The sequence below is a fragment of the Cryobacterium mannosilyticum genome, from assembly GCF_004402705.1.
Taxonomy (GTDB): Bacteria; Actinomycetota; Actinomycetes; order Actinomycetales; family Microbacteriaceae; genus Cryobacterium; species Cryobacterium mannosilyticum.
On sequence record NZ_SOFM01000009.1, the window covers coordinates 56,512 to 110,267 of the forward strand.

Here is a 53,756-nt window from a genome sequence, read left to right on the forward strand (position 1 = left end):
TCCGTGTCGACCGGCTCGGCCTGCCAGGCCGGCATCCCGGAACCCTCGCACGTGCTCCGGGCGATGGGCCGCACCGAGGTGGAGGCCCGCGGGGCCCTCCGGATCACCCTCGGCCGCACCTCGACCATGGCCGACGTCGACGCCCTGCTCGCCGCCCTGCCGGCCGCCCACGCCCAGGCCTCCCGGGCCGGCATGGCCGACCGCGTGCCGGGCCGCTGACCTGCGCCTCCGTTGACCGAGCGTCCCTGACCCGTCGCATCCGCCGCCCTCGGCCGATGCTCGAGCGCCACAGTTGCGCCGCTGCGCGCCCGGTGCGCCTGGCGCGCAGCGGCGCAATTGGCGCGTAGGCCTTCCGGCCTCGCGCCGCGGCGGCGGAGCGGGCGCGTTGGCCAAACGGTCCGACCCTATTACACTCGTCAGGTGAAGGTTTTGGCAGCAATGAGCGGTGGGGTGGACTCCGCCGTCGCCGCAGCCCGCGCGGTCGAGGCGGGACACGAGGTGGTCGGCGTGCACCTGGCGCTGAGCCGGATGCCGGGCACTCTCCGCACCGGAAGCCGGGGCTGCTGCACGGTCGAGGACTCGATGGACGCCCAGCGGGCGGCCAACATCATCGGCATCCCTTATTACGTCTGGGACTTCTCCGAGCGGTTCAAGCTCGACGTGGTCGACGACTTCATCGCCGAATATGCCGCCGGCCGCACCCCCAACCCCTGCATGCGCTGCAACGAGCGGATCAAGTTCGCGGCGCTGCTCGAGAAGGCCATCGACCTCGGCTTCGACGCCGTCGCCACCGGGCACTACGCCACGATCCTGACGGATGCCGACGGCAACCGCGAGCTGCACCGGGCCAGCGCCTGGGCCAAGGACCAGTCCTACGTGCTCGGTGTGCTCACCCAGGACCAGCTCGCGCACTCGATGTTCCCGCTCGGGGCGACCCCGTCCAAGGCCGAGGTGCGCGCCGAGGCCGCCGAGCGCGGGTTCTCCGTGGCCACCAAGCCCGACTCTTACGACATCTGCTTCATCCCCGACGGCGACACCCGCGGCTGGCTGGCCGAGCGCGTGCCGCCGGCGACCGGCGACATCCTCGACCGCGATGGCAACACCCTCGGCCGGCACGAGGGCGCCGCCGCGTTCACGGTCGGCCAGCGCAAGGGCCTCCAGATCGGCACCCCCGCCGCCGACGGCAAGCCGCGGTTCGTGCTCGAGGTGCGCCCGATCACCAACACGGTCATCGTCGGGCCCAAGGAAGCGCTCGCGATCAAAGAGATCGCCGGCACGAAGTACACCTGGTGCGGCGTCGCCCCAGAGCACCCGGAGATCGCCTTCGACTGCGACGTGCAGATCCGGGCCCACGCCGACCCGGTTCCCGCGGTGGCGCAGCTGGTTCCGACAGGCTCGACGACCGATGGTTCGACCGCCGATGGTTCGACCACGGGCGGGGTGGAACTGCGGATCCTGCCGGTTGAGCCGCTGACCGGCGTCGCGCCCGGCCAGACCGCCGTGGTCTACCTCGGCACCCGCGTGCTCGGCCAGTGCACCATCGACCGCACCGTCAGCGCCGTCCCCGTCGCTGACTCGGCCGTCGCCGCACATGCCTGACGGCGCGACCGCCGAAACCCCGGCCGACCTGCACCGGGCCGCGGCGGAGGTCGCCGACCTCACCCAGCGGATCCTGGCGGCCAGGGACGCCTACTACGAGCGCAACGAGGTCGTGATCTCCGATGCCGACTACGACGCCCTGGTGCACCGCCTCGGCGTGCTCGAGGGCGAATTCCCCGAGCTGGCCAGCCAGGACAGCCCGACCCAGACCGTCGGCGGCCGCGCCGAGACCAGCCTGTTCGCACCGGTGCAGCATGCCGAACGCATGCTCAGCCTCGACAACGTTTTCTCGATCGACGAGTTCGCGGACTGGGCCGCGAAGGTGGAGCGGGACGCCGGCCGCGGCGTGCACTACCTCTGCGAACTCAAGATCGACGGGCTCGCCATCAACCTCCGCTACGAACGCGGCGTGCTGGTCACCGCGGCGACCCGCGGCGACGGTGTGGTCGGCGAAGACGTCACCGAGAACATCCACTGGGTCCCCGGAATCCCGCGACAGCTGACCAGCACCGGCCATCCGGCCCTGATCGAGGTGCGCGGTGAGGTCTTCTTCCCGGTCGAGGCCTTCCGTGAACTCAATGCCGAGCAGGCAGCCGCCGGTGAGCGGGTCTTCTCGAACCCGCGCAATGCCGCGGCGGGCTCGCTGCGCCAGAAGGCCGAAGGCAGGGCCGCGGAACCGCTGCGGCTGATGCGGGCCAGGCTCGGCCGGCTCCGGATGCTCGTGCACGGCATCGGCGCCTGGGCGAACCCGCCCGTGGCCGCCCAATCCGAGGTGTACGCGCTCCTGCACGGCTGGGGTCTGCCGACCAGCACCTACTTCACGGTGGAGCCGACCGCCGCGCAGGCGGCGAGCTTCATCGAGTACTACGGCGTGCACCGCGCGAGCGTCGCACACGAGATCGACGGCATCGTGATCAAGGTCGACGAACTCGCCCTGCACGCCGAACTCGGCGCCACCAGCCGGGCTCCCCGCTGGGCGATCGCCTACAAATACCCGCCTGAGCAGGTCAACACCAAGCTGCTCGACATCGTCGTGAGCGTCGGCCGCACCGGTCGGGCCACCCCGTTCGCGGTGATGGAGAAGGTGCGGGTCGCCGGCTCCGAGGTGCGCCAGGCCACGCTGCACAACCAGGACGTGGTCAAGGCCAAAGGCGTCCTGATCGGCGACACCGTCGTGCTGCGCAAGGCCGGCGACGTCATTCCCGAGGTGCTCGGCCCGGTGATCGAACTCCGCGACGGCACCGAACGCGCGTTCGTGATGCCCGTGAACTGCCCGGAATGCGGCACCCCGCTCGCCCCCGCCAAGGAAGGGGACATCGACCTGCGCTGCCCGAACGCGCGCAGCTGCCCCGCCCAGGTGCGCGGACGGGTCGAACACATCGGATCGCGGGGCGCCCTGGACATCGAGGTTCTCGGCGAGGTCGCCGCAGCCGCGCTGACCCAGCCGACGGTGCCCACCGAGCCGCCGCTCTCCACCGAGGCCGGCCTGTTCGACCTCACCCTGGCCGACCTGTTGCCGATCGAGGTGGTCGTGCGGGACGCCGAGACCGGGCTGCCACGCGAGGAGGAGGACGGTGCCATCCGCCTGCGCACGCCGTTCCGGCGCAACCCGTCGGCCGCGGAGAAGAAGCAGGGGATGACCGGGCCGCAACCCTCGTCGAATGCGATCAAGCTGCTGCGCGAGATCGAACTGGCCAGGACCAAGCCGCTCTGGCGACTGCTGGTGGCCCTCAACATCCGTCACGTCGGCCCGGTGGCCGCGCGTGCCCTCGCCGACCACTTCGGGTCCCTCGACCTGGTCCGCGCCGCCACGCGGGAGGAGCTCGCCGAGGTCGACGGGGTCGGCGGCATCATCGCGGACGCCATCCTCGCCTGGTTCGAGGTCGACTGGCACCGCGAGATCGTGGACCAGTGGACGCGCGCCGGGGTCCAGTTCGCCACGCCCGGACATCCCGGGCCTGGCGCGGCGGCCGCGGCCGGCGGGGTGCTCAGTGGACTGACGGTCGTCGCCACCGGCTCCCTCGAGGGCTACAGCCGGGAGGAGGCCCAGGAGGCCATCATCGCTGCCGGCGGTAAGTCCGCCTCGAGCGTGTCGAAGAACACCGACTTCGTCGCGGCCGGTCCCGGCGCCGGGTCGAAGCTGGCCAAGGCCGAGCAACTCGGCCTCCGGATCCTCGACGCAGCCGAGTTCCACCTGCTGGTGACGCACGGCCCTGCCGCGCTCGGAGACGCTGCGCCGGCGGACGGCGCGGGGGAGACCCCGTCCAGCACCTCCGACTGACTCAGCGGCCGGCGGCCGGCAGGGTTCCGTCGTCGACCCAGCCGGCCACCATCCGCGTGAACAACTCCGCGTCCTCGATGCTCCACACGTGGTGCATGCCCGGCGCGATCCAGGTGCGAGTCTGCGGCAGGAGCGTCTGCAGCGTCGCCAGGCTGTCCCGCACGAGCCGGGATTCCTTCTCGCCCGCCACGGCCAGGAGCGGGCCGCGGTAGCCGCCCAGTCCCTCGGGGCTGCCGCCGCGGTTCACGTCCTCGAAGACCCGCGCGGCATTGTCCGGCCGGATGTCCAGGCCGTGTTCGACGAAGACGGTCACCGCGTCCGCGGGCAGTCCGAAGGCCTTCGCCTGCGCACGCCAATACCAGGGGCGGCCCCAGAGGCGCAGTTGCAGGGTGTTGACGAAGCGGGCCAGGCCGTGGATGCCGTCCAGGGGAACGCCCGAGACGAGGCAGGAGCGCAGCAGGCCGGGATGGCGCGCCATGACCTGCACCGCTACGAGGCCGCCGAGGGAGAGCCCGACCAGGTGGGCGCGGCCGCCGTGCGCGTGCTCGGCGATGGTGGCGGCGACGTCGTCGGCGGTTTCGGCGAGTGAGCGCCAGTCTTCGGCGGAGCGGGCCCCGAAGCCCGGCAGGTCAGGGGTGAGCAGGTGGCGGCCGGGGAGGCCGGCGACCTGGGGCTCCCAGGACCAGGCCGCGACGGACCCGCCGTGCAGGAAGACGATCGTGTCGGTGTCGGTCGCTTCGGCGCCGTGTTCGAGGGGGTAGTTCATGACAGCGCCTCCACTGTTTCGGCCAGCCAGGCCAGCTCGGCCTCGGCGTGGCGGATCCCGTTCCGGAGGGTGGCGCGGCGGAGCTTTTGTGCGAGGTCGACGGGTTCGCCGCTGTCCTGCCCGACCAGGGCGGTGAGCCGGAACAGGACGGCATCCGCCTCGGCCCGGCGAGACTGGAGCAGCGCGGTCGCGGCCGGGATCCCGAGTTCGCCGACGAAGAAGACCCGCACCAGGAAGGCGTCGTGCGGGGTCTCCGGGGGCAGCGGCGAGGCCAGCCATCCGTGCAGGGCGGTCAGGCCGGTCGGGGTGATCCGGTGCAGGCGCCGGTCCGGACGCCCGTCCTGGATGATCACTTCCACCTCAGCGAGACCGTCGGCGACGAGGAGGGCCAGGGTGCGGTAGATCTGGGACTGGTCGGCGGACCAGAAGTGGGCGACAGACGCTTCGATGGTCTTCTTGAGGTCGTAGCCCGTGTGCGGTTTCAGCTCGAGGACCCCGAGGATGGCGAATTTCAGTGACATGGTTATATTAGACCATGCACATATAGGACTTAGCAAGTATCAAATTGGGACGAAAAGACACCCCTTTGTGGGGGAAGTGCGACCGGCCAACCGAGCCCCCGTTTCAGTACTCTGAGTATGCAGGCCTTGTGTTTCACGTCGAGCTAACCGACTGCTCGGTGTTCGTGAGGGGACGTACCCGAGTTTGCTCTTAGCGGCGGCACTGATATCCGCCTCACTGACCTTCCACACGGTCAGTGAGCCCCTCGGGGTGCACTCGCTCACGCCCCCGGCGGTGAGCGCCAGGGTCTCGGCCGCCCCGGCACCGGCGGGCGCCGTCATCCTGTCCACGCCGCTCCGACTGGACCTCGCGGTCTCCGGGGAGCCAGGGGTCGCCGGGCAACCGGCCAGCTCCGTGCAACCGGCGGCCTCACTGGTCGCGGGGGCGGACGCCGCTCTCGAATCAGTGCGACGGATGTCCGGGGCCAGCCTCCTCGCCGGCCTGTCCCGGCTGTCCGTCGGCGACATTTCCACCTTCGTCGCCGAGTTCCCCGGCCAGGTCGACTCCCTGCTGGCCGTGCCCCCCGCCGCAACCGAGGTCACCGGGTGGTGGACCGGACTGGACGGCACCGAGCGGTCGTCCCTCCTCGCCGGGGCGCCCCGGCTGGTCGGCAACCTCGACGGGATCCCCTTCCGCGAACGCGGGCGGGCCAACGCCCGCTACCTGGGCCAGAGCCTGGCCGCGGTGGACCGCCGGCTCGCGGGCACGCTCGACGACGCGGCCCGGGACGCCGCCACGCGCGAGCGCGCCATCCTGACCCAGGTGCAGGCCGCTCTCCGCCCAACCGACGGGGGTCCGCGGCGATCCCTGATCCTCCTCGACACCGTGGCGGGGGGCCGGGCCGCCATCGCCCTGGGCAACCCGGACACCGCCGCATTCGTCAGCTACCTCGTGCCGGGCATGAACTACGGGGTAGAACCCCAGATCGTGAACTGGACCGCGACCGCGGAAACCCTGTACGCCGAACAGCGCGCCGTCCTCGCCGAGCGGGCAGCGAGCGCCCGCGGATCGGTCGCCGCGAGCATCTCCGTCGTCTCCTGGATCGGCTACGAGGCCCCGGACCTGTTCAGCGTCGGGGGCCTCGACCACGCCGTCGCCGGCGCCGACTTCCTCGAGAAGTACTCGCAGGGCATCCGCTCGGACCGTGCCGGCGACCAGCCCTTCGTCTCGGTGTTCGCGCACTCCTACGGCTCCACGGTCGCGCTCACGGCCCTGTCCCGCGGATCGTTCGAAGTCGACGCGCTGGTCCTGGTCGGTTCTCCCGGCAGCCAGATCCAGTCCGTCGACAGCCTGAGCGTGGCCAACGGCAACGTGTTCGTGGGGAAGGCCGACTGGGACCCGGCGGTCAACAGCGCCTTCTTCGGCAGCGACCCGGGTGCGGAATCGTACGGCGCCCGGCCGCTGGGGGTGTACGGAGCGCCCGACCGGCTCACCGGGACCTGGCTCTCCGGTTCGCTCGGACACAACGCCTATTTCGACCGGGGCAGCGAGTCACTGCACAACATGGCCCTGATCGGAACGGACAACGCGGATCTGGTCACCAACGGCTCCGAATAGAATTGGGGAATCCACCTCGACGATAATCGGAGCAACATGTCTGAAATCACGGCCGAGCAGGTAGCGCATTTGGCCAACCTCGCCCGGATCGACCTCAGCCCGGAGGAGATCAACCGCCTCACCACGGAACTCGGCCAGATCGTCGATTCCGTCGCGAAGGTGGCCGAAGTGGCCACCCCTGACGTTCCAGCGACCAGTCATCCGATGCCGCTGACCAACGTTTTCCGCCCCGACACGGTCGTTCCCTCGCTCACCGTCGAACAGGCGCTCTCCGGCGCGCCCGACCACGACGGCGACAAGTTCCGAGTGCCCGCGATCCTGGACGAGGAGTGACCATGACCAACCTGATCAAGCTGTCTGCCGCCGACCTGTCCGGCCTGCTCGCCGACCGATCGGTGAGCTCCGTCGAAGTGACGCGCGCCCACCTCGACCACATCGCGGCCATCGACACCGATGTGCACGCCTTCCTGCACGTGGCCGGGGACGCCGCCCTCGCCACCGCGGCCCGGATCGACGCCCGCCGCGCCGCCGGCGAGGTCCTCGGCCCGCTCGCCGGGGTGCCGATCGCCATCAAGGACGTGCTCGCCACCCAGGACATGCCCTCCACGGCCGGCTCGAAGATCCTCGAGGGCTGGATCCCGCCCTACGACGCCACCGTCGTCAGACGCGTGCGCGACGCCGGGCTGATTCCCCTCGGCAAGACCAACATGGACGAGTTCGCGATGGGCTCGTCGACCGAGTTCTCCGCGTACGGTCCGACCCACAACCCGTGGGACCTGGACCGGATCCCCGGCGGGTCGGGAGGCGGCTCTGCCGCCGCGGTGAGTTCCTTCGAGGCTCCCCTCGCCCTCGGCAGTGACACCGGCGGTTCCATCCGCCAGCCGGCTGCCGTCACCGGCTCGGTCGGCGTCAAGCCCACCTACGGCGGAGTGTCCCGCTACGGCTCGATCGCGCTCGCGTCCTCGCTCGACCAGGTCGGCCCCGTCACCCGCACGGTCTACGACGCGGCCCTGCTGCACGATGTGATCGGCGGGCACGACCCGCTCGACTCGACCTCGCTCACCGATTCCTGGCCGTCGATGGCCGCCGCCGCCCGCGCCGGACTGGCCGACGGCGCCCTAAAGGGCGTTCGGGTCGGCGTGATCAAGGAGCTCGCCGGCGAGGGAATCCAGCCAGGCGTCAAGCAGCGCTTCGAGGAGACGCTCGCCCTGCTCGCCCGTGCCGGAGCGGAGATCGTGCAGGTCAGCGCGCCCAACTTCGAGTATGCGATCGCCGCGTACTACCTGATCCTGCCCGCGGAGGCCTCGAGCAACCTGGCCCGGTTCGACTCGGTGCGCTTCGGCATCCGGGTCAACCCGGCCGAGGGCCCTCTCACCAGTGAGCGGGTGATGGCGGCCACCCGCGACGCCGGCTTCGGTCCCGAGGTCAAGCGCCGCATCATCCTCGGCACCTACGCCCTCAGCGCCGGCTACTACGACGCCTACTACGGCAGCGCCCAGAAGGTGCGCACGCTCATCCAGCGCGACTTCGACGCGGCCTTCGCCCAGGTCGACGTGCTGGTGTCGCCGAGCGCACCCACCACGGCCTTCAAATTCGGTGAGAAGATGACCGACCCGATGGCGATGTACCTCAACGACGTCACCACCATCCCGGCGAACCTCGCCGGCGTGCCGGGAATGAGCCTTCCGATGGGGCTCGCGCCAGAGGACGGGCTGCCCGTCGGCCTGCAGATCATGGCGCCGGCGAAACTGGATGCCCGCCTGTACACCTTCGGTGCCGCCGTCGAGCGCCTGCTCGAGGCCACCTGGGGGCACACCCTGCTCAGCCAGGCGCCCGAACTCGCGCCCACCGAAATGTTCGCCAGCGAAGAGGGAGTCGTCTGATGAAAAAGGCCGAACTGATGGACTACGACAAGGCCCTTGAACTGTTCGAGCCGGTGCTCGGCTTCGAGGTGCACGTCGAACTCAACACCAAGACCAAGATGTTCTGCGGCTGTGCCAACGAATTCGGCCAGGGTGCCAACACGAACACCTGCCCGACCTGCCTCGGCCTGCCGGGCGGGCTCCCGCAGGTGAACGCGAAGGCGATCGAGTCGAGCATCCGCCTGGGCCTCGCCCTCGGCTGCGAGATCGCGGAGTACTCCCGCTTCGCCCGCAAGAACTACTTCTACCCGGACACCGCGAAGAACTTCCAGACCTCGCAGTACGACGAGCCGATCGCGTTCAACGGTCAGCTCACCATCGAACTCGAAAGCGGACGCCTGGTCACGGTCGACATCGAGCGCGCGCACATGGAGGACGACGCCGGCAAACTCACCCACGTGGGTGGGGCAACCGGTCGCATCCAGGGTGCCGACTACTCGCTGGTCGACTACAACCGCGGCGGCGTGCCGTTGGTCGAGATCGTCACCCAGATGATCGAGGGCGGCGAGGCCGACTCCCCGGAGATCGGGCGCACCTACGTCGCCGCGATCCGTGAGATCGTGAAGGGCCTCGGCGTCTCCAACGCCCGGATGGAGGAGGGCAACGTGCGCTGCGACGCCAACGTCTCGCTCCGCCCGCGCGGCTCGAACATCCTCGGCACGCGCACCGAGACCAAGAATGTCAACTCCCTGCGTTCGGTCGAGCGTGCCGTGCGCTATGAGATCCAGCGCCAGGCGGCGCTGCTGGCCGCGGGCGGAACGATCACCCAGGAGACCCGGCACTGGCACGAGGACACCGGCATCACCTCGGCCGGCCGGCCCAAGTCGGATGCCGACGACTACCGCTACTTCCCCGAGCCCGACCTCGTGCCCGTCGCGCCGTCGCGGGAATGGGTCGAGGAGCTCCGTGCGACCCTGCCGGAGCCCCCGGCCGCCCGCCGCAAGCGGCTCCAGGCCGATTGGGGTTTCGCGAACCTGGAGTTCCAGGACGTCGTCAACTCCGACCTGCTCGACGCCGTCGAGGCCACCATCGCCGCCGGATCGGCAGCCCAGGCCGCCCGCAAGTGGTGGACCGGTGAGGTGGCCAGGCTCGCGAACGTGGCCGGCGTGGCCGCCGACTCCCTCGTTCACCCCGTTCAGGTTGCCGCGCTGATCGAACTCGTCGTGGCCGGAACGCTCACCGACCGCCTGGCCCGCCAGGTGCTCGAGGGCGTCATCGCCGGCGAGGGCACCCCGCTCCAGGTCGTCGAGCTGCGCGGTCTCGCGGTCGTGTCGGACGACGGCGCGCTCATCGCGGCGATCGACGAGGCCCTGGCCGCGCAGCCCGACGTGCTCGCGAAGATCCGCGACGGCAAGGTACAGGCCGCCGGCGCCGTGATCGGTGCCGTGATGAAGGCCATGCGCGGACAGGCGGATGCCGCCCGGGTGCGCGAGCTCGTGCTGGAGAGAGCCGGAACGGCGGAGTAATGGCATTCGGGAAGAAGCAACGGCCGGCCGAACCCGGGCGAACCGGGTTCGGCGTGGGGGTCCAGGTCGTGGTGCGGCTCGACCGCGGCAACTACCCGGATTCCCACGCGCCGGACCCGAGCGGGGTGATCGTGGCCGGTGGGGACATGGAAGGTGCCGCGCTCTACGCCCCGGTGACCCTGCGCGAGGCGGTCTGGGTCGTGCAATTCGACGAACCGTTCTACGGCCTCGACGGGTCGGGCCCGCACGAGTCCGCCCGGGTGACCCAGAGTCACCTCGAAGCGGCGCCGGAAGCATGAGCGTGACCCACGAGCGCCCGGCCGGCGCGGCGGACATCCGTCGCTGGCGACAGTACCTGGCCGACGAGCAGGCCGAGGCCGCGGTCTACCGCGACCTGGCCGCGCGCCGCACCGGCGAGGAGAAGGAAATCCTGCTCGCCCTCGCCGAGGCGGAGGGCCGCCACGAAGCGCACTGGCGCGGCCTTCTCGGAGACCAGGCCGGGACGCCCCGGCGCGGCGCCATGCGCACCCGCTTCCTGGGGTTCCTGGCCCGCCGGTTCGGCTCGGTGTTCGTGCTCGCCCTGGCCCAGCGGGCCGAGTCCCGTTCGCCCTACGACGACGACGCGGATGCCACCAGTACGATGGCCGCGGACGAACGCATCCACGAGGAGGTCGTGCGCGGGCTCGCGGCCCGCGGTCGCCAGCGTCTGGCCGGAACCTTCCGTGCCGCGGTCTTCGGCATCAACGACGGCTTGGTGAGCAACCTGGCACTGGTGCTCGGAATCGGAGCCACCGGGGTTCCGACGTCCACAATCCTGTTCACCGGCATCGCCGGGCTGCTCGCCGGCGCCCTGTCGATGGGAGCCGGGGAATACGTGTCCGTGCGCTCCCAGCGGGAACTGCTCGAGGCATCCACCCCGAACCCGGCGACCCGAACGGTTTTGTCCCACCTCGACCTTGCGGCCAACGAACTGACCCTGGTCTACCGAGCGCAGGGAATGAGCCCGGAGCGGGCCGAGGTGCACGCCCGGGAGGTGCTGCGCACGGTGGCCATCGCCACCGGTCCGGTCGACGTCGCTCCCCGGGGCGGGCTCTCGCCCGCGGTCGACGAGCACGAGGCGATCGGCACCGGCCTCGGCGCGGCCACGTCGAGTTTCTGTTTCTTCGCCTCCGGGGCGATCCTGCCCGTCCTGCCCTACCTGTTCGGGCTCAGCGGGCCCGCGGCGATCATCGTGGCCGCCGTGCTCGTCGGCCTCGCCCTGCTGGCCACCGGCGCAATCGTCGGGCTGCTCTCCGGCGGACCGCCTCTGAGACGAGCCCTCCGACAGCTGCTGATCGGATTCGGCGCCGCCGGCGTCACCTACCTGCTCGGATTGCTCTTCGGCACGTCGATGGCCTGATCGCCGTCGGTGATGGAGCTCGTTCAAAACCCCTGACGGCCTGCCCGCCGCCCCGGTGATGGAGCCTGTCGGTATCACCCCGGCCTCTCCTCCACAATGCGGGTGTGATCAGGTTATCCACACCCTGGTGTGGGGCCGGTTGGGGGCCGGGGAATGTCGGTGGCTGGTCGTAGTGTGCTCGTATGGCCACCCTGGTGAGCACCACCCAACAGCAGCTCGGACTGCTCTTTGACGCGGTCGCGGCAGCGGACAAGGCGATCGCCCGGTGCTTTGCCGTGCGGGCCGAGGCGGTCGACCGGGCCCGCCGGTTCAGCGCCGCGCAGGCCGGGTCGATTCCGCTCAGCCTGCAGTCCCGGTGGAGTCGCGAGGAGATCGCGCAGCGGGAACTCTCCAGCGAACTCGCCGCCACGCTGCGGATCCCGGAACGCACGGCGGAGACCCTCCTCGCCGAGAGCTAGGCGTTGGCCGAGGACCTCCCCGCCACCCGGGCCGCGTTGGCGGAGGGGCGGATCAGTTATCGGCATGCGCAGGCGATCGTCCAGCAGTCCTGGTCGATCCCGGTCGAGGGTTTGGCCGCGTTCGAACAGGCCCTGCTGCCCTCGGCGGAGCATCTGACGGTGGCCAAGCTCAAGCACAAGGCCCGGCTGCTGCGGGAACGGTTGCATCCGGAGACGATCACGGCGCGGCGGGCGAGGTCGATCACGGACCGCACCAGCGGGGTGACCCCCGAGTACGACGGGATGGCCACCCTGTATCTGACGACAGGGGCCGAGCTGGTGCAGGCGATCTTCCACCGGGCCAACGACCTCGCCGCCAGCCTCCAAAGCCCCGACGAGACGCGCACGCTCACCCAGGTGCGCACGGATGTGCTCAGCGACCTGTTGATCCACGGGGTCACCCCGACCGGCGTCGGCACCGGCGTCAAAGCGACCGTGCAGGTGACGGTGCCGGTGCTGACACTCCTCGGGCACAGCGAGGAACCCGGGTATTTGGAAGGGTATGGGCCAATTGACCCGGACACGGCGCGGGACCTGGCGTCGAAGGCGCCGAGCATCACCCGGTTGCTCACCCACCCCGAGACCGGGGTGATCCTCTCCGTCGGGAGGGACCGATACAAAACGCCCAAGGCGATGCGCCGCTTCCTCCGCCTCCGCGATGAAACCTGCCGGTTTCCAGGCTGCAACCGGCCAGCAAGGGGTGCCGAACTTGATCACTCCCATGACTGGGGGCTGCTCGGCGAGACCGCGCACGACAACCTCGCCCACCTCTGCAAACCCAACCACGCCCTGAAAACCCAAACCCGGTGGAGCGTCGCCCAGCAACCCGGCGGCATCCTCACCTGGACCTCCCCGACCGGGCGGGAGTTCATCACCGAACCCGCCACGATACTGCCGACCGTGCTCCCCACCGGGCCACCGAAAGCCGGCCCGCCGCCAGTCGGACCACCGACAGCCGCAGCGTCAGACCTCCCCGACGACCCGCCATTCTGACTCACGGTCCGGCGGCAGCCACCTGATCGGCGACTCCCGATCAGTGCGCGCGGTGGTCGACGAACGGCATCCGCGGCCCGCGCCGGGGCTTCCCGGCCACGCCGCTGTTCTCCAGCAGCCGCACCACCCGGAAGCGGTGCGGCCGCCACTGCTCCATGGCGGCCACCAGCTGCCGGTCGTCGAACTCCACGTCGAACAGGGCATGCCCGATGAACCCGGCCAGGTGGTAGTCGCCGACCGAGAGCGCATCCGCGTCGCCGAGGGCCCGCTGGGCGACCTCCGCTGCCGTCCAGACACCCACGCCCGGCACCGATCGGAGCCTGGACGCCGCCTCTTCCGGGGACAGCTCCACACAGCGCTCCAGCTGCCGCGCCACGGCCAGGACAGCCATCACGGTCCGTGACCGTTGAGGATCGACGCCGGCCTTGTGCCATTCCCAGGACGGGATCAGCTGCCAGGCGCGCAGGGTCGGCACGACCATCATGGGACCGGGGGTGGGGCCGGGGGCCGGCGTGCCGTACGCGTGCACCAACCGCCGCCACGATGCGGTCGCCTGCACGGCGATGACCCGCTGCTCGAGGATCGCCGGGATCAGCGCCTCCATCACCCGTCCCGTCTTCGGGATGCGCAGGCCCGGATGCCGCCGGTGCGCGCCGTCGAGTACCGGATGGGCGGGGCAGAACCCGGCCGGGTCATCATCCCGCCCGACCATCGCGGGTGCCGCGTCGATCGCGGCCCGGGCGCCGGCGCCCCAGGCCTGGCAGGTGATGGTGTGCAGGTCCGACTGCGCGAACCGCAGCGAGGCCGGTCCGTCGACGGTGAGTGTGGTGCGCCACAGCGACCCGTCGGCGGCGACCTGATAGGTCGGGTCGGCGCGGCCGCGCCGCAGGTGGGCGAGGGTGAGGGCGACGTCGGTCGGATGCCCGGGGTGCCAGGTGGAGGCGGCATCCGGGGAAATCGTGGGTGGGAGAGTCATCGTCCTCGTCGGGCGTAGCGATCCGACTCCCGGCGTGCCGCAGGGGCGAGCGTGCACTCGGGCAGACGCCGGGCAGAAGCGTCTTGATCGGAGCGATCGTTTCGCAAAAGTGTACGCCTTCGGCCGGCTGCGCGGCGGGTCGGCCGTGGCCGGGTGCCCGTAGCATGGACCGGTGCCGACGAGGCCCTGGCCACGAGCACCGGTCAGGCCGATCTGGTCGAGCAGAAGCGCGGGTTCTGGGTGGCCGGGCTCGGCATCTTCGCGCTCTGGAACCTGTTCACCCTGGTCGGTGCCCGCGCGGGCGACAGCCCGGTCTGCCCATCCTGGTCGCAGCCGTCGCGACCGGCCAGACCCTGAGCCTCGACTCCCGGGTGGGGGCACCCGGCCGGAGGCCGCCCTTGTAGAATCGTCCATGGCCCTGCGCCTCCAGGGACACCGCACCGGAGTCCCACGGGTGCCCCTGAACCGCCCCTCGAGAGGCAGCAATGAGCCTGATCCGGCTGAACGACGTCAGCGTCCGCTTTGAAAACGCGCAGATCTTGCGCGAGGCGTTCTTCCGCCTCGAAACCGGCGACAGGGTCGGCCTGATCGGCAAGAATGGGTCGGGCAAGACGTCGATTCTGAAGCTGGTCCTCGGCCAGGTCCTTCCGGACACCGGCACCGTCAGCCTCGACGCCGACATCAAGGTGGGCTACTTCTCCCAGTTCTCCGAGCTGAACGGCCAATCCACGATCCTCCAGGTGCTCGACGAGCTCTTCGCCCCGATCAAGGCCATCGAAGCCGAACTGGCGTCGATCGACGCGGCCATCGCCGCCGACCCGTCGGGCAGTGCGGAACTGGACCGGCTCATCCACCGCCAGGCAGAGCTGTTCGAGGACATGGACAGGCTCGACGGCTGGGACTACACCCGCCGCATCGACACCGCACTGACCACCTTGGGCTTCGACGAGGCCCACCGGGTCTGCTCGATCGACGAGCTGTCGGGCGGGTGGCGCAACCGCGCCGCCCTGGCCAAGATCCTGCTCGAAGGCCCCGACGTCCTCCTGTTGGACGAGCCCACCAACTACCTCGACGTGGCCGGTGTCGAATGGCTGGAAGCCTGGTTCCGCACCTTCCGGGGCGCCGCGATCATCGTCTCCCACGACCGCAGGTTCCTCGACGCCGTCGTCACCCGGATCATCGAGGTCGAGAACTTCCACCTGCACGAGTACCCGGGCAACTTCGGCGAGTATGTGGTGCAGAAACAGTTCAGGCTCAAGAACCTGGAACAGCAATTCGTGCACGAATCAGAACTGCTCGCCTTCGAAGCGGAGGGGATCGCCGACCGCCGGGAGGCCGCGAAGGCTGCCACCCGGGACCTCGGAAACCAGCTGGCAAAGATCAAGAAGGCCCGCACGCCGCGACCCGTCGACCAGATCATCACCGAGATCTACGGTGGCCTGCACGTGAAGGATGTCCTCTGCCGGGTCGAATCGCTCGGCAAGTCCTACGGCGACAAGGTGCTCTTCCAGGGGCTCAGCTTCGAGATCAGGCGGGGCAACCGGATCGTGGTCCTCGGCGCCAACGGCAGCGGGAAGACCACCCTGCTCCGGGTGCTCACGGGCGAGGAACGGGCCGACTCCGGCGAGGTAGCCTGGGCGAGCGGGACCGCCGTGGTGTCCTACAACCAGGTCCTCGCCGAACTCGACGACACCGACACGGTCACCCACGCCGTCAACGCGATGCCCGGCAGCCTGGCCTTCACGGCGACCCGGAAGTCCGTCGGCCGGTTCCTGTCGATGTTCCAGTTCTCTGAGGCCGACCTCAAGCAGAAGATCGGCAACCTGTCCGGCGGCCAGCGTGCGCGCGTCGCGATGGCGCAGTGCCTGCTCTCCGGCGCATCCGTGCTGCTGCTGGACGAACCGACCAACCACCTCGACATGTCCAGCACCCAGGTGATGGAGCGGGCGCTGCTGCACTTCCCCGGCGCCGTGGTCGTGGTCAGCCACGACCGCTTCTTCAGCGACAAGATCGCCAACCGGCACCTCGTCTTCGGCGGCGACACCGCGGCGCCCGGTGAGATCGAGGTGCGCGCGGCCTGATGGTGGCCGGGTCGCGTCGTGCGGCCTACGCTAGCGGTCATGGGAGCCAATGCCGACAAGCCGATCCTGCTCTTCGAGACGGTGGCCGACTGGGAAGCGTGGTTGGAGCAGAATGCCGGCCATGACGGAGTGAGACTCCAATTGCGCAAGAAGAAATCCGTCGTACCCGGGATCACCTATCCGCTGGCGTTGGAGAGCGCGCTCTGCTTCGGCTGGATCGACGGGCAGGCCGGGTCTCTCGACGACGACTACCATCTGCAGGTCTTCACCCCGCGGCGCGCCCGCAGCGTGTGGTCGCAGCGCAACCAGGGCCTGGTCGCCGCGCTCATCGCGGACGGGCGGATGCGCCCCGCCGGCCACGCGGAGATCGACCGGGCCAGGGCGGACGGCCGGTGGGAGGTGGCTTACCGCCAGAAGGACAGCCCGGTGCCCGAGGACCTCCGGGTGGCCCTCGACGCCAACCCTGCCGCCTCGTCGGCGTTCGCGACACTGGACTCCCAGAACCGGTTCGCGATCCTGTTCCGCATCAACGCTGTGAAAAGAGCCCAGACCCGCGCCGCGAAGATCGCGGGCTACGTGGAGATGCTCGCGGACGGCCGCGCGATCTACCCGCGATGAGCCTCCGGCGAACGGATGCCTAAGGAGCCAGGTCGCGCCGGCGGAACGCCGTCGTTCCCGCGGCCAGGAACGCGACCGCGACCACCGTGAGCCAGAGCAGGCCGTCGAGGTTCGGATCGGGCCCTGGGAGGAGCGGCGAGTGCGCGAACGGGCTGAGGTCGATGACCATTTGGGGCACGCCCCACAGTGTGCCGAACTCGCCGGCCAGGATGAACGCGATGTAGGCGACCCAGGCGCCCGCGGTGGCCCGGGGCCAGAGGCCCCAGATGAGGATGGCCAGTCCCACCACGACCCACGCGGCCGGGATCCTCGCGATCGCCGCGATCGTGACCCGGGCGATCTGGCTCGGATCATCCACGGCGAGGGCATGACCGGCGCCCGTTCCGGCACCGGCGATGATCAGCAGCCAGGCGACACCGGCGAGGGCCAGCCCGCCGTGAGCGGCGAGCATCCGGACCCGCCCGACCGACGTCGCGAGGAGCGCCTCCGCGTGCCCCGCGGCTTCCTCGCCCCGGAGCCGGGACACCGCGACGATGCCGTAGGCGGCGACGAAGGTGCCGAACAGCCCGATCTCGGCGGCGAGGAAGGCATCCGTCAGACCCTGCTTGCCGCCGAGCTGTTCGATGATCGCCTTCATACCGGGGGAGTTGAGAAGCTCGGCAACCGTGTGCGCGATCGTGCCGAGAACCGGGCCCAGGATGGCCAGTGCGATGGTCCACGCCAGCAGCGTGGGGGCCTGCAGGCGCCAGGCCAGGCCGAGCGGCGTCCCCAGCCGGCCCGCTGCAGGACCGGAGCGCTCGGTGATCATCCCGCTGCCGAGGTCCCGGCGACGACGCAGGAGGAACGCCGCGGCCGCGGTCACCGCCGTGGCGGCCAGGGGCAGTGCCAGGACGCCCCAGTGGTCACCCGCGAACGCCCTGATCTGCTGATTCCACCCGATCGGCGACAGCCAGGACAGCCAGCCTGGTCCGGCTTCGGAGAGGTCACCGACCGCCCGGAGCATATAGGCGGCCCCGATCCCCGCCAGGGCCAGCCCGCTGGCGGCTCGTGCGCCCGTGGTGACCTGCGCGGTCGCTGCGGCCAGGCCGGCGAAACAGGCCCCCGTGACCGCCCAGCCGGCGCCGAACGCCACCGAACCGGCCGCAGGCAGGCCCGCGGCGAGGAGCCCCGCGGCGGTGGCCGCCCCGATTGCCGCGCTGGCCCCGATGGCGACGATCAACGCCGCGGCGAGCGGGGCCGAGCGCCCGACCACGCCGGCGCCGACAAGCTCGAGCCGTCCCGACTCCTCCTCGGCGCGGGTGTGCCGGATCACGACGACCACCATCAGGATCGCCACGGCCACCGCACCGAAGACGGCGGGTTTGAACATGGCCAGCGCGCCGAGCGAGGCGGGATCGTAGATCCGCCCGTACATGGCCACGATCGCGGCGGACGCGTTGACCGCCCCGGCCGCCTCGATCCGGGACGCCGGATCGGGGTACAGGCCCGCGGTCGCCGACGCGGACGAGGCGGCGATCCCGGCGAATCCGAGAACGGACCCGAGCAGCAGCCAGCGGTCCCGGCGCAGTGCCAGACGAAGCAGGCTGCCCGTGCCCCGCAGCTGGCTGCTCACCTCCGTACGCTCTCGTAGTGGCGCAGGAACAGCTCCTCCAGGGTCGGCGGGCTGCTCGTCAGCGAGCTGACCCCTGCCGCGCTGAGCGCGGCGAGCAGCCCGGGGAGTCCGGCCGTTTCCACGCTCGCCGTGATGCGGTTGCCGGTCACCACCACCTCGTGCACGCCGGGCATCGCGGCGAGACCGGCCGGCACCGCCGGCACCTCGGCCTGGATCACCGTGCGGGTCAGGTGCCGCATGGCGGCGATGGATCCGGTCTCCACGACGGCGCCATTTCGGATGATGCTGACCCGGTCGCACAACGCCTCGACCTCGGCCAGGATGTGGCTGCTCAGCAGCACCGTGCGCCCGGCGGTGCGCAACTCCTGCACGCAGGAACGGAAGGTGGCCTCCATCAGCGGGTCCAGGCCGGAGGTCGGTTCGTCCAGGAGCAACAGCTCGACGTCGCTGGCCAATGCGGCGATCAACGCCACCTTCTGCCGGTTGCCCTTCGAGTAGGTGCGGCACTTCTTGGTGGGATCCAGCTGAAACCTCTCCAACAGGTCGGCGCGCCGCACCGGGTTGAGTCCGCCGCGCAACCGGCCGAGCAGATCGATGACCTCTCCGCCGGACAGAGACGGCCAGAGCGTCACATCCCCGGGCACATAGGCCAGGCGGCGGTGCAGGTCGACCGCGTCGGACCACGGGTCGCCCCCGAGCAACGCCACCTCTCCGGAGTCGGCCCGGAGAAGCCCCAGCAGGATGCGCAGGGTCGTCGTCTTCCCCGAACCGTTCGGTCCCAGGAAGCCGTGAACCTCGCCGACCTCCACAGCCAGGTCGAGGCGATCCAGGGCCCTGACCTTGCCGAAACTCTTCGTCAGGCCCCGCACACTGATGGCTTCGCTCATATTTCACACCCTACTCAGCCTGACGGGCGCGGACGAGAGGGGCCATGATGGCGGCGAAGCGCATTGTGACCCGACCGCAACATCGGAAACCGGACGAAGTTACATCCGCTTCCATATGATTTAGCGACAAGGACGAGCGAGGAGGCCCCGTGGCTGCTGACCGACCAGCGATCCGGTTGACCGGGTTGACCAAGACGTTCGGCGCGGTCAACGCCGTCGACGGGGTCGACCTCGACATCGCGGAGGGGGAGTTCTTCTCCATGCTCGGGCCGTCCGGCTCGGGCAAGACGACCGTGCTCCGCCTGATCGCCGGATTCGAACAGCCCACCAGCGGCACGGTGTCCCTCTTCGGCCAGGACGTCACGGAGCGCGCGCCATTCGACCGTGACGTCAACACGGTCTTCCAGGACTACGCCCTCTTCCCGCACATGAGCGTGCTCGACAACGTCGCCTACGGACTCCGGGTGCGCGGGATGCCGAGACGCGAACGGCACGCACTGGCCAGGGAAGCGCTCGCCACCGTGCGCCTCGAGGGTTACGGCGACCGTAAACCAGGTCAGTTGTCCGGCGGCCAGCGCCAACGGGTCGCCCTCGCCAGGGCGACGGTGGTGCGCCCCAAGGCGCTGCTCCTCGACGAGCCGCTCGGTGCCCTCGACCTCAAACTCCGGGAACAGATGCAGGTCGAGCTCAAGGAACTGCAGCGCGAACTCGGGATCACCTTCATCTTCGTCACGCACGACCAGGAGGAAGCCCTCACCCTCAGCGACCGGATCGCGGTCTTCAACGAGGGCCGGATCGAGCAACTCGGCAGTCCGGCCGAGATCTACGACAAACCGGTCTCACCGTTCGTCGCCGCGTTCGTCGGCACCTCCAACATCCTCGACGACACCCTGTCCAGGCTGGTGCTCGGGCGCGGCGGCATCCACTCCGTGCGGCCGGAGAAGATGAGCATCGGCCGCGAGGGCACCGCCATCCACACCGACCGCGAGGCGGCGGGCGTCCTCGCCGAGGTCATCTACGTGGGCAGCAGCACCCGCCTGATCGTCGACCTCGACATCGGCACGCGCGTCACCGTGCTCGAACAGAACGACGCCGACCGGGTCGGCGAAGACGAACGCGGATCCCGGGTGCAGGTGGGCTGGGACGAACGCGACACGGTGGCCCTGGCCGCCGGCCCGGTTGCCTCCGACGACCTTCCCCCGCTCACCAGACCAGAACCTGCAACACGCTAACTCGAATGGAGACCGCAATGAATCGCTCTACTCCCCGTCGTCGCACGAAGACGTCGGCCACCCTCGCCGGGCTGGCCATCCTCTCCGTCGCCCTCCTGACCGCCTGCGGCACGACCTCGGCCGGCAACGGCGGAAGCACGGGGGCCAAGGCCCCGACGAAACTCGGCACCAACGAAGGGGCGGTGTCGATCCTCGCCTGGCCGGGCTACGTGGAGGACGGCAGCAACGACCCGGCCGTCGACTGGGTCAGCGCCTTCCAGGACGAGACCGGGTGCAAGGTCACCAGCAAGACCTACGGCACCTCGGACGAGGCGTTCAACCTGATGAAGACCGGCGACTACGACGTGGTCGCGGCATCCGGCGACGCCTCGCTTCGTCTCGTCGCGGCCGGCGACGTCGCCCCCGTGAACACCGACCTGATCCCCAACTACGCCGGCGTCTACGACTTCCTCAAACTGCAGGCCTGGAACAGCGTCGACGGCGTCTCCTACGGGGTGCCGCACGGCTACGGGGCGAATCTGCTCATGTACACAACGGACGCCGTGACCCCGGCGCCCACGTCCTGGGACGTCGTGTTCGACAAGTCCTCGGCCTACAAAGGCAAGGTCACCGCCTACGACTCGCCGATCTACATCGCGGATGCCGCCATGTACCTGATGAGCCACCAGCCCGACCTCGGCATCAAGAACCCCTACGCCCTCGACGAGAAGCAGCTGGCCGCGGCCGTGGACCTCCTCAAGGTGCAGCGCCCGAACATCGGCGAGTACTGGTCGGACTACCTCAAGTCGATCCAGGCATTCGAGACCGGGGACACCGTCGTCGGCACGACCTGGCAGGTCATCCGCAACTCCCTGGCCCCGGGCACCAAGGCGGAAGTCGTCGTGCCCTCCGAGGGAGTCACCGGTTGGTCGGACACCTGGATGGTCGCGGCGAAGGCGAAGAACCCGAACTGCGCGTACGCCTGGCTGAACTACATCAGCAGTCCGAAGGCCAACGCCCAGGCCACCGAGTACTTCGGCGAGGCACCCTCCAACCAGAAGGCCTGCGACTTCATGTCCAACCCTGACCAGTGCTCGCTCTTCCACGCCGGCGACGCCGACTACGCGTCGAAGATCTGGTATTGGACCACCCCGATCGCCACCTGCGTCGACGGCCGCACCGACGTGAAGTGCACCGACTACGCCGCCTGGACCACCGCCTGGCAGGAGATCAAGGGCTGACGCGCGGGCCATCCACCCTCCGTTTGAGCCGCGTCCGGCGAGAGAAAGACACCATGACCGTTGACACTCCGACCCGGCCCGCCGGCCGGCCGATCGTTCCCGCCCCGCGGGACACGGTCGCCCGGCGGGGCTCGGTCTTCCTGAGCAGGCATCCGAGGCTGCGCCTGTCGCTGCTGCTGTCGGCGCCGATGTTCTGGCTGGGCCTGGTCTACATCGCGGCCCTGGCTGCCCTGTTGATCACCGCGCTCTGGACGGTCGACACCTTCACCGGCACAATCTCGCAGACCTGGACTCTCGACAACATCGTCGCGGTGCTCACCGGGTCGCTCTACCAAACGGTCACCCTCCGTACGCTCGGGGTGGCCCTGATGGTGACCCTCGTCGACATCCTGATCGCCCTGCCGATCGCGTTCTACATGGCCAAGGTGGCCAGCGCCCGACTGCAACGGGTGCTCGTGATCGCGGTGCTGATGCCGCTCTGGGCGAGCTATCTCGTCAAGGCCTACGCCTGGCGCTCCGTGCTCTCCCGGGACGGGATCTTCGAATGGCTGGCGGCGCCGTTCGGCGGTCACACCCCGGGCTACGGCCTGCCCGCGACCATCATCACGCTGTCCTACCTGTGGCTGCCGTACGTGATCCTCCCCATCTACGCGGGGCTCGAGCGGGTGCCGGACTCGCTGCTGGAGGCATCCGGAGACCTGGGCGGCAAGACCTGGTCGACGCTGCGCCTCGTGGTGCTGCCGATGATCTGGCCGGCCATCATCGCCGGCTCGATCTTCAGCTTCAGCTTGTCGCTCGGCGACTACATCACGGTGAACATCGTCGGCGGGGCCAACCAGATGCTCGGAAACCTCGTCTACACGAACGTCGGCGCGGCCAACAACCTGCCGCTCGCCGCGGCCATCGCGTTGATCCCGATCGTGATCATCTTCGCCTACCTCGCCGCGGTACGCCGCACCGGTGCGCTGGAAAACCTGTAGGGGCCATCATGAGACTGAGCCGCCCAGCCCGGGGCCTTCTGGCCGCGATCACGATCGTCGTGCTCGCGGCAATCTACCTGCCGCTTGTCGTGGTGCTCGTCAACTCGTTCAGCACGAGCACGAGCCTGACCTGGCCGCCGCCCGGCTTCACCCTGGAGTGGTGGGTGAAGGCCTTCGGCAACGCGGGCGCGCTCGATGCGGTGCTGACCAGCGTGCAGGTCGCGCTCGCCGCCACCGTGATCTCCCTGGTGCTCGGCACGCTGGCCTCCCTGGCCCTGCAGCGCTTCGAGTTCTTCGGGCGGGAGGCGGTGAGCCTGCTGGTGATCCTGCCGATCGCGCTGCCCGGCATCATCACCGGCATCGCGCTCAACAACGCGTTCCGCACGATCCTCGGCGTGCAACTCTCCATCGTCACCGTGATCGTCGCCCACGCCACGTTCTGCATCGTCACGGTGTTCAACAACGTGATCGCGCGCCTCCGCCGGCTCGGCACGAGCTACGAGGATGCGTCCGCCGATCTGGGCGCGGGGGTATGGACGACCTTCCGGCTGATCACGTTCCCCCAGCTGCGATCCGCGCTGTTCGCGGGTGGGCTGCTGGCGTTCGCCCTGTCCTTCGACGAGATCATCGTCACGACCTTCACGGCAGGGTCGTCGGTGAAGACCCTGCCGCTCTGGATCCTCGACAACCTGTTCCGGCCGAACCAGGCCCCCGTGGTCAACGTGATCGCCGTCGTGCTCGTGCTGGTGTCGATCGTGCCGATCTACATCGCCCAGCGCATCGCCGGGGCTGAGAAGATCGCCCGGTAGGGCACCCGTCCGGTCGAGACCCCGAGTCTCGGCACTAGACCCGCGCGTCCCGCCCGGTCAGGGCGAGCAGCCGCGACTGCAGCGGGGCATCCTCGGCGATCGGCACAGGGGAGGCGAAGAGGCCGCTGGCCTCCAGCGTGTCCCGCTGCGGCTCGAAGACCGTCCAGACGGCCTCGACGAGCGACCCGTCGAGCGTGTCGTCTGCGGTCGTCGCCCGGGCGAGGTCCCAGGTGTGGATGGCGACCTCGGAGACCTGCTCTCGCAGGTAGTCGAGTGCGGTCACGGTGTCATAGGACAGGGTCACAGGGGCGTCCAGCGGCGTCGCCCGCCACGCGGCGGTCGCTGCCTCCGAGTAGGTGCGCCATTCGGCGGCCAGGTCCGCACCCAGCGGAGCCAGCGCGCGGCGGGCCTCGAGCGGGGAGAGCCCGCTGAGCAGGGGCGGGATCCACTGTTGCTCGAGCACCACATGGCGCACGAGGTCCCGCACGGTCCAGTCGGCGTCGGGCGTGGCCTGGTCCCACTCGGTGATCCGGTCCATCCGGGCGGTGAACTCGTCGTGGGCCAATTTCTGCAGCGCAATCCAATCGTGCGTCATGGGTGCTCCTTTCGTTGTCGAGTGCAACCGAGTTCGGCCCGCCCGCATTCCGGGAGACGACATCGGATGCCGGGAATCGGGTGGCGCGCGAAGGCCGCCGAGTGGGTTAGGGTCGCTCCATGAGCAGGCAGGACGGAAGCGACCGCACGGTCTCGGCGGCATCCGTCGACGACAGCACCGCGACCCTGCTGCACGTCGACCTCGACGCGTTCTTCGCCTCCGTGGAACTGCTCGACCACCCCGAACTCGTCGACAAGCCCGTGATCGTGGGGCACCGCTCCGGCCGGTCCGTCGTCACCGCGGCGAACTACGTGGCCCGGCGCTACGGGGTCAACTCGGCCATGCCGATGGCACTCGCGTTGCGCCGCTGCCCGGCCGCGATCGTGCTCGAGCCCCAGATGAGCCGGTACAAGCATTTCTCGGACCAGGTGATGGGCATCTTCGGCGACATCACGCCGCTGGTCGAACAGCTCGGCATCGACGAGGCGTTCCTCGACGTTGCGGGCGCCCGACGGCTGCACGGTTCGCCGGCCGTGATCGGGGCCCTGATCCGGCGCACCGTGGAGGCCGAGACCGGGCTCACCTGCTCCGTCGGCGCCGCGTCGACCAAGTTCGTGGCCAAGATGGCGTCGGGGCGCGCCAAACCCAACGGGCTGCTCGTGATCCCGGCGGAGGAGACCCTCGCCTTCCTGCATCCGCTGCCCGTCGGTGCCCTCTGGGGGGTCGGCCAGACGACCGAGGCCTCGCTGCTGCGGCTCGGCCTGCGTCAGATCGGCGATGTGGCCCGCACCCCGCTCGCGGTGCTGCAGAAGACCGTGGGGGAGGCGTCCGGACGCAAACTGCACGACCTGGCCTGGGGGCGGGACCCGCGTACGGTCACCACCGAGCGTGAGGAGAAGAGCGTCGGCCACGAGGTCACCTTCGAGCACGACGTCACGGATGTCGCCCGCCTGCGGAGCGAATTGCTGCGCCAGTCCGATGCGGTGGCGGCCCGGCTTCGCGGCGCAGGCCTCGTCGGCCGGTGCGTGGTGCTCAAACTGCGCTACGCGGACTTCAGCACGGTGACCCGGTCGCGCACGCTCGCGGAGGCCACCGACGTCGGCCGGCGGATCTATGAGGAGGCTGCGGCCAGCTTCGACACCCTCGCCGCCTCGGGCATCCGAGTGCGCCTGATCGGGGTGCGCGTCGAGCAACTGGGCGACGGTGACGGTCAGGGCCTCGGCCTGTGGGACCCGGACGACGACTGGCGGGGAGCCGAGCGGGCCGTTGACACGGTCACCGCCCGGTTCGGGCGGGGCGCGGTGCGTCCGGCCTCGTTGCTCAAACCCGACAAGGGGTAGCCTGAGGGCATGACTAGCCTGCCAGAGAAGCTCGCAGAAATTTCCCGTTCCGCCGGCGTGAAGACCGCCTACGGCGACCCCGTTCAGGTGGACGGCATCAGCCTGGTGCCCGTCGCCCTCGTCTACTACGGCTTCGGCGGCGGCGAAGGCGATTCCGCGGAGAGCGGCAAGGGCAGCGGTGGCGGCGGCGGCGGAATGTCCCTCCCGATCGGCGCCTACGTGAAGTCGGGCGGTTCGCTGCGTTTCGAGCCGAACGTGATCTCGTTGCTCGCCGTCGGCATCCCGTTCGTCTGGGTGGCCGGCAAGGCGATCTCCCGCGTCATCCGCGCGCTGAAGCGCTGACGCGCCAGGGCACTCGGGTCGTCGAGACCGACCGTTCAGTTGACGAAGACGTCGGGGACGCCGTCGCTGTCCTCGTCGAGCCGTTCCTTCGCTTCGACCAGTCGGTAGTGCCGGTTCCGTGCGCGCAGCACGACCGTGGCGAGGAGCGCGGCGAGCAGTGACCCGGTCAGGATGGCCACCTTGGCGTGGTCGTCCAGCACCGTGCCGTGACCGAATCCGAGTTCGCTGATCAGCAGCGAGACCGTGAATCCCACCCCGGCGAGCATCGCCACCCCGATCACGTCGACCCAGGCCAGGTCAGGGTCCAGGGTTCCCCTTGTGGTCCTGGTGACCAGCCAGGTGGCGAAGAGGATGCCCACCGGCTTCCCGACGACCAGGGCGACGACGATACCGATGGCAATCGGGTCGGTCAGGGTCTTCGTGAGTCCCTCGGCGCCGCCGATGCTCACCCCGGCGGAGAAGAACGCGAACACGGGCACGGCGAAACCCGCCGAGATAGGGCGGATGCGGTGCTCGAGTGTCTGGGCGAGGCCGGGACCGGCGTCAGGGCCGCCCCCCTTCCGGCTGCGCAGCACCGGCACGGCGAAGCCGAGCAGCACGCCGGCGACCGTGGCATGGATGCCGGAACCGTGCACGAGGGCCCAGACGAGCAGCCCGATCGGCAGCAGGATGAGCCAGCCCGCCCAGGTCTTCCTGCCGAAGAAGTTCGAGTGCCGGTGGGTGAGGTAGGCGAAGAGGGCCAGCGGCACGACGGCCAGGAGGAGCATCATCGGCTGGATGTCAGTGGAGTAGAAGAACGCGATGATCCCGATGGCGAGCAGGTCGTCGACCACGGCGAGCGTGAGCAGGAAGATGCGCAGTGCGCTTGGCAGGTGGGAGCCGATCACGGCGAGGACGGCGACGGCGAAGGCGATGTCGGTGGCGGTGGGCACGGCCCAGCCGCGGAGCGCTTCCGGTCCGCCGCCGATGTTGATGGCCACGAAGAACAGGGCCGGGGTGATGACACCGCCGATCGCGGCCGCCACGGGGACGACGGCGCGGCTGAAGGTGCGCAGGTCGCCGGCGACGAACTCGCGCTTCAGCTCGAGACCGGCGATGAAGAAGAAGATGGCCAGAAGGCCGTCGGCCGCCCACGTGCCGAGGCTGAGCTTCAGGTGCCACGGCTCGAAACCGACCTCGAAGTCGCGCAGCGAGAAGTAGAAGCCGGCGGCCGGGGTATTGGCAAGAATGAGGGCGACAACGGTCGCCGCCAGGAGCAGGGCGCCGCCCACGGTCTCCTTGCGCAGGATCTGCGCGACGTGGAGGTGCTCCAGGTAGCTGCTCCGGCGGAAGATCTGCGCCCTGGTCTCTTCGGCGGGGGCGGACGGAGATGGTGGGTTCACGGGAGATCCTCTGGATTTCGGCTCGGCTCTAGGGCGTCGACCAGGCTTCCCGACTCACCGCTTCCAGCGTACACGGGGTCGGTTCCGGAGCCAGGCCGGCAGGTGCCAGGGGCCGCTCACTGGAAGCCCGCGCAGGAGCCGGCGCCGGCGCAGGATGAAGCGGCGTAGCAGCACGATCAGCAATGCCGCGAGCAGCAGGGGGACGGCGACGCTCACCCTGGGACGACCGGACGGGTCGACCGACCGTATCCGGTCCGGGCGCGGATTCGAGTCATCGTCCGAGTCTACGCGGCGGTCTATACTCGACTACGAACACGGGAGTCCGGTCAACCGGGCTGAGAGGAAGCTTCGGAAAGCTTCGACCGTCGAACCTGATCTGGATCATGCCAGCGCAGGGAGGCAGATTATCTCGTACCCGTGCCCTGTTTTCTCTACGGAAAGGGCACGAACAGTGCACACTGAAACCATCATCGCCACCCGGTCGGTCTCACGGAAATGGCGGGTCGTCGACATCGTCATCGCCAGCGTCATCGGCGTGGCCAGCGGCTTGATCTTCGTGGTCTGGAACCAGGCCTACAACCCGCTCAGCGGGCTGCTCACCCCGCTCCTGCCCGGACTCCAGGCCCTCCTCGGAGGCGGCTGGCTGTTCGCCGGGGTGCTCGGCGGCCTGATCATCCGGAAGCCCGGGGCTGCCCTCTATACCGAGCTGCTCGCAGCCGTGGTCTCCACCCTCGTGGGCGGCACGGCCTGGGGTGCCACCATTCTCGTCTCCGGGGTGGTCCAGGGCCTTGGGGCCGAACTGGTGTTCGCGATCTTCCTCTACGCCAACTACCGCCTGTACGTTGCCCTGTTGGCCGGCGCCGGCGCCGGGCTCGCCCTGGCGGTCAACGACCTGCTGTTCTGGTACCCCGGTTCCGCGGCGCCGTTCATCACGATCTACACGCTCTCCTCCGTCCTCTCCGGCATCGTCGTGGCCGGTCTGTTGTCCTGGTTGGCCATGCGCGGCCTGGCCCGCACCGGGGCGCTGTCCCGGTTCGCCGCCGGCCGGGCGGTTCGTGCCTCGAACTAGGGCGCGGAAACGATGACCGCCGCGAATTCGCCGACCTCCCGGGGTGCGTCCGTCGACGCCCGGGGGTGGGGCTGGCGGCACGCCGGACGCACCGGCTGGGCCGTCTCCCGGCTCGACCTGCGAATCGAACCCGGCGAACGCGTGCTGCTGCTCGGCGCGTCCGGGGCGGGGAAGTCGACACTGCTGCACGCACTGGCCGGCGTACTCGGCGGCGACGATGAGGGCGAACAGCACGGCAGGCTGCTGGTCAACGGTGGCGAGCCGGCCGCGGCCCGAGGCCTGGCCGGGCTGCTGCTGCAGGACCCGGACTCGCAGGTCATCCTTGCCCGGGTCGGCGACGACGTCGCCTTCGGCTGCGAGAACCTCGGTGTGCCGCGCGAGGAAATCTGGCGGCGCGTGCAGGAGAGCCTCCACATGGTGGGACTGGAGGTGCCGCTGGACCACCCCACCTCGGCATTGTCCGGCGGCCAGAAACAACGCCTCGCCCTGGCCGGCGTGCTCGCGATGAGGCCGGGTTTGCTCCTGCTCGACGAACCCACGGCGAACCTCGACCCCGCAGGAGTGATCGAGGTGCGCGACGCCGTGGCTCGGATTCTCGAGCATTCGGCGGCGACCTTCATCGTGATCGAGCACCGGGTGGCCATCTGGCAGGAACTGGTGGACCGGGTGATCGTGCTCGACCAGACCGGGGGAGTGCTGGCCGACGGCCGACCGGATGACGTGCTGGCCAGCCAGGGCGAGCGGCTCTCGGCCGCCGGGGTCTGGGTGCCCGGACGCGGCCACGGGATGCCGATCCGGCGGGCCATCGTACGCGACGTGGCGGACGGCACCCTGCTCCGCGCGGAGTCCCTCGCCATCGCACGCACGAAGAGCGTCGTCGTCGCCCGGGACCTCGACCTCACCGTTCGGGCAGGGTCCGCCCTGGCTGTGACCGGGCCGAACGGGTCGGGGAAGTCGACCCTGGCGCTCACGCTCGCCGGGCTGTTGAAGCCGGCCGCTGGACGGTTGGAGGCGAGTGCCGGGTTCGCCGACGGGGCGGGCGCCGCTCCGATCGGATGGACCTCCCGGCAGCTTCTGACCAGGGTCGGCACGGTGTTCCAGGATCCCGAGCACCAATTCGTCGCCGGCACCGTGCGGGCCGAGCTCGCGGTCGGCCCCCGGGCCCTCGGCCGGAGCGGGCCGGCCGTCGACAGCCGGGTCGACACCCTGCTGCAGCGGCTCAGGCTCGACCACCTCGCGGAGGCGAATCCGTTCACCCTGTCCGGCGGGGAGAAACGACGCCTGTCGGTCGGCACAGTGCTGGCTACCCAGCCGCGCCTGCTCGTCCTCGACGAACCGACGTTCGGCCAGGACTTCCGCACCTGGCGTGAAGTGGTGGCGCTGCTGCTCGAGCTCATCGACGACGGAACAGGGGTGCTGGCGGTCTCCCACGACAGCGACTTCGTCGCGGCCGTTGCCGACCGGGAGTACCGCCTGACCGACCGCGTCGCCAACCGCCAGCCGGCGGCCCCGAGATGAGCGTGCTCAGGGTCCCCGAAGGGACGCAGGCGATCTTCCGGGTCAATCCGGTGGCCAAGCTGGCGGCGGCGCTCCTCCTGGCCGGCGTGCTCATGCTCACCATCGACTGGGTGTCCGCCCTCGTCGCGCTCGGCTGTGAGGCCGTCCTGTTCTTCTGGGCCGGACTGAGCGCACGGATGTTCCTGCTCCGCACCCTGCCGGTCTGGCTGGCCGCGCCGACGGCCGGACTGACCACCCTCCTCTACGGGCAGGCTGCCGGTCAGGTGTACTGGGCATTCGGGCTCGTCCACGTGACACAGGGGTCAACCGACCTGGCTGTGGCCACGACCCTGCGGATCCTGGCGATCGGCCTCCCGTCGGTCGTGCTGTTCGTCACGGTCGACCCGACCGACCTCGCCGACGGCCTCGCCCAGGTCGTGCGCCTGCCGTCCCGGTTCGTGCTCGGAGGCCTGGCCGGCCTCAGGCTGGTCGGCCTGTTCATCGAGGACTGGCGTGCCCTCGAACTGGCCAGGCGGGCCAGGGGAATCGGCGACGGCGGCGCCATCCGCCGGCTGGCCGGCCAGGCGTTCGCGCTGCTGGTGTTGTCCATCCGGCGCGGGAGCAAACTGGCGACGGCGATGGAGGCCAGGGGCTTCGGCGCCCCGGTCCGTCGCACCTGGGCCAGGCCGTCCAGGTTCGGCGGGCGCGAGTATGCCCTGGTCGGCATCGGCCTGCTCGTGGCGTTGCTGGCCGTCGTCGTCTCGGTGGCGACGGGAAACTGGAACTTTGTCCTCGCCTGAGCCGGACGGGCGCATGTCGGCGCTGCTCGCACCGATCCTCGCCGCCCTGGCCGGCGCCGGGCCCACCCCCGTCGTCCTCATCGACGGGCCGAGCGGGGCCGGCAAGAGCACCCTGGCCGACCGGCTCGCCGCCGCCTGGCCGGGGGAAGAGCCGGTTCTGGTGCGGCTCGACGATATCTACCCCGGCTGGCAGGGACTCGACGCCGCCGTTGAACATCTGACCCGGCAGGTGCTCACCCCGCGAGCGGACGGACTGCCCGCGGCCTGGCAGCGCTACGACTGGGCCAACGCCCGCGCCGCCGAATGGCATCCGGTTGATCCGGCGCGTCCGCTCATCGTGGAGGGATGCGGCGCCCTCGCCGCCGCGCACCTCCCGTTCAGCGAGATCCGGGTCTGGCTCGCCGCCGACGACGGCGTCCGCAAGAAGCGCGCCCTGGCGAGGGACGGGGACATGTTCCGGTCGCACTGGGACGAGTGGCAGCACGAGTGGGAGGCCTACCTGGGCCGGGACGACCCGGAACACGGCGCCACGATCCGGCTCAGCGGGACGACGGAGATTCCCTGCCCGCCGGCGCCTGAAATCGGCCGCCTAAAACCGGCCGTCCCGGACTAGGTTGGAGACATGGCCAGCCCCGAAACCCACAACGTCCTCTACACGGCGGAGTTCATCGACGGTCCCCTCGAGGGGCAGGTCGATTCACGCGTCCTCGTGCACGGCAAGCACGATTCCCGGATCAGCATGCTCGCCGCCGTCGAGGGCATCGAAGCCCTGTTCTGGTACGACGAGGTCGACGAACGCGACGTGCAGGGCCGGTTGCACGTGCGCTACCGCTTCGATGCCGGAGACAGCGACCCGTACCTGCCGACTGACGAACAGGACTGACGAACAGGATTGTCGGGCAGCAATGACGGCCAGCAGGGGCCGTCCGTCAGTCCTGAGGGTTAGCGGCGCGCCGCCAGCAGCGCGGTGATCATGGGGACCGGATTCAATAGGCGCCAGCCCGGACCCGGTGCGCTGATCGTGCGGTCGAGCACGAGCGGCGCCGAGACCGGGGTGCCGGCCGCTTCGACCGACACCCGGCCGATGGTGCGCCCCGCCCGCCCCGTCGAGAAGGTGTCCAGGGTGACCGTGGCCGCCCCGGGAGCCTGGGCCTGCCAGCCGAACCGGCTCTTCGAGGCGCGCACCGTTCCGGACGAGGTGGCGCCCCACGGGGTGCTGAACCGCACGTAGGCGTCTCCCTTGGCCAGCACCGGAAGCTCGCTGACCCCGGAGCGGGCGCTCTCCATCAACGCGGTGAGATCCGTCTTGAGCGTGTCGTAGTCGGGTTCGCCGATCACCGCTCCGGAGAAGGTGAAGACGGATTCATCGCTGCTGACACGGGCCGTGAACAGGAAGCAGACGCCGGCGGCATCCGTGTAGCTGCGGGACACGCCCGTGATGCCCTCGTCGGGCAGATAGGCCGTGGTGTTGTCGACGCCGCGCTGGCCGACCAGCGCCGACGGGGGCTGGGAGAGCATTCCCGCGATGACCGGGTCGGAGGCGGCCATGCCGGCCAGGCGGGCCAGGTCGGTGGCCGTTCCGGCGCTTGCGTCGTGGAGGCCGTTGGCGTCGGCGACCGTCGTGCCGTCCAGGCCGTGCGCGGTCAGCCAGGTGTTGGCGGCCGCGACATAGGCGTCGATGGAGCCGAACGCCCAGCGCGCGAGGGTGTCGGCGTGGTTGTTGCTGGAGCCGAGGACCATCGCCTGGAGCAGTTCCGTCTCCGTCCACAGCTCACCGGGGAAGACGACGACGGTGCGCGCGCCCGAGTTGCCGTAGTCGATGTAGTCCTGGTAATCGGCGGTGGTGATCGGGATCTTCGGACCCGCGGTACCGGCTGCCAGGGGCTTCGCGTCCAGGACCACCAGCGCGGTCACGATCTTCGCGGCCGACGCCATCGGCAGTGCGTCTGCGTTGCCGCCGACGGCGATCGGGGCGGTCTTCGCTATCGCGGAGGCATCCGGTGTTGTCGCGCCAGGGGCTGCGGTGTCGAGGGCGACGATGGCGCTGCCTCCCTGAGCGGGCAGCACGGGTGGGAACGGAGTGGCGTCATTGAGCGCGGGGGTCAACCGAGTGGCGGTCGCGGCCGGGAGCGGACCGAGGAGGGTCGCCGGGCCGTACACGCCGATCAGCAGGATCGCGAGCGCGCCGACCGTGATGCCGATGAAACGGCCAGGTCGGAATCTGTTCATGGGTTCAGGCTAGCAAGCGCCGGTCATCCCCAGCCGAGGTCGTGCAGCCTGTCGTCGTCGATGCCGTAGTAGTGCGCGATCTCGTGCACGAGGGTGATGTGCACCTGGTCGCGCAGGTCGTCCAGATCGGCGCACAGCTCGAGGAGCGGTTCGCGGAACACCACGATGCGATCGGGCATCTCGCCGAACCCGTATTGGCCGCGCTCGGTCAGCGCCACGCCGTCGTAGAGACCCAGGGTGTCCAGTTCGCCGTCTTCCGGGCGGTCCTCGACCACGAAGATCACATTGTCGAGCCCGTCGACCATATCGTCGGGCAGGAGGTCGAGTTCGTCGATGACCAGACTTTCGAACTCCTCGGGACCCAGTTGCAGCATCCGTTCAGCATCTCACGGGCGCGGGGCGATCGGGATGCCTAGCCGTTCGCCGCGGCGTTGATCGTGATCGTGTCGAGCCCGCCGTCGGCGACGCCCCACTTGTCGAGGATCGCTGCGTAGGAACCGTCATCGACCATCGACTGAAGGGCGGCCTGCACGGCCTTGGCCAGTGGTGCCCCTTTGGCGACGGCCAGGCCGTAGGGCGAGACATCGAACGTCTTCCCGGCAGTCTGCAGTTTGCCGCCGGTACGGGAGATCGCGTAGAGGGTGACGGGCGAGTCGGCGCTGAACGCGTCGGCCTGGCCGAGGATGGCGGCGTTGGTCGCAGCGTCCTGGGTGTCGAATTTCAACTTGGTGATCGGTGGCTTCCCGGCCGCGACGCAGGCATCGCTCCTCCCCGGGATCTCATCGGTGTCCTCGTAGGTGGTGGCCTGCACGGCAACCGTCAGCCCACAGGCGTTCTCGGGGTCGACGGACTTCCCCTTGGCCGATGCCCACTGGATGCCTGCCGTGTAGTAATTGACGAAGTCGACCTGCTCTTCGCGCTTGACGTTGTCGGTGAACGAAGACTCACCGACGTGCATCTTGCCGCCGATGATGTTCGGGATGATGGTGTCGAAGTTGGCCACCTTGTATTCGGCGGTGAGGCCGAGCTTGGCGGCGAGAGCATCGGTCAATTCAATGCCCCAGCCGATCGGGTTGCCGGAGTCGTCCTTGAACTCGTTCGGGGAGTAGTTCGGGCTCGTGCCGATCACGAGAACGCCGGCTGCGGTGATCTCCTTCGGCAGCAGGGCCGCGGCCGTGTCATCCTTGCCCACGGCGGTGCCGGTCGCGGTCCCGGTGGAGCCGCCCGGTGAACCGGCGGAATTGTTGACGCAACCGGTCAAGAGCAGCGCAGCCAGGGCCGCGACTGCGGGGACTGCATAGCGCACGCGCATGGAGACTCCTTCGTCTGTTTTCCCCCACCCGTCGAGTGTGCGGCGCGGAGCCGGAACGGAAGGATTCACCCGGAGTCTATGAGGCCGGCTGGGAGGGAGCGCTGCCGGAGGACACAGCGCCGGGAATGACAACCGGATCGTGATGGAGGCCGGCCGGAACCGGACCATGTTCGGGGCTTAAACGCAGAAGCTCCACCCGAGGTGGAGCTTCTGCGACATTGGGGTGACTGACGGGGCTTGAACCCGCGACCTTCCGGACCACAACCGGACGCTCTACCAACTGAGCTACAACCACCATGTGTTGCGCTTCTCCCGAAGAAGCAGCGGCAACTCAAGAATTCTATTACACGTTTGGGCTGAATGTGGACACGGCTTCGGCCGCGCGCGATTTCGCCTGGTCGCTGGTGGGCCCGGGGTCGGTCACGAAGACCGTCTGGCGGTAGTAGGCGAGCTCGCGGATGGATTCCAGGATGTCGGCCAGGGCGCGGTGACCGCCGTCCTTGGCCGGCGCGTTGAAGTACACCCGCGGGTACCAGCGGCGGGCGAGTTCCTTGATCGAGGACACGTCGACGTTGCGGTAGTGCAACTGGTTGTCCAGGCGTGGCATGTACTTGGAGAGGAAGGCCCGGTCGGTTCCGATCGAATTGCCCGCGAGCGGGGCCTTCTGCTCGGCCGGGATGAACTTCAGCACGTACTCGAGGACCTCGAACTCGGCCTCGGCCGCGCTGACCCCGTTGGGGATCTCCTCGATCAACCCGGAGGAGGTGTGCATCTCCCGAACGAAGTCACCCATGTTGGCCAGGGCGGAATCGTTCGGCTTGATCACGATGTCGAGGCCCGGGTCGATGATGTTGAGGTCGTAGTCGGTGATCACGACCGCGATTTCCACGAGTTCGTCCGAATCCAGGTCCAAACCGGTCATCTCACAGTCAATCCAAACCAACCGGTCACTACTTTTTGTCATGTGACGAGTCTAGCGGCGGCCACCGACCGGCCCTGGGGGGAGCGGCCCCGCGCCGACCTAGACTGGTTCCGACACCGTCGACGGCACGGATACGTTGCCCCGGCACCGTCTGGAAGGGAACCCCTGATGGAACTGACCTATTTTTCTTCCGCGTTCTGTGAGCCGTGCCGGCAGACCAGGGCGGTGCTGGCTGAGGTGGAGCGCCTGGTTCCCCAGGCGCACGTACGGGAGCTCGACGTGGCCAGGGACACCGCGGAGGCCGAGGCCAGCGGCATCCGGATCACGCCGACCGTCATCGTGCATGATTCCGCCGGGGCGGAGGTGTTCCGGGCGACCGGCGTGCCCACCCTCTCCCAGGTGCTCGTGGCAATCGCGAAGGTCCTGTGACCAACCCGGCGGGCCGTCTGCTGTATCGTTGAACCGCTTTCCCCGCCCCCGTAGCTCAGTGGATAGAGCAGCGGCCTTCTAATCCGCTTGTCGTTGGTTCGATTCCAACCGGGGGCACCACGAACGTGGTCTGATCAGGTTTTTTTGTCCTCATGGAAAAGCCAAGACTTGATGCACTCAACGTTTAGTCAACGCTTATTCCACCGTGCCCGCCCGTTATGGGAGCTCGGAGAGAAGGTACGCGACATAGTTCGATTGGGCGCGGTCCGCGTCAACCTGGGGGAGAGGGGCGAGATTGTGGTCAACATCATGTTGACCAGCTCGAACCCGCGAATCTAGGGCACCGGGGACGCGACCGGCATCCGATGTGCTTGCCGGGTCCTGCCGTTTGAATACGTCCCCCGGGCCGTAGTCAACCGGGATATTCGCGGCTTCGTCAAGATCGTCACCGACGCCGAGACACGGCGGATCGTGGGGATAAGGTCACAGGACGACTCAGCTTCGGCGAACGCGCAGCCTGGCTATTCAGCGGACTGCGGTAGTTTAAAACATTGCAGACTTTCAACAAAGAAGGCGAACAGCCCCTGTTGGCTACATGGGGTAATCCATGCCCAGCACTAGGGAATTGAAGATGGCGGCACTGAGAGAATTCACGAAGACAAACTTGGATAAGCAAGGATTTGGAGGCCTCGATGATGACGCCAAGTCCTGCTACTCGCGGCCCCTACGATTCACACCGGCAATTGGCACTGTCTTGATCGTTGTCGGATTGGTCTTGCAGTCGCCTATTTTTCTGGGTGTGGGGGCAATCGTTCCTCTCACCGGGGCACTATTCCCCCGTGGCATGATTCTCGACCTGGTCTATAACTTGGGCGTCCGCCATCTGTTTCGTGCTCCGGCGCTTCCCCCCACGCCGAGTCCACGACGGTTTTCCTACCTGCTGTCTACTGTGCTGATTGTAGGTTCAGCCTTGTCCTTCTACTACGGATTCGCAGCGCTGGGATTCGTGCTGGGAGGAATGGTCGCTCTCGGAGGCACAATCCTCGCCACCACCCATTGGTGTCTCGGATCATGGTTCTACAGACTGATTTTCGCTCACGCGGCGGCAAAGTAAACGGCAGGGCCACGCAACAGAAGCACAGTGCCTTTCGGGCATTGGCGTCGTGGTCCGTCCATGATCGTCCTGCCAGTCAGCTACCGGAGGATCAGCGGACGTAGGAGAAGACACCCATCATGCCGCGGCCAGCGTGATAGGCGTTGTGGCAGTGGGCGAGCCACTGTCCGGGATCATCCGCCTCGAATTCGAAGGTCACCGTTTCGTTAGTACGGACGATGACGGTGTCCTCACGGGCTCCGTTGCCGGCAATTTGGAAAGTGTGCCCGTGCAGATGCATGGGGTGCAACATCTTCGTCTCGTTGATGATCTTCACTCGGATGCGGTCGTTGGCGGCGACCTCGAAGGCGCCGGCGAAGGGGTTCAGCATGTCAAAATGACGGCCGTTGATGCCCCAGTTGTATTTCGCCATGGTGCCGGTCAGGCGCATGGTGTGCCCGCGGGCGGGCGACCGGGATGGCAGCAGGACGGACTCGTGACCCTTCAGCCGACCGCCGTCGGTGACTTTTCCCTCCAGCACGGTGGGCAGCCCCGCTGCATCCGGGGCCGACCCGGTAGGCGGTGTCGCCTGCTGCGTTGAGGATGCGCAGGCGAACGCGGTTGCCGGGAGGGCTAGCAAGGACTTCGGCGTCACTGGTTGTTTTGCCGTTGAAGAGATGGGCCGGCATGTCGCGTCCCCTGCGTAGCCGCCGAGGTAGGAGCTGTGGGAGGCCATGAGCATGTGTTTCATGCTCATTTTCGTCCCGGTTATATTCATTCCCATGGACAGCTCGTCGAGGGCTTCCTGGGGAGTCCCGGTGATGCCGTCGAGCCAGTCGTCCAAGACGCCGTCGTGGGTTCTGCAAGAGCGTTGGATACGAGGGCGGAACGTGAGGGTGAGACAGGTTAGATCGGGAGCTCAACGCCGCCGATCAGCGCTTGCATGCTGTAGATCCACATCGTCCACACCCCGCTGGCCATGAGTACCCCGATCAGGATCAGCACGGAGCCGCTAACCCTGTTGACCGTGCGAATTTCCATGATGATCACGACGATTCCGAGAGCGCGGGTGATCGGATCTTGCCAGGGGACCAGCCAGTACCCTGCCGCTCCGAAAGCGGCGCCATAGGAGATGAACACCACCGAGAAGCCCAGGACGAACGGGCCGACCCCGGTCAGGCGGCGCCGCCGGGGGTGGGCGCCTTCTTGACCGGCCATGCCGCCGACGTAGGCCAGGTATCCGGGGACCAATGGCAGCACGCAGGGGGAAGCGAATGAGATGAGGCCGGCCGGCACGGCGATGGGGATGGCCATCAGCAGTTGCCCGTTGAGGACGATTTGGGCGAAGTTTTCACCCATCGCTGCTCTTCGTCGACGGCATCATTTCTGTCCGGTGGCGTCGCCGGTCGGTACGTCGTCGGCGTTAGTGGATGCGGCAGTCGGTGGGAGTTCCGTGATCGGTTGGTGAAGCGAGGTCCATTGCCGACCGGGCAGGTATGGGCTTGGTTCCGGTTCCGTATGGCGGCGCGATTGGACGATGATCAGGATGAGGCCGACGACGGCGACTGCCGTGGCTGTGATCATGTTGATTTTGATCCCGAGCAACTCGAATTCGGTGGGGTCGAGCCGGAAGGATTCGAACCAGGTGCGGCCCACCCCGTAGATGATCAGGTACAGGCCGAGGGTCTTGCCCCAGCGGAGGTTGTACTGACGTTCGGCGAGCAGGACGACAATGACGCCGGCCAAGTTCCACAGAATCTCGTACAGGAACAGGGGGTGAAAGAGGGTGTCCGCGGGCAATCCGGTCGGGAACGCGGGCTGGGACGGGGTGATCTGCAGGCCCCACGGGAGAGTGGTGGGGGTGCCGAAAAGTTCCTGATTGAAGTAGTTGCCGAGGCGCCCGAACGACTGGGCGAGGAGCATGCCGGGGGCAAGGGCGTCGCCGAACGAGAGGAATCGCACTCCGGCTCGACGGCAGGCAATGTACGCTCCGAGGCCACCGAAGAGGATGGCGCCGAAGATTGCCAGCCCGCCCTCCCACACATAGAGGGTCTTCCAGAGATCCGCTCCGGGGAAGAAATAGTCCGTCGGATGCGTGACCACATGGTAAAGCCGTCCGCCGATGATGCCGAACGGGACAGCCCACAGCGTGATGTCGAGGACGATCCCGGGCTCTCCGCCGCGGCGGGTGAGTCGGCGGGAGGTCAGGATCACGGCGACAACGATGCCGGTGAGAATGAACAGGGCGTAGAAGTGAATCTGGAAGGGTCCGACCTGGATGGAGCTGATGTCGGGGCTCGGGATGCTGGTGGGAATGGTCATGGGTGGGGCGTGCTTTCCTGGGTCTGGCGCGGGCGGCGGGCGCTCGTGTGCCGCCGTGAGATGGTCATTCTTCTGGTTCGAGCGCGGTCTTGATCAGCGCATCGAGGACGCTGGAGTCGGGGATCCGGCTGAATATCCGAGCGGACAACCGGCCCTTTGTGTCGAGGACGAGTGTGGTCGGAACGGCGTTGGGGGCGACAGTTCCGCCAATCCGGGACTTCCGCCTGCGGTCATCCAAGGGCGATCCCTCTCGCGCTCATGAAGGGCGCCGGGTTGATTCGGGCGCCATCGACTCGAGTCTCGAAGTGTAAGTGGCATCCGCTGGATGCCCCAGTCGTGCCCACGAGGGAGATGGTCTCGCCGGCGGCAACCTGCTGGCCATTGCTTACCAGGATTTGGCTGTTGTGTGCGTAGCCGGTCTGAACGCCGTTGCCGTGGTCGAGGAGGACCCAGTTGCCGTAGCTTCCCAGATACCCGGCGTAAATGACCGTGCCTCCGGTCGCGGCAGATACCGCTCGCCCGCACCCGGCAGCAATGTCGGTTCCGTAGTGAAAGGCGCCCACTCCGGCGACGGGTCTGGAGGGGCGTGGGCCGAAGGAGTCGCTGATCCAGCCAGACATGGGAAGCGCCCAGCCTTGCTCGCTGAGCTGACCGACGTCGAGCGCGGATCCTCCGCCACCACCCCTGGCCGCTGCGGCCGCTGCCGCTGCCGCTGCCGCTGCCGCTTCGGCTGCTCGACGCACTTCCTCGCCCTTGGTGTAGTCAGCTTCAGTGGCGGCACGATTTTCGCTGAGAACCGCGAGTTGCGCCTGGAGAGTGCCTGCGTTCTCTTGCTGTTCCGCAAGCTTGGACTCCAGTGCGGCTCTGGCCGCGATGGCCTCGGTGAGCGCCGTCTCGGCTCTCCTGGCCAAGGCGCCAAGCGCATCCTTTGCTACCTTCGCCTGGTCGGTCAATGCGGTCGCCGAATTCCGGTCCGCTGCTGCCCTGTCATAGATCATGGTTGAACGCTCGGTGAGCTTGCTCATGGCGCCTAGCTGGTAGAGCAGGGCGTCGGAGTTTTCGCCCTGGAGAAAGAGGGTCATCGAGAGATCGGACGCACCCGCACGGGCCAGCGTTGCAGCCAATCGGCCGGCCTGTTGTTGGGAGAGGCCGGCGCGCTGGGTGGCGTCATCGGCTTGGCTCTGGAGAGTGGTGGCACGGTAGGTGGCTTCGTCGAATGCGCCCTGTGCGTGCTCGTACTCGGCGCCGCGTCGAACGGCCAGGTCCCGGGCCGTCGCCACCTCGGTCGCGAGCCCTGCGATCAGGTCCTTGAGTGCGGTGATCTGAATCTGCTTGGACGTCTCGCTGGAACGCGCGGTCTCGACATCTGACCACGACGGATACTCGCCCGCTGCCGCCGGGGACGTCACACCGATGACGGCGACCAGCGACACCGTGGCGACCATAGCCCCGGCCCATTTCCCGATGAACGGGCGTTTGGACGTTTGCGGGTGGTAACTAATTTGCGCCATTGGGACGTACTTTCTCTGTGAGCCAGGCAAATGGATCCGTCGGCGTTGTGCCGTCGAGCCGGATCTCGAAATGAAGGTGTGGTCCGGTGCTTTGGCCGGTCGAGCCGACGTTCCCCACGAGCTGGCCGACCAGAACGGGTTGCCCCACGGTGAGAGCGAGGGAACCCTTCCTCATATCCAGTCCCTTGGGGAAGCCCGAGCAACCGTCGCAGGGCGGCACTCGCGGCCCAAAGTCCGTCGAGATCGGCGCCCCGACCGTGAACTGCCCCTGGATTGGAGGATTCACGTTGTTGTTCGAAGGATGAACGGGCCCGCCAGCGCGGTGCCCCGGGTGTCGAAGGGCCCTACAGGGTCGCGAGGATGTCTTTCATGACGCCGATCTCATCGGTCTGGCTTTTCACGATGTTCGACGCCATGGCCTTCGCGTCCACGTTCTGACCCTCATCCAGTTCCAACTGCGCCATTCTCACGGCGCCCTCGTGGTGGACGATCATCTGCTTCAGGTAGAGCTTGCCGGCATCCGCGCCAGTCGCATCGGTGAGAGCCGTCATGTCGCCATCGGACATCATTCCGTCCGATCCGTCGCCCATCCCCGACATTCCGTCCATGCCCTGGGTGCTGGCCTCATCGGTGCCCCAGTCACGGAGCCACGCCTTGAGCTGGGTGATCTCGGGCTGTTGGGCCGCCTTGATCTGGGTGGCGAGGTCGAGAATGCGCTTATCGATTCCGTCTTTGGCCACGATGCTGTCGCTCATCTCGACGGCCTGTTCGTGGTGGGGGATCATCATCTGCGCAAAAGTCACATCAGCCGGCGCGAAGGCGGCGGAGGCGGAGGGGACGCTGGAGGAGCCGGATGAGGCGTTGGGGGCTGTCCCGTTGGTGCAGGCACTGAGCGTGAGCGCCGCGGCGAGGGCCAATCCCGTGAGGAGATAGGTACGTGATTTGAGCATTTTACTTCCATTCATAGTCAGGCCAAAGAAACCGGAGCGCCGAGGGGCGCATGATTCCGCGCGTCCTGGTGACGGCGCGCGGAGGGTTTCGGTCTAAATGCGACTAATGGAAAGTACGGTCAGCCTCGGGCAGTAGATGTCGAGTGTCGGCCCGCCCAGTCGGCGAACGACGGGGCCGCCGGCGTCGAGCAGCCGACGATACACGGACGGTGACCGAGCAAGAATGATCAGCGAAGCGAGCGCGATCACAATGGTGCAGGTGATCGCGAGGAGTGCACAGTCCAGCACGCAGTCGAGGCAGCCGAGCATCCCGAAGCCGGAGTGTGCGGCAACGGACAGCGCAGCGGCAGCGCTACCCGCGGCGGCGATACCCGTAACGGCGAAGCCGACATCCGCACGGTGGCTCTGGTCCGATGCGGATTCAGGTGCGGTCCCGCCGGTCTCATGCCCGGCATGGGTCGAACTCATGGCACTGAGACCGACCAGCATTGCGGCCATGGCGAGCAAGGCAACCAGGGAGGACCGGAGCGGAGGCCGCCTGAGGTGTGTCGAGCGTGCACTGCGATCGAGCTTCATCTCACCTCCGAGTCCATGGCTGTCGCTGACTTCGCGTATACCCTCCCACAGTATCGACTTTCGGGTGCGGGTACCTGTGAAACGGATAGCAACGGCCGGGGCGCGGGCGGTGACTGGACTTCGCGGCCAGGACGAATGCGCAGGCGGTGGGTTTCATCGAACCTTCACACACCCGGAGGTCGAAGCTTCATGCCGCGTCCGCATGCTGGTGTGAAGGCGCCAATCGGTGCCTGAATGCGAAAGGGGCTGGGAAAGATGAAAACGAACCGAAGGAGCATTACCGGAGGACTGGTTGGGCTCGGGTTGGTCGGAGCGCTCCTCACCGGCGGCGTTGTCGCCGCTCAGGCGGATGTCGGCGATGGCACGACTCCACAGCCGGTGTCGACGTCCTCGCCAGCCGTCGGAATCCGACAGTTCGGCCACATGTCCGGAACAATGCTCGGCCAGAATTCCCCGATGACCGCGGTGGCACGGTACCTCGGCCTGAACCAGACTGAGCTGCAGGACCGGCTGATGTCGGGCGAGTCGCTCGCGGCGGTCGCCAAGTCCCAGGGCAAATCTGTTTCGGGGCTCACAGACGCGATGTTCGCGGCGCTCAAGGCCAATCTCGGCACCAACACCACTCTGACATCAGATCAGAAGACCGCAGTAGTGGCGCAGCTGAAGATTCGCGTCGACACGATGGTGAACGCGACACACACCCCGGGTGAGGGAATGGGAATGGGAATGGGAATAGGGATGGGCGTGGAACCTGGTGCCGGAATGGGCATGCACGCGGACCCGGGAATGGGCTCAGGAATGGGTTCGGGAATGACGCCGACCACGCGCTGAAGGAGTGCATCATGCGAAAGAAGACGATGATCGCCGCGGCGATCGCAAGCGGAACGCTGGCAATCGTGGGGCTCACGGGCCTGTCTGTTGGCGCGGGCAATGCCCTCAGCGGGGGGCAACCCCTGCCCTTGCTCGCTTCCCGATCCTCATGCCCTACCCCCCGGCTACCAGGGAGGGTCGTGAACGTGGATCTGACGAATAGGGGAGGCCCCATGATGGGCAACAGCCCCGGCATGATGTCTGGTGGCGGCAACCGGGAAATGTTCGGTGGAGCGATGCGTCTGAGCATTGATCAAGCGCTCGTTGGTCGCGGGACGGTGTCCTTTCTCGCGACCAATGGCGGCAGCATCAGCCACGAATTGGTCATCCTCCCCCTGGCTGATTCGCAGGTCGTCGGCACCCGGCCCGTGTCACGTGAAGGCCAGGTTGACGAGGAAAGGAATCTCGGCGAGGCATCCTCCAACTGCGGCGCCGGCGCCGGCGAGGGAATCGCTCCCGGAGCGTCAAGCTGGGTCACGCTGAAGCTTTCGCCCGGACGCTACGAAGTCGTCTGCAACCTGCCCGGACACTATTCGGCCGGAATGTACAGCGAGCTGACCGTCACCTGAATTTCCAGCCCGGTCCCCGGGCACATTCACAATCAACAACGAACAAAACCGAAGGAGCAGAAGAAATGATGTGGGGCAACGGATACAACATGGCGTGGGGATGGCCGGTCGGGCTACTCATGCTCGCCGCAATCGTCTTGCTGGTCATCTGGGCCGTGCGAGCGTTTGCCGGCGGAACGGATGGTGGAGGTCAACGCGGAGATTCTCCGCTCACCCAGGGACGAGGGGAACGGAGCCAAGCACGTCAGATCCTTGATGACCGCTTCGCGAAGGGCGAATTGGACACCACGGAATATCGGGAACGGTTGAAGCTCCTCGAAGACAAGGTCCGATGAAAGTTCTCTCTCAACGAGTCCCGTGAGCACGGCTCAGCGTCGGCGCCGCTCGGCGGTTCCGGCGCTGCCGGCCTGTCGTTGCGGCCATAATCAGAGGAAAGGGGTGAGACATGCACAAGGTCCTGGTCGTTGACGATGAGCCGCAGATCCGGACAGTCCTGTGCGGCTACCTGGAGGCAGAAGGTTATGAGGTGGCGGAGGCCGCGGACGGCGCTGAGGCGCTTGCGGCACTCCGCAACGATCCTCCGGCCCTCGTGCTCCTGGACGTGATGCTTCCGGGAATGGACGGACTCGAAGTCCTCCGGCAGTTGCGCAGCTTCAGCGACGCGTACGTGATCCTCCTCACAGCGCGGGCCGAGGAGGTCGACAAGCTTGTCGGACTCGGTGTGGGTGCGGACGACTATGTGACCAAGCCGTTCAGCCCGCGCGAGGTCATGGCCCGCGTGAAGGCCATGCTGCGTCGTGACAATCGGGGCGACCGGACCGATGCAGACCCCCTGCTTCACTTCGACGGCTTGTCCGTCAACCCGGCCCACCGGGAAGTCGAGGCGAACGGAACACCAGTGGTGCTGTCGAGCCTGGAATTTGACCTTCTCGCCGCACTTGCCGCCGAGCCCGGGCGAGTGTTTTCACGGGCGCAACTGCTGGAGAAAGTCTGGGGCTACGACTTCTACGGCGACGAGCGGGTCGTCGATGTCCACATCCGCAGTGTGCGCGCGCGACTCGGAGACGACGCCGGCGACCCGCACCTGATTGCCACCGTGCGCGGAGTGGGCTACAAATTCGTGGGCCGGCCCCGATGAGAATGCGCCTGTCGCTGCGGCTGTTCATCTCCTATGCCGCGGTTGCCGTGGTCGGCGGCATCGTCGCCTACCTGACAATCTCGCTGCTCGCCCCACGCCTGTTCGAGGATCGGCTGGGGATGATGATGAATAGTGACGGAACGGGCATGTCCATGGGGAGCATGGACGCGACGAGCGTGCGCTCCGCCTTCCTCTCCGCCCTGACGACCTCGCTCATCATCGGCGTGCTGGCCAGTGTCGTCGCCGCCGGATTCGTGGCGGCGGCAGTGACCGGTCGTCTTCTCCGACCCCTCAACGCGGTGCGGGCCGCAACGAAGCTGATTGCCGCGGGAAAGTACGGAGGCACGGTTCCCGTGCCCTCCGAGCCGGAACTGGCCGCGCTGGCCACTGACGTCAACACCCTCGCCCGGGCCTTGGCCGAAACGGAGTCCCGGCGCACACGGCTGCTCGGGGAAGTTGCGCATGAGATGCGAACCCCGCTGACCGTGCTGGACGGCTACGTCGAGGGCCTGATCGACGGTGTGTTCACCGCCGGCCCCGACACGTTCGGCTCCCTCAGCGAGGAACTGCGTCGCCTGCACCGGCTCTCCGACGACCTCTCCAGCCTCTCGCGCGCTCAAGAGCAGCGACTCGACCTGAACCCGGTCACGGCAGACCTGGCCGTCCTTGCTCGCCGCGCCGCTGCGCGCCTCTCACCTCAATTCGATGATGCGGCGGTCACGCTGAATCTTGACGCCGACACAGCACTCCCCGTGCATGTCGATCCCGACCGAATGACCCAAGTTCTGACCAACCTTCTCGGTAACGCTCTGCATGCCACTCCCGCCGGTGGAACCGTCACGATCACTGCGCGTGGTGCCGGTGGCCGCGGCGAGGTCGTCGTGAGCGATACGGGAGTGGGCCTGGACGAGGAAGATAGAGAGCGGGTATTCGAGCGGTTCTACCGTGTGCCAAGCCAGGCCCGTCGGTCAGCAGGATCGGGGATCGGCCTGACGATCGCCCGCGAGATTGCACGCGCGCACGGTGGGGACGTCACCGCATCGTCGGCCGGCCCTGAACGCGGGGCGAGCTTCACGGTAGTCCTGCCTTTGCGCATAGGCGGCCGTGAAAGCTGACACGTCGGGCGTCAACACGAGGGCGGGTTGCCTCGGGTGCCGCGCCGAGGGCAGCCTGCCCCGTACCTAGCCAGTGCGGCCAGGAACGCCTGGTTCTTTCTGGAGGCCAGGCCGTGGACCGTCCACGCGGCCGCTGTCGTTCACCTTCTACGGGGCTTCGATCGGCACCGGAGTGGATGCCGCGTCCGAGCTGAGGCCGGCGGCCGTTGGAAGGTGAAGCCGCTTCAGGAGGAGGGCGTTGACTGCGACGATGACGCTGGAGCCGGACATGGAGAGGGCCGCGATTTCCGGGCTCAACCGGATGCCGAGGCTGGGGAAGAAGACACCGGCGGCGATGGGGAGGGCGAGGGCGTTATAGCCGATGGCCCAGCCGAGGTTCTGGCGCATCTTGCGCAGGGTGCCCTTGCCGATCCTCAGGGCAATCGGCACATCGAGTGGGTCGGACCGCATCAGGACCACGTCGGCGGTGTCGATGGCGACATCCGTGCCGGCGCCGATGGCGATGCCGAGGTCGGCCTGCGCCAGTGCGGGAGCGTCGTTGACTCCGTCGCCGACCATGGCGACCCGTTTGCCGGTGGCTTGGAGTTCTTTGATCTTCGCGGACTTGTCTTCGGGGAGGACCTCGGCGATGACGGTGTCGATCCCCAGTAGGGACGCGATGCGGGCGGCGGTTGCCTCGTTGTCGCCGGTGAGCATGACGACTTGGATGCCGGCGTCGTGCAGGGCGGCGACGGCGGCGGCGGCGGTTTCGCGAACGGCATCGGCGAGGGCGATCACGCCGTTGGCTTTCCCGTCGACAGCGACGAGGACGGCGGTGCGTCCGGTCGAGGCGAGTCTCTCGCGGGTTTCCGCGACCGGGTCGATGTCGATGCCCTGGGCGAGCATCAGTTTGCGGTTGCCGACGAAGACCTCGTGGCCGTTGACGGTGGCGCCGGCACCGTGGCCGGGAACGTTGCGGAACTCGGAGGCGGTCATCACGGCTGCGCCCTGGGCGGTGGCGTAAGTGACGACGGCGCCGGCGAGGGGGTGCTCTGATTCTCGTTCGACGGCGGCGACGAGGGCGAGGAGTTCACTCTCGTCCATCCCGATTGCGACGAAGTCGGTGACTTCCGGTTTGCCCTGGGTGAGGGTGCCGGTCTTGTCCATCACGACGGCATCGATGCGGGCCGAGGTTTCCAGGGCGGTGGCAGTCTTGAAGAGGATGCCCCGTTTGGCGCCGAGTCCGGTGCCGACCATGATCGCGGTCGGGGTGGCGAGTCCGAGGGCGTCGGGGCAGGTGATCACGACGACCGTGATTGCGAAGAGGATGGCGGTGGGCAGAGTGGACCCGAGGAGGAGCCAGGTGACGAGGGTCGCGGTGCCGCCGATCAGGGCGACCAGGACGAGCCAGAACGCGGCCCGGTCGGCGAGGCGCTGGCCGGGGGCTTTGGAGTTCTGCGCTTCCTGAACGAGGGCGACGATTCGGGCCAGGGCGGTATCGGCGCCGACCGCGGTTGCGCGGACCCGGAGGGTTCCGGTGGTGTTCACCGTTGCGCCGATCACGGGTGATCCGATGCTTTTGGCGACCGGGAGGCTTTCTCCGGTGACCATGGACTCGTCGATGTCGGATTCGCCGTCTTCGACGACACCGTCGGTGGGGATCTTCGAACCGGGGCGCACCATGAGCAGGTCGCCGGGGATCACTTCGGCGGTGGGGACCTCGACCGGTTCGCCGTCGCGGATCACGAGCGCCATCGACGGGGCGAGTTCGAGCAGGGTGCGGACAGCGTCGTTCGCGCCGCCTCTGGCGCGCATTTCGAACCAGTGGCCGAGCAGGACGAAGCTGGTCAGCACGGTCGCGGCCTCGTAGAAGACGTCGCCGCCGCCGGTGAGGGTGACGATCAGGCTGTAGACCCAGCCGGCTCCGACGCCGACGGCCACGAGGACCATCATGTCGAGGGTGCGAGCCCGCAGCGCCCGGACGGCGCCATCGAAGAAGATCCAGGCGGAGTAGAAGATGACCGGCAGGGACAGGATCAACGCGAAGATATCGTCGCGGAGACCGAATGGGGTTGGCGCGGTGAAGCCGAACACGTCGCGTCCGATCGGCGACCAGAGGGTGATCGGGATCGACAGGACGGCCGCGAGGATGAACCGGTTCCGCATGTCCTTGATCATGCCGTCCATGGACATGCCGCCGTGGCCGCCGTGTCCCATCGTGTCCTGCATGCTGCGTTCAGGTGGTGCCCCCTTGACGGCGCCCATTGTGGAGTGGTCCATTTTCGAATGACCCATTTTCGAGTGGTCCATCGGTCCCATCTTTTCCGTCTTGCCTGTCTGGTCCGACGCGTCGTGACCGCCGGACTTGCCGGTGCCGGACGACCTGGATGTGGATTTTTCGCTCATGCGAAACTCTTCCCTTCAAAATCGGACGCTGCCGTGAGGCCGCGGCGTTATGCGACAACATCAACTATATACCCCAAGGGGGTATCTATTGAAACCGCAGAGGGCGGTGGATTGTTCCCGACCGGCGCCGGAGCGCGCAGAGAAGGCACAGCGCCAGGCCGGCGAGACCGAGCCCGGAGACGAGCCATTCGATGCCGCTGCCGACCCGCATCGCGGGGGTGACGGTGTCGCTGAGCGGCACGGTCTGCACCATGGCGCCCGGTTCCCAGGTGGGGAGGCTGTCGAGGGTTTTGCCGTCGGGCGTGATGATCGCACTCGAGCCGACGGTGGAGATGTTGACGACGGTACGACCGGCCTCGATGGCGCGGAGCCGGGCGATGGCGAGCTGCTGCACGCTTTCGTCGGTGCGTCCGAAATCGGCGTTGTTCGTCTGGGCGAGAATGATCTGCGCCTTCCCGTCGATCATTTCCCGGACCAGTCGGTCGTCCGCGATGTCGAAGCAGATCGCGATCCCGGCCAGGATGCCGTTGAGGTCGAACACGTTGCCGCGCGTGCCGATCTCGTAGTCACGCCAAACGAGGTCGACCAGTTCCGGCGCGAAGGGGCGCCAGAATGCTCGGTCCGGCAGGTACTCGGCGAAGGGGACCGGGTGCGCCTTGTCGTAGACACCCACGGCGCCCTGGCCCGCCTTCCACAGGAGGGAAGAGTTGTAGAACTTGCCGTCGCGTTCCGTGATCGTGCCGGTGACCAGAGGCGCGTTCATCGCCCGGCTGATGTCGTCGCTGACCCTGGCGGCATCCGCGGATCGGGTCGGGTCGATGTCGCTGCTGTTTTCGGGCCAGACCACGAAATCGACCTCTTCGCCGCCGAGCGGCACGGTCGCGGAGGCGTGGTCGGCCAGGATCTGGCCGGGCGCGTACCGCGCGAAGAGGCCGGCATCGGAGGCGCCCTGAACCGCCGCGAGCCGTGTGCTGCCCGTCTGGATGGTGGGCAAGGCCGGCATCGCCAGCAGAATGGCAATGGCAGCGACGGCGATTCCCAACCGCAGGGCGCATTCAAGCCGGTACTCCCGGAGCAACTGCAGTATGAGGGCGCTCAACCACACGACGATGAAGCTCAGACCGGACATGCCGACCCAGGCGACGAGGGAGCCGAAGGGGCTCTCCGACTGGGAGAGGGCCACCCGACCCCAGGCGAATCCGCCGTAGGGCCAGACCGCAGTCAGGGCTTCTCGCGCCGTCCAGATCCCGGCCACGATGACCGGAACGACTCCGAGACGCCCCGGTGCGCCTGACCAGACTCGGGGCCCGACCCGCAGCACGACGCCGATCAGAGCAAGGCTGGCTCCGAAGAAGATGGCTTGCAGGGTGGCCAGGGCCAGCCAGGGGACCGGTCCGAGGTAAAGGGTGAGCCAGCTGATGTGTACCAGCCAGAAGGACAGGCCGGCAACCATTCCGATCAGCAATCCGGCCCCCGGTCCGTGACCTAACAGCGCCAGGAGCATGAGGACCACCCCGACCGGAGCGAGAACCCACCAGCCTCGATCCGGGAAGGCGCCGTCGAGAATCGCTCCGGCACCGGCCGCGAGCAGGATTGCGGCCCACAGCGGTAGTCCGGTCGCGCTCGCCAGGGTGAGGGGTCGGTGATCTGCTCGCCGCTGGAAGTCGCGGTCGAGCATGGGACCGGCCTTCCGAAGCGTTGGCTCCGCTGCCCGGTCTGTCAGGGATGCTTCGATGTTCTCAATCCTCCCGGGACGCGCTGCGCCCGTTCCATCCTGTAAACGGCCACAGTCGCGATATCGCGGAACCTGCCGCCCGACACCGAGCGCGCTGACGCTTTCCTGTGTGTTGTCCTGAGCAGGAGGTCCTGACGAGGCCCACCTACTACTATGAATGATAGTAGAACCGAAAGGGAGGCGCTCATGCGCACACAAATCTGGATATCTTCGCTGGCGGCCGCTGGATTGATCGTGGCCGGCTCAGTCGCCCCTGCATACGCGGCCCAAAGCGCGCTCACGACCGACGGCATGGCGGGGACCACGGAATCTCAGGAAGTGAGGGGGCACGCAGGGACCGCCGCCATGGCGAAGATGCACAGGCAGATGAAGAAGGACATGACCGACATGACCGACATGAACATGACCGACATGACCGACATGGACATGGCCGACATGACCGACATGACCGACACGGACATGGCCGACATGATGGGTGAATCCGGCGGAGCGAGGATGGGCGCGAAGATGAAGGCTCATCATGCGGCCGCATCGTCCACGTCCGCTCACACGCATTCCACCGAGCAGGGGCAATCATGAGCCAGGTCCTCTATACCCTCGCTCTGCTTGCCTGCCCCGTCGGTATGGGATTGATGATGTGGTTCATGATGCGCGGCAAGAAGCACGACGGCGCGGCGACTTCCCTGTCGCCCGGCGACGCGGCTGAATTGGCTACGCTTCGTGCCGAGGCCGACCTGCTGCGTGCGAACCAGCATGACCTCCGATCGACGGCGACCCCGCCGACTGCGGCTGACGGTTCCCGATGACCGAGCTCATCCTGCCTGCAGCGATTCTGTTGGCGTCGGTGACCCTGACCTACCTCTTCTGCGTGCGCCCGATGCTCAAGGGCCACTGTGCCCACGGCCATCCGGCCGAATCGATGGACCGCCTGGCCTCATCGACGACCGAGGCAACGGAGCTGACCCGCTTGCGCGCGGAGCTGGCGACGCTGCGAGTGACTCCACTCAACCGCACAGACGGCACGTCGACTCGCGCGTAGCGTCCTTTCATCCGCCGCAACTCATCATGAAAGGGAAGGAGGCCACATTGTCCGGCTGCTGCAAACCCACCACCGACGCTCCGCACGAATGCGGGGAAAGCTGCACCTGCTCCGCGCGATGACACACCCGTAGTGACACGGGAATCCCCGGCCGGCGACCGCCCGGCCGGGGATTCCCGCGTCGGGGCGGGCTTCTGAGCTACATGGTGAGGGATGTATCGCCCGGGGGGCAGGGCGGCATGGTGCCCGCGGCGGTGGCGGGAGCGAGAGCGAAGAACAGTGGCAGCGCCAGCAGCACGCCCGCGCCCGCAGCCGCTATCACGGTTCTCGCCGCACCGAGCGGTCGGTGCGGGGCGACAAGTCGTCGCACCCGGAGGACGGCCGACTCGCCACCGGCGCCGAGCGCCGGGGCCGGGGCGAGGCCGTGTTCGGCCAATCGCACGAGCGCCGTGGCCACAGTAGTCCGGCCGCTGCGCCGTGCGGCATCGTCGTCTGCCAGCATCTCGACGAGACGGCCGAGCGTGCCGCGGGCTTCGCGGAAGACCGCGATCCGGGGGAAGGCGCAGTGCAGCGTCTCGGCCGCGGCCAGGATCAGGTGGTGCCGACCGCGCAGGTGCGCCTGCTCGTGCGCGAGCACGGCGATGAGCTGATTGTGATCGAGCGCCGTCAACGCCGCACTCGTCAGAACGACCCGATGCTGGCGACCAGGCAGGCAGTAGGCGGCGGCCGACGCATGCTCGATCACGAACGCGTCGTAGTCACGGTGTCGCTCGCCGAGAACTGCAAGGGCATCCAGCTGGGTTTGCCGATCGCGGGACAAGCGGACCCGGACGGCGATGAGAGAGTAGCAGACCCTGCCGAGCACGGCGAGGGTCGCGACGGCCCCCGTCGCGCTGACGGCGGCACCGCCGGGGGTGGAGTATTGCGCCAGCAGAGTCATCGCGCAGGCGCGGATGAACTCCGCCAGGTTCGTCGTCCAAGGGATCGCCGGAATCGCGAGGCTCAGTCCGGCGAACACGACGGCGGACACCAGCGACAGACTGAGGGCTTGCCAGACCGCGATTCCGAGCCGGGGTGACCTTTCGAGCCAGGGGATTCGGCGCAGGATCATGGGTCCGAGGCCGGCCACGAGCGCGGCGTAGAGGATCAGGGCGGCCGGCGCGGTCATGGGGCGGCGGCGCTCGGGCCGTGCTCCGTGCTCTGATTCAGGGCCTCACGGAGTCGAGCGACCTCGGCGGGCGGGATCTGTTCAAGAAAATGCAGCAGCGTCGCGGTAGTGTCGGCACTCCCGGCCAGCACCGTCCCCATGAAGGCCGCGGTGTACTGTTCGCGCGTCATCACCGGGCGATAGCGGTAGGCCCGACCATCCTTCTCCCGGGTCAGGATGCCCTTGCGACGCAGGTTGTCCATCACGGTCATCACCGTGGTGTACGCGAGGACACGGTCCTTTTGGAGGTCCTCGAGAACCTCGCGCACGGCAACCGGGTGATTCCAGGACCACAGTCGATCCATGATGAGCTTCTCGAGTGTGCCCAACTGACGCATCGCGCACATTCCCTTCCAGCGGGGCTGCCACCGGCATCCGTCTTCAACTACTCAGCATAGTACCGGATGGGACTGGCCGCGCGGATCGGGTGCGTCAGCCGTCGATCCCGCCAGAACAGGGAGCACCGGGTTCGGGAGTTTGGGGGCCCTGCAAGTAGGTGGCCAGGAATTGTGCCAACCTGGGGTCGTCAGCGCTCTGCAGGCTGAGCTGCTTGCCCCACGCGCTGACGACCACGGGTGCCGGCAGATCCGGATATGGGCTGAGCAGTTCATAGTCGTTGTCGGCAGCCTGCGCGGCGAGCATGTCGCGTTCGTCGGCTGGGAGGTCGGGGCGGTAGGTGACCCAGACGGCCCCATGCTCGAGGGAGTGCACCGCTCTCCAGGTGTCGACCGGGTCCGGGTAGATTCCGCAGTTGGTGAGTTGCTCGGAATGGTCGCCGCCCACGGGAGGCACGGCAGGAAACGCCACCTTGTTGACGACGTGGTCTCGACCCAGGCCCTCCGAGCTCACGACCCCTCGTATCGGCCCAGTGGCGATCGGGGTCGATCCCGTTTGACCGGACACGATCACCAGGGTGACGGTCAGGGCGGCTGCGAGGATGATCGCGGCCCCAGAACCATAGAACCAGAGTTTGCGGCGCCGCTCGGCGCGTTTGAGATCTGCCTTCACGGATGCGACGACAGCCTGCCGATGCGGGGTCGCTCCCGTCCCCAGGTTCTTGGGCTTCATTCGGAGGCTCCTATCCGGGCTGCGCCCGTCATCTTCACGAGTTGGCTGAGTTGGTGGCGCAATTTCTTTTCCGGGAGGCGGCCGTAGCTGAAGAGCGCACCGTCGACGAGGACTCCGGGAGCGAAGGCGACAGCGTGTCGAAGTGCCAGCGCCCGACCGGTTTCGCTGCCGAGAGGGATCTCTTCGACTTCGAGGGGGAACTCCAAGGCTAGCCGAGCAAGTGCGATCTTTGCCTGCTCGCAGGAGACGCAGGAAGCCTGGGTCAAAAGGATGATCCGGGTCACGAGGCCACCTGGCCGTCCTGCATATCGGAGAGGATCTGCTCCAACGGAACATACATCGTGTAATCGGGCGCGCCGCCGTAGTCCGCGCGCCACTCGATGTCACCGGTCGGGCCCACCAGGACAAAGCTGTGACCGTTCCGGGAATCGCCCATCATGCCGTATTTGTTCGCGTCGTACTCGATGGAGACATCAAGTCTGGTATCCGCCAGGGCCAATGCCGTGAGCTTGTCATCGGACATCTTCTGAGCAATCAAGTCGACAGGTCCGCTGGTGATCGTGACGAGTTCGTCGATCCCGGCCGACGTCAACAGTGCGTCAGCGGCGGTCAGGTCTCGGATCTGATCCCAGCAAGGCTGGCAGCCGATTCCCTCATGGAAGAACAAGAGAACCGATTTGCCCCGATAGTCATTGAGGTTGACGATCCCGCCCGCAGTGGAGGGCAGAGAGAACGGGGGAGCCTTCTCGCCCGGACCGGGACTGCCGACCGCGTAACTGGCGGCCACTGCCGCTCCGGTGGGCGC

General features: G+C 68.0%; 61 protein-coding genes, 2 tRNA genes and 1 riboswitch (2 of these 64 only partly in view). Of the genes, 37 read left to right on the forward strand and 26 right to left on the reverse strand.

What is annotated here, in order from left to right:
• The 3 genes from E3O32_RS03470 to ligA form a co-directional block, all read left to right on the forward strand.
• A protein-coding gene (locus E3O32_RS03470; protein WP_134507050.1) for a cysteine desulfurase family protein crosses the window boundary here: on the forward strand, positions 1 to 219 show its 3' end. The gene continues 969 nt to the left of window position 1, outside the view; the window shows 219 of its 1,188 coding nt (coding positions 970–1,188); the start codon falls outside the window, past its left edge; it ends in the stop codon at positions 217 to 219.
• Positions 220 to 438: 219 nt separating this feature from the next.
• Positions 439 to 1,599, forward strand: coding sequence for a tRNA 2-thiouridine(34) synthase MnmA (gene mnmA / locus E3O32_RS03475; RefSeq protein ID WP_134507212.1), 1,161 nt, complete (start codon positions 439 to 441; stop codon positions 1,597 to 1,599).
• The gene (gene ligA, locus E3O32_RS03480) at positions 1,592 to 3,880 is read left to right on the forward strand and encodes an NAD-dependent DNA ligase LigA (RefSeq protein ID WP_134507052.1); all 2,289 of its coding nucleotides are present in this window, start codon (positions 1,592 to 1,594) and stop codon (positions 3,878 to 3,880) included. The genes mnmA and ligA overlap by 8 nt, the downstream gene beginning before the upstream one ends.
• 1 nt (position 3,881) lies before the next feature.
• On the opposite strand, the gene E3O32_RS03485 is transcribed toward ligA, so the two are convergent.
• Both E3O32_RS03485 and E3O32_RS03490 read right to left on the reverse strand, forming a co-directional pair.
• Positions 3,882 to 4,646, reverse strand: coding sequence for an alpha/beta fold hydrolase (locus tag E3O32_RS03485; RefSeq protein ID WP_134507053.1), 765 nt, complete (start codon positions 4,644 to 4,646; stop codon positions 3,882 to 3,884).
• On the reverse strand, positions 4,643 to 5,167 hold the full coding sequence (locus tag E3O32_RS03490; protein ID WP_134507055.1) for a PadR family transcriptional regulator: 525 nt from the start codon (positions 5,165 to 5,167) through the stop codon (positions 4,643 to 4,645). The genes E3O32_RS03485 and E3O32_RS03490 overlap by 4 nt, the downstream gene beginning before the upstream one ends.
• A gap of 250 nt (positions 5,168 to 5,417) precedes the next feature.
• Here E3O32_RS03490 and E3O32_RS03495 point away from each other — a divergent pair, with 250 nt between their 5' ends.
• The 8 genes from E3O32_RS03495 (at position 5,418) to E3O32_RS03530 (ending at position 13,041) form a co-directional block, all read left to right on the forward strand.
• Positions 5,418 to 6,764 (forward strand): alpha/beta hydrolase, encoded by a 1,347-nt coding sequence (locus tag E3O32_RS03495; RefSeq protein WP_134507057.1) that lies wholly within the window; start codon positions 5,418 to 5,420, stop codon positions 6,762 to 6,764.
• 36 nt (positions 6,765 to 6,800) lie between these two features.
• Positions 6,801 to 7,097, forward strand: coding sequence for an Asp-tRNA(Asn)/Glu-tRNA(Gln) amidotransferase subunit GatC (gatC, locus tag E3O32_RS03500; RefSeq protein WP_134507059.1), 297 nt, complete (start codon positions 6,801 to 6,803; stop codon positions 7,095 to 7,097).
• A 2-nt stretch (positions 7,098 to 7,099) separates the two neighbouring features.
• Positions 7,100 to 8,647, forward strand: coding sequence for an Asp-tRNA(Asn)/Glu-tRNA(Gln) amidotransferase subunit GatA (gatA, locus tag E3O32_RS03505; protein ID WP_134507061.1), 1,548 nt, complete (start codon positions 7,100 to 7,102; stop codon positions 8,645 to 8,647).
• Positions 8,647 to 10,152 carry an Asp-tRNA(Asn)/Glu-tRNA(Gln) amidotransferase subunit GatB gene (gene gatB, locus E3O32_RS03510; RefSeq protein WP_134507063.1) on the forward strand — a complete coding sequence of 502 codons (1,506 nt, stop codon included), beginning with the start codon at positions 8,647 to 8,649 and terminating at the stop codon, positions 10,150 to 10,152. Before gatA ends, gatB begins: the two co-directional genes overlap by 1 nt.
• Positions 10,152 to 10,451 (forward strand): hypothetical protein, encoded by a 300-nt coding sequence (locus E3O32_RS03515; RefSeq protein ID WP_134507065.1) that lies wholly within the window; start codon positions 10,152 to 10,154, stop codon positions 10,449 to 10,451. Before gatB ends, E3O32_RS03515 begins: the two co-directional genes overlap by 1 nt.
• A complete protein-coding gene (locus E3O32_RS03520; RefSeq protein WP_134507067.1) occupies positions 10,448 to 11,551 on the forward strand; it encodes a VIT1/CCC1 transporter family protein in 1,104 nt (367 codons plus the stop codon). Before E3O32_RS03515 ends, E3O32_RS03520 begins: the two co-directional genes overlap by 4 nt.
• A gap of 182 nt (positions 11,552 to 11,733) precedes the next feature.
• Positions 11,734 to 12,009 (forward strand): hypothetical protein, encoded by a 276-nt coding sequence (locus tag E3O32_RS03525; protein ID WP_134507069.1) that lies wholly within the window; start codon positions 11,734 to 11,736, stop codon positions 12,007 to 12,009.
• A 3-nt stretch (positions 12,010 to 12,012) separates the two neighbouring features.
• Positions 12,013 to 13,041, forward strand: coding sequence for an HNH endonuclease signature motif containing protein (locus E3O32_RS03530; protein ID WP_134507071.1), 1,029 nt, complete (start codon positions 12,013 to 12,015; stop codon positions 13,039 to 13,041).
• 40 nt (positions 13,042 to 13,081) lie between these two features.
• Here E3O32_RS03530 and E3O32_RS03535 read toward each other — a convergent pair whose 3' ends face one another.
• Complete coding sequence (locus E3O32_RS03535) at positions 13,082 to 14,017, reverse strand: DNA-3-methyladenine glycosylase family protein (protein WP_174776479.1); 936 nt, start codon at positions 14,015 to 14,017, stop codon at positions 13,082 to 13,084.
• A 153-nt stretch (positions 14,018 to 14,170) separates the two neighbouring features.
• Here E3O32_RS03535 and E3O32_RS17855 point away from each other — a divergent pair, with 153 nt between their 5' ends.
• From E3O32_RS17855 to E3O32_RS03550, 3 genes are all read left to right on the forward strand, one after another.
• Entirely contained in the window at positions 14,171 to 14,374 is a 204-nt protein-coding gene (locus E3O32_RS17855; RefSeq protein WP_134507073.1) for a hypothetical protein, read from the forward strand.
• A 128-nt stretch (positions 14,375 to 14,502) separates the two neighbouring features.
• On the forward strand, positions 14,503 to 16,098 hold the full coding sequence (locus E3O32_RS03545) for an ABC-F family ATP-binding cassette domain-containing protein (protein WP_134507075.1): 1,596 nt from the start codon (positions 14,503 to 14,505) through the stop codon (positions 16,096 to 16,098).
• 39 nt (positions 16,099 to 16,137) lie between these two features.
• The gene (locus tag E3O32_RS03550; RefSeq protein ID WP_134507077.1) at positions 16,138 to 16,716 is read left to right on the forward strand and encodes a YdeI/OmpD-associated family protein; all 579 of its coding nucleotides are present in this window, start codon (positions 16,138 to 16,140) and stop codon (positions 16,714 to 16,716) included.
• A 19-nt stretch (positions 16,717 to 16,735) separates the two neighbouring features.
• On the opposite strand, the gene E3O32_RS03555 is transcribed toward E3O32_RS03550, so the two are convergent.
• Both E3O32_RS03555 and E3O32_RS03560 read right to left on the reverse strand, forming a co-directional pair.
• Positions 16,736 to 18,328 (reverse strand): ABC transporter permease, encoded by a 1,593-nt coding sequence (locus tag E3O32_RS03555; protein WP_134507079.1) that lies wholly within the window; start codon positions 18,326 to 18,328, stop codon positions 16,736 to 16,738.
• Complete coding sequence (locus E3O32_RS03560) at positions 18,325 to 19,215, reverse strand: ABC transporter ATP-binding protein (protein WP_134507081.1); 891 nt, start codon at positions 19,213 to 19,215, stop codon at positions 18,325 to 18,327. Before E3O32_RS03560 ends, E3O32_RS03555 begins: the two co-directional genes overlap by 4 nt.
• A 149-nt stretch (positions 19,216 to 19,364) precedes the next feature.
• On the opposite strand from E3O32_RS03560, the gene E3O32_RS03565 reads away from it, so the two are divergent.
• From E3O32_RS03565 to E3O32_RS03580, 4 genes are read left to right on the forward strand one after another with little or no spacing between them, the layout of a single operon-like run.
• On the forward strand, positions 19,365 to 20,447 hold the full coding sequence (locus E3O32_RS03565) for an ABC transporter ATP-binding protein (protein WP_134507083.1): 1,083 nt from the start codon (positions 19,365 to 19,367) through the stop codon (positions 20,445 to 20,447).
• Positions 20,448 to 20,464: 17 nt separating this feature from the next.
• Positions 20,465 to 21,667, forward strand: coding sequence for an ABC transporter substrate-binding protein (locus E3O32_RS03570; protein WP_134507085.1), 1,203 nt, complete (start codon positions 20,465 to 20,467; stop codon positions 21,665 to 21,667).
• A 53-nt stretch (positions 21,668 to 21,720) separates the two neighbouring features.
• Positions 21,721 to 22,647, forward strand: a complete 927-nt coding sequence (locus E3O32_RS03575) for an ABC transporter permease (protein WP_134507087.1) — start codon at positions 21,721 to 21,723, stop codon at positions 22,645 to 22,647.
• An 8-nt stretch (positions 22,648 to 22,655) separates the two neighbouring features.
• Positions 22,656 to 23,456 carry an ABC transporter permease gene (locus tag E3O32_RS03580; protein ID WP_134507089.1) on the forward strand — a complete coding sequence of 267 codons (801 nt, stop codon included), beginning with the start codon at positions 22,656 to 22,658 and terminating at the stop codon, positions 23,454 to 23,456.
• A gap of 34 nt (positions 23,457 to 23,490) precedes the next feature.
• On the opposite strand, the gene E3O32_RS03585 is transcribed toward E3O32_RS03580, so the two are convergent.
• On the reverse strand, positions 23,491 to 24,051 hold the full coding sequence (locus E3O32_RS03585) for a TIGR03086 family metal-binding protein (RefSeq protein ID WP_134507091.1): 561 nt from the start codon (positions 24,049 to 24,051) through the stop codon (positions 23,491 to 23,493).
• A gap of 119 nt (positions 24,052 to 24,170) precedes the next feature.
• Between E3O32_RS03585 and E3O32_RS03590 the strand changes: the two genes are divergently transcribed.
• The gene (locus E3O32_RS03590) at positions 24,171 to 25,391 is read left to right on the forward strand and encodes a DNA polymerase IV (RefSeq protein ID WP_134507093.1); all 1,221 of its coding nucleotides are present in this window, start codon (positions 24,171 to 24,173) and stop codon (positions 25,389 to 25,391) included.
• A 9-nt stretch (positions 25,392 to 25,400) separates the two neighbouring features.
• Positions 25,401 to 25,733: a hypothetical protein gene (locus tag E3O32_RS03595; RefSeq protein WP_134507095.1), complete on the forward strand. Its 333-nt coding sequence runs from the start codon at positions 25,401 to 25,403 to the stop codon at positions 25,731 to 25,733.
• 35 nt (positions 25,734 to 25,768) lie between these two features.
• Here E3O32_RS03595 and nhaA read toward each other — a convergent pair whose 3' ends face one another.
• Positions 25,769 to 27,115, reverse strand: a complete 1,347-nt coding sequence (gene nhaA / locus E3O32_RS03600; protein ID WP_134507097.1) for a Na+/H+ antiporter NhaA — start codon at positions 27,113 to 27,115, stop codon at positions 25,769 to 25,771.
• Positions 27,116 to 27,419: 304 nt separating this feature from the next.
• Positions 27,420 to 27,530: riboswitch (TPP riboswitch) on the forward strand.
• A 36-nt stretch (positions 27,531 to 27,566) separates the two neighbouring features.
• Here nhaA and E3O32_RS03605 point away from each other — a divergent pair.
• The 5 genes from E3O32_RS03605 to E3O32_RS03625 are packed head-to-tail and all read left to right on the forward strand — an operon-like array spanning position 27,567 to position 31,364.
• Positions 27,567 to 28,184: an ECF transporter S component gene (locus E3O32_RS03605; protein WP_134507099.1), complete on the forward strand. Its 618-nt coding sequence runs from the start codon at positions 27,567 to 27,569 to the stop codon at positions 28,182 to 28,184.
• Positions 28,185 to 28,196: 12 nt separating this feature from the next.
• Positions 28,197 to 29,702 (forward strand): ABC transporter ATP-binding protein, encoded by a 1,506-nt coding sequence (locus E3O32_RS03610; protein WP_134507101.1) that lies wholly within the window; start codon positions 28,197 to 28,199, stop codon positions 29,700 to 29,702.
• Positions 29,699 to 30,481 carry an energy-coupling factor transporter transmembrane component T family protein gene (locus E3O32_RS03615; RefSeq protein WP_134507103.1) on the forward strand — a complete coding sequence of 261 codons (783 nt, stop codon included), beginning with the start codon at positions 29,699 to 29,701 and terminating at the stop codon, positions 30,479 to 30,481. The genes E3O32_RS03610 and E3O32_RS03615 overlap by 4 nt, the downstream gene beginning before the upstream one ends.
• Positions 30,468 to 31,094, forward strand: coding sequence for a nucleoside/nucleotide kinase family protein (locus E3O32_RS03620; RefSeq protein WP_241974532.1), 627 nt, complete (start codon positions 30,468 to 30,470; stop codon positions 31,092 to 31,094). Before E3O32_RS03615 ends, E3O32_RS03620 begins: the two co-directional genes overlap by 14 nt.
• 9 nt (positions 31,095 to 31,103) lie before the next feature.
• Complete coding sequence (locus E3O32_RS03625; protein ID WP_134507105.1) at positions 31,104 to 31,364, forward strand: hypothetical protein; 261 nt, start codon at positions 31,104 to 31,106, stop codon at positions 31,362 to 31,364.
• A gap of 59 nt (positions 31,365 to 31,423) precedes the next feature.
• On the opposite strand, the gene E3O32_RS03630 is transcribed toward E3O32_RS03625, so the two are convergent.
• The 5 genes from E3O32_RS03630 to orn form a co-directional block, all read right to left on the reverse strand.
• Positions 31,424 to 32,710 (reverse strand): D-alanyl-D-alanine carboxypeptidase family protein, encoded by a 1,287-nt coding sequence (locus E3O32_RS03630; RefSeq protein WP_134507107.1) that lies wholly within the window; start codon positions 32,708 to 32,710, stop codon positions 31,424 to 31,426.
• A 23-nt stretch (positions 32,711 to 32,733) separates the two neighbouring features.
• The gene (locus E3O32_RS03635) at positions 32,734 to 33,084 is read right to left on the reverse strand and encodes a metallopeptidase family protein (protein ID WP_134507109.1); all 351 of its coding nucleotides are present in this window, start codon (positions 33,082 to 33,084) and stop codon (positions 32,734 to 32,736) included.
• Between the two features lie 38 nt (positions 33,085 to 33,122).
• Positions 33,123 to 34,022: an ABC transporter substrate-binding protein gene (locus E3O32_RS03640; protein WP_134507111.1), complete on the reverse strand. Its 900-nt coding sequence runs from the start codon at positions 34,020 to 34,022 to the stop codon at positions 33,123 to 33,125.
• Positions 34,023 to 34,241: 219 nt separating this feature from the next.
• Positions 34,242 to 34,317 (reverse strand) — tRNA-His (locus E3O32_RS03645).
• A 48-nt stretch (positions 34,318 to 34,365) separates the two neighbouring features.
• The gene (gene orn, locus E3O32_RS03650) at positions 34,366 to 34,986 is read right to left on the reverse strand and encodes an oligoribonuclease (RefSeq protein ID WP_134507113.1); all 621 of its coding nucleotides are present in this window, start codon (positions 34,984 to 34,986) and stop codon (positions 34,366 to 34,368) included.
• A 126-nt stretch (positions 34,987 to 35,112) separates the two neighbouring features.
• On the opposite strand from orn, the gene E3O32_RS03655 reads away from it, so the two are divergent.
• From E3O32_RS03655 to E3O32_RS17865, 4 genes are all read left to right on the forward strand, one after another.
• Positions 35,113 to 35,373 (forward strand): thioredoxin domain-containing protein, encoded by a 261-nt coding sequence (locus E3O32_RS03655; protein WP_134507114.1) that lies wholly within the window; start codon positions 35,113 to 35,115, stop codon positions 35,371 to 35,373.
• Positions 35,374 to 35,417: 44 nt separating this feature from the next.
• Positions 35,418 to 35,493 (forward strand) — tRNA-Arg (locus tag E3O32_RS03660).
• Positions 35,494 to 35,754: 261 nt separating this feature from the next.
• A complete protein-coding gene (locus tag E3O32_RS17860) occupies positions 35,755 to 35,994 on the forward strand; it encodes a hypothetical protein (protein WP_420898090.1) in 240 nt (79 codons plus the stop codon).
• A 10-nt stretch (positions 35,995 to 36,004) separates the two neighbouring features.
• Positions 36,005 to 36,487, forward strand: a complete 483-nt coding sequence (locus tag E3O32_RS17865) for a DUF4395 family protein (protein WP_420898091.1) — start codon at positions 36,005 to 36,007, stop codon at positions 36,485 to 36,487.
• 91 nt (positions 36,488 to 36,578) lie between these two features.
• Here the strand turns inward: E3O32_RS17865 and E3O32_RS03675 are convergent, their stop codons facing one another.
• From E3O32_RS03675 to E3O32_RS03705, 7 genes are all read right to left on the reverse strand, one after another.
• On the reverse strand, positions 36,579 to 37,310 hold the full coding sequence (locus tag E3O32_RS03675) for a multicopper oxidase domain-containing protein (RefSeq protein WP_241974533.1): 732 nt from the start codon (positions 37,308 to 37,310) through the stop codon (positions 36,579 to 36,581).
• Positions 37,311 to 37,372: 62 nt separating this feature from the next.
• Positions 37,373 to 37,825: a cytochrome c biogenesis CcdA family protein gene (locus E3O32_RS03680; protein WP_134507118.1), complete on the reverse strand. Its 453-nt coding sequence runs from the start codon at positions 37,823 to 37,825 to the stop codon at positions 37,373 to 37,375.
• A 21-nt stretch (positions 37,826 to 37,846) separates the two neighbouring features.
• Complete coding sequence (gene lgt / locus E3O32_RS03685; RefSeq protein WP_134507120.1) at positions 37,847 to 38,788, reverse strand: prolipoprotein diacylglyceryl transferase; 942 nt, start codon at positions 38,786 to 38,788, stop codon at positions 37,847 to 37,849.
• 230 nt (positions 38,789 to 39,018) lie between these two features.
• Positions 39,019 to 40,299, reverse strand: coding sequence for a M23 family metallopeptidase (locus tag E3O32_RS03690; protein WP_134507122.1), 1,281 nt, complete (start codon positions 40,297 to 40,299; stop codon positions 39,019 to 39,021).
• Complete coding sequence (locus E3O32_RS03695; protein WP_134507218.1) at positions 40,286 to 40,474, reverse strand: M23 family metallopeptidase; 189 nt, start codon at positions 40,472 to 40,474, stop codon at positions 40,286 to 40,288. The genes E3O32_RS03690 and E3O32_RS03695 overlap by 14 nt, the downstream gene beginning before the upstream one ends.
• Before the next feature lie 169 nt (positions 40,475 to 40,643).
• Entirely contained in the window at positions 40,644 to 41,249 is a 606-nt protein-coding gene (locus tag E3O32_RS03700; protein ID WP_198417515.1) for a DUF305 domain-containing protein, read from the reverse strand.
• Between the two features lie 93 nt (positions 41,250 to 41,342).
• Positions 41,343 to 41,825, reverse strand: coding sequence for a hypothetical protein (locus tag E3O32_RS03705; protein WP_134507126.1), 483 nt, complete (start codon positions 41,823 to 41,825; stop codon positions 41,343 to 41,345).
• A 456-nt stretch (positions 41,826 to 42,281) separates the two neighbouring features.
• Here E3O32_RS03705 and E3O32_RS03710 point away from each other — a divergent pair, with 456 nt between their 5' ends.
• The 5 genes from E3O32_RS03710 (at position 42,282) to E3O32_RS03730 (ending at position 45,517) form a co-directional block, all read left to right on the forward strand.
• Positions 42,282 to 42,656: a hypothetical protein gene (locus E3O32_RS03710; RefSeq protein ID WP_134507128.1), complete on the forward strand. Its 375-nt coding sequence runs from the start codon at positions 42,282 to 42,284 to the stop codon at positions 42,654 to 42,656.
• Between the two features lie 212 nt (positions 42,657 to 42,868).
• On the forward strand, positions 42,869 to 43,264 hold the full coding sequence (locus E3O32_RS03715) for a sulfocyanin-like copper-binding protein (RefSeq protein ID WP_241974534.1): 396 nt from the start codon (positions 42,869 to 42,871) through the stop codon (positions 43,262 to 43,264).
• A gap of 65 nt (positions 43,265 to 43,329) precedes the next feature.
• Positions 43,330 to 43,599, forward strand: coding sequence for an SHOCT domain-containing protein (locus E3O32_RS03720; protein WP_134507130.1), 270 nt, complete (start codon positions 43,330 to 43,332; stop codon positions 43,597 to 43,599).
• A 110-nt stretch (positions 43,600 to 43,709) separates the two neighbouring features.
• The gene (locus tag E3O32_RS03725; protein WP_134507131.1) at positions 43,710 to 44,402 is read left to right on the forward strand and encodes a response regulator transcription factor; all 693 of its coding nucleotides are present in this window, start codon (positions 43,710 to 43,712) and stop codon (positions 44,400 to 44,402) included.
• A 2-nt stretch (positions 44,403 to 44,404) separates the two neighbouring features.
• Entirely contained in the window at positions 44,405 to 45,517 is a 1,113-nt protein-coding gene (locus tag E3O32_RS03730; protein ID WP_198417516.1) for a sensor histidine kinase, read from the forward strand.
• A 147-nt stretch (positions 45,518 to 45,664) separates the two neighbouring features.
• Here E3O32_RS03730 and E3O32_RS03735 read toward each other — a convergent pair whose 3' ends face one another.
• Both E3O32_RS03735 and lnt read right to left on the reverse strand, forming a co-directional pair.
• A complete protein-coding gene (locus E3O32_RS03735; protein ID WP_241974535.1) occupies positions 45,665 to 47,776 on the reverse strand; it encodes a heavy metal translocating P-type ATPase in 2,112 nt (703 codons plus the stop codon).
• 211 nt (positions 47,777 to 47,987) lie between these two features.
• Positions 47,988 to 49,580, reverse strand: a complete 1,593-nt coding sequence (gene lnt, locus E3O32_RS03740) for an apolipoprotein N-acyltransferase (protein ID WP_134507138.1) — start codon at positions 49,578 to 49,580, stop codon at positions 47,988 to 47,990.
• Between the two features lie 243 nt (positions 49,581 to 49,823).
• On the opposite strand from lnt, the gene E3O32_RS03745 reads away from it, so the two are divergent.
• From E3O32_RS03745 to E3O32_RS03755, 3 genes are read left to right on the forward strand one after another with little or no spacing between them, the layout of a single operon-like run.
• On the forward strand, positions 49,824 to 50,216 hold the full coding sequence (locus E3O32_RS03745; RefSeq protein WP_134507139.1) for a hypothetical protein: 393 nt from the start codon (positions 49,824 to 49,826) through the stop codon (positions 50,214 to 50,216).
• Positions 50,213 to 50,443, forward strand: coding sequence for a hypothetical protein (locus E3O32_RS03750; RefSeq protein WP_134507141.1), 231 nt, complete (start codon positions 50,213 to 50,215; stop codon positions 50,441 to 50,443). The genes E3O32_RS03745 and E3O32_RS03750 overlap by 4 nt, the downstream gene beginning before the upstream one ends.
• Complete coding sequence (locus tag E3O32_RS03755; protein ID WP_134507143.1) at positions 50,440 to 50,676, forward strand: hypothetical protein; 237 nt, start codon at positions 50,440 to 50,442, stop codon at positions 50,674 to 50,676. Before E3O32_RS03750 ends, E3O32_RS03755 begins: the two co-directional genes overlap by 4 nt.
• A gap of 199 nt (positions 50,677 to 50,875) precedes the next feature.
• On the opposite strand, the gene E3O32_RS03760 is transcribed toward E3O32_RS03755, so the two are convergent.
• The 5 genes from E3O32_RS03760 to E3O32_RS03780 form a co-directional block, all read right to left on the reverse strand.
• Complete coding sequence (locus E3O32_RS03760; RefSeq protein ID WP_134507145.1) at positions 50,876 to 51,844, reverse strand: M56 family metallopeptidase; 969 nt, start codon at positions 51,842 to 51,844, stop codon at positions 50,876 to 50,878.
• Positions 51,841 to 52,221: a BlaI/MecI/CopY family transcriptional regulator gene (locus tag E3O32_RS03765; RefSeq protein WP_134507147.1), complete on the reverse strand. Its 381-nt coding sequence runs from the start codon at positions 52,219 to 52,221 to the stop codon at positions 51,841 to 51,843. Before E3O32_RS03765 ends, E3O32_RS03760 begins: the two co-directional genes overlap by 4 nt.
• Positions 52,222 to 52,315: 94 nt before the next feature.
• The gene (locus E3O32_RS03770; RefSeq protein ID WP_134507149.1) at positions 52,316 to 52,951 is read right to left on the reverse strand and encodes a DUF3105 domain-containing protein; all 636 of its coding nucleotides are present in this window, start codon (positions 52,949 to 52,951) and stop codon (positions 52,316 to 52,318) included.
• Positions 52,948 to 53,235: a thioredoxin domain-containing protein gene (locus E3O32_RS03775; RefSeq protein WP_134507151.1), complete on the reverse strand. Its 288-nt coding sequence runs from the start codon at positions 53,233 to 53,235 to the stop codon at positions 52,948 to 52,950. Before E3O32_RS03775 ends, E3O32_RS03770 begins: the two co-directional genes overlap by 4 nt.
• On the reverse strand, positions 53,232 to 53,756 hold the 3' portion of the coding sequence (locus tag E3O32_RS03780) for a redoxin domain-containing protein (protein ID WP_134507153.1). The gene runs 150 nt beyond the window's last position; 525 of the gene's 675 nt are visible here — the last part of the coding sequence; its start codon lies off the right edge, out of view — the gene reads right to left on this strand; the stop codon is at positions 53,232 to 53,234. Before E3O32_RS03780 ends, E3O32_RS03775 begins: the two co-directional genes overlap by 4 nt.

Coding starts and splice junctions, on each gene's coding strand:
- mnmA (WP_134507212.1), top strand. CDS start 439: ATGAGCGGTGGGGTGGACTCCGCCGTCGCCGCAGCCCGCGCGGTCGAG.
- ligA (WP_134507052.1), top strand. CDS start 1,592: ATGCCTGACGGCGCGACCGCCGAAACCCCGGCCGACCTGCACCGGGCC.
- E3O32_RS03485 (WP_134507053.1), bottom strand. CDS start 4,646: ATGAACTACCCCCTCGAACACGGCGCCGAAGCGACCGACACCGACACG.
- E3O32_RS03490 (WP_134507055.1), bottom strand. CDS start 5,167: ATGTCACTGAAATTCGCCATCCTCGGGGTCCTCGAGCTGAAACCGCAC.
- gatC (WP_134507059.1), top strand. CDS start 6,801: ATGTCTGAAATCACGGCCGAGCAGGTAGCGCATTTGGCCAACCTCGCC.
- gatA (WP_134507061.1), top strand. CDS start 7,100: ATGACCAACCTGATCAAGCTGTCTGCCGCCGACCTGTCCGGCCTGCTC.
- gatB (WP_134507063.1), top strand. CDS start 8,647: ATGAAAAAGGCCGAACTGATGGACTACGACAAGGCCCTTGAACTGTTC.
- E3O32_RS03515 (WP_134507065.1), top strand. CDS start 10,152: ATGGCATTCGGGAAGAAGCAACGGCCGGCCGAACCCGGGCGAACCGGG.
- E3O32_RS03520 (WP_134507067.1), top strand. CDS start 10,448: ATGAGCGTGACCCACGAGCGCCCGGCCGGCGCGGCGGACATCCGTCGC.
- E3O32_RS03525 (WP_134507069.1), top strand. CDS start 11,734: ATGGCCACCCTGGTGAGCACCACCCAACAGCAGCTCGGACTGCTCTTT.
- E3O32_RS03535 (WP_174776479.1), bottom strand. CDS start 14,017: ATGACTCTCCCACCCACGATTTCCCCGGATGCCGCCTCCACCTGGCAC.
- E3O32_RS03545 (WP_134507075.1), top strand. CDS start 14,503: ATGAGCCTGATCCGGCTGAACGACGTCAGCGTCCGCTTTGAAAACGCG.
- E3O32_RS03550 (WP_134507077.1), top strand. CDS start 16,138: ATGGGAGCCAATGCCGACAAGCCGATCCTGCTCTTCGAGACGGTGGCC.
- E3O32_RS03560 (WP_134507081.1), bottom strand. CDS start 19,215: ATGAGCGAAGCCATCAGTGTGCGGGGCCTGACGAAGAGTTTCGGCAAG.
- E3O32_RS03570 (WP_134507085.1), top strand. CDS start 20,465: ATGAATCGCTCTACTCCCCGTCGTCGCACGAAGACGTCGGCCACCCTC.
- E3O32_RS03575 (WP_134507087.1), top strand. CDS start 21,721: ATGACCGTTGACACTCCGACCCGGCCCGCCGGCCGGCCGATCGTTCCC.
- E3O32_RS03580 (WP_134507089.1), top strand. CDS start 22,656: ATGAGACTGAGCCGCCCAGCCCGGGGCCTTCTGGCCGCGATCACGATC.
- E3O32_RS03585 (WP_134507091.1), bottom strand. CDS start 24,051: ATGACGCACGATTGGATTGCGCTGCAGAAATTGGCCCACGACGAGTTC.
- E3O32_RS03590 (WP_134507093.1), top strand. CDS start 24,171: ATGAGCAGGCAGGACGGAAGCGACCGCACGGTCTCGGCGGCATCCGTC.
- E3O32_RS03595 (WP_134507095.1), top strand. CDS start 25,401: ATGACTAGCCTGCCAGAGAAGCTCGCAGAAATTTCCCGTTCCGCCGGC.
- E3O32_RS03610 (WP_134507101.1), top strand. CDS start 28,197: ATGACCGCCGCGAATTCGCCGACCTCCCGGGGTGCGTCCGTCGACGCC.
- E3O32_RS03615 (WP_134507103.1), top strand. CDS start 29,699: ATGAGCGTGCTCAGGGTCCCCGAAGGGACGCAGGCGATCTTCCGGGTC.
- E3O32_RS03625 (WP_134507105.1), top strand. CDS start 31,104: ATGGCCAGCCCCGAAACCCACAACGTCCTCTACACGGCGGAGTTCATC.
- E3O32_RS03630 (WP_134507107.1), bottom strand. CDS start 32,710: ATGAACAGATTCCGACCTGGCCGTTTCATCGGCATCACGGTCGGCGCG.
- E3O32_RS03635 (WP_134507109.1), bottom strand. CDS start 33,084: ATGCTGCAACTGGGTCCCGAGGAGTTCGAAAGTCTGGTCATCGACGAA.
- E3O32_RS03640 (WP_134507111.1), bottom strand. CDS start 34,022: ATGCGCGTGCGCTATGCAGTCCCCGCAGTCGCGGCCCTGGCTGCGCTG.
- orn (WP_134507113.1), bottom strand. CDS start 34,986: ATGACAAAAAGTAGTGACCGGTTGGTTTGGATTGACTGTGAGATGACC.
- E3O32_RS03655 (WP_134507114.1), top strand. CDS start 35,113: ATGGAACTGACCTATTTTTCTTCCGCGTTCTGTGAGCCGTGCCGGCAG.
- E3O32_RS17865 (WP_420898091.1), top strand. CDS start 36,005: ATGGCGGCACTGAGAGAATTCACGAAGACAAACTTGGATAAGCAAGGA.
- E3O32_RS03680 (WP_134507118.1), bottom strand. CDS start 37,825: ATGGGTGAAAACTTCGCCCAAATCGTCCTCAACGGGCAACTGCTGATG.
- lgt (WP_134507120.1), bottom strand. CDS start 38,788: ATGACCATTCCCACCAGCATCCCGAGCCCCGACATCAGCTCCATCCAG.
- E3O32_RS03690 (WP_134507122.1), bottom strand. CDS start 40,299: ATGGCGCAAATTAGTTACCACCCGCAAACGTCCAAACGCCCGTTCATC.
- E3O32_RS03695 (WP_134507218.1), bottom strand. CDS start 40,474: ATGAGGAAGGGTTCCCTCGCTCTCACCGTGGGGCAACCCGTTCTGGTC.
- E3O32_RS03700 (WP_198417515.1), bottom strand. CDS start 41,249: ATGCTCAAATCACGTACCTATCTCCTCACGGGATTGGCCCTCGCCGCG.
- E3O32_RS03705 (WP_134507126.1), bottom strand. CDS start 41,825: ATGAAGCTCGATCGCAGTGCACGCTCGACACACCTCAGGCGGCCTCCG.
- E3O32_RS03710 (WP_134507128.1), top strand. CDS start 42,282: ATGACCGCGGTGGCACGGTACCTCGGCCTGAACCAGACTGAGCTGCAG.
- E3O32_RS03715 (WP_241974534.1), top strand. CDS start 42,869: ATGATGGGCAACAGCCCCGGCATGATGTCTGGTGGCGGCAACCGGGAA.
- E3O32_RS03720 (WP_134507130.1), top strand. CDS start 43,330: ATGATGTGGGGCAACGGATACAACATGGCGTGGGGATGGCCGGTCGGG.
- E3O32_RS03725 (WP_134507131.1), top strand. CDS start 43,710: ATGCACAAGGTCCTGGTCGTTGACGATGAGCCGCAGATCCGGACAGTC.
- E3O32_RS03730 (WP_198417516.1), top strand. CDS start 44,405: ATGCGCCTGTCGCTGCGGCTGTTCATCTCCTATGCCGCGGTTGCCGTG.
- E3O32_RS03735 (WP_241974535.1), bottom strand. CDS start 47,776: ATGGACCACTCCACAATGGGCGCCGTCAAGGGGGCACCACCTGAACGC.
- lnt (WP_134507138.1), bottom strand. CDS start 49,580: ATGCTCGACCGCGACTTCCAGCGGCGAGCAGATCACCGACCCCTCACC.
- E3O32_RS03745 (WP_134507139.1), top strand. CDS start 49,824: ATGCGCACACAAATCTGGATATCTTCGCTGGCGGCCGCTGGATTGATC.
- E3O32_RS03750 (WP_134507141.1), top strand. CDS start 50,213: ATGAGCCAGGTCCTCTATACCCTCGCTCTGCTTGCCTGCCCCGTCGGT.
- E3O32_RS03755 (WP_134507143.1), top strand. CDS start 50,440: ATGACCGAGCTCATCCTGCCTGCAGCGATTCTGTTGGCGTCGGTGACC.
- E3O32_RS03760 (WP_134507145.1), bottom strand. CDS start 51,844: ATGACCGCGCCGGCCGCCCTGATCCTCTACGCCGCGCTCGTGGCCGGC.
- E3O32_RS03765 (WP_134507147.1), bottom strand. CDS start 52,221: ATGCGTCAGTTGGGCACACTCGAGAAGCTCATCATGGATCGACTGTGG.
- E3O32_RS03770 (WP_134507149.1), bottom strand. CDS start 52,951: ATGAAGCCCAAGAACCTGGGGACGGGAGCGACCCCGCATCGGCAGGCT.